51 protein-coding genes and 2 tRNA genes (2 of these 53 cut by a window edge) are annotated in these 55,828 nt (G+C 63.7%); 28 read left to right on the top strand and 25 right to left on the bottom strand.

Features of this window, described 5'->3' with window-relative positions; all coding sequences use genetic code 11:
- The 5 genes from AC0MRV_RS04165 to AC0MRV_RS04145 form a co-directional block, all read left to right on the top strand.
- Positions 1–980: the 3' portion of a homocysteine S-methyltransferase family protein gene (locus AC0MRV_RS04165; protein ID WP_472763174.1), read on the top strand. The gene continues 94 nt to the left of window position 1, outside the view; 980 of the gene's 1,074 nt are visible here — the last part of the coding sequence; its start codon lies beyond the left edge, outside the window; the stop codon is at positions 978–980.
- A gap of 88 nt (positions 981–1,068) precedes the next feature.
- Positions 1,069–3,792 carry a methionine synthase gene (gene metH, locus AC0MRV_RS04160; RefSeq protein ID WP_472763173.1) on the top strand — a complete coding sequence of 908 codons (2,724 nt, stop codon included), beginning with the start codon at positions 1,069–1,071 and terminating at the stop codon, positions 3,790–3,792.
- A 125-nt stretch (positions 3,793–3,917) separates the two neighbouring features.
- Entirely contained in the window at positions 3,918–4,574 is a 657-nt protein-coding gene (locus AC0MRV_RS04155; protein ID WP_472763172.1) for a cyclase family protein, read from the top strand.
- Positions 4,564–5,391, top strand: a complete 828-nt coding sequence (locus AC0MRV_RS04150; protein ID WP_472763171.1) for an SDR family oxidoreductase — start codon at positions 4,564–4,566, stop codon at positions 5,389–5,391. Before AC0MRV_RS04155 ends, AC0MRV_RS04150 begins: the two co-directional genes overlap by 11 nt.
- An 8-nt stretch (positions 5,392–5,399) precedes the next feature.
- Positions 5,400–6,179, top strand: a complete 780-nt coding sequence (locus tag AC0MRV_RS04145) for an SDR family NAD(P)-dependent oxidoreductase (protein WP_472763170.1) — start codon at positions 5,400–5,402, stop codon at positions 6,177–6,179.
- A 4-nt stretch (positions 6,180–6,183) separates the two neighbouring features.
- Here the strand turns inward: AC0MRV_RS04145 and AC0MRV_RS04140 are convergent, their stop codons facing one another.
- Positions 6,184–7,323, bottom strand: coding sequence for a serine hydrolase domain-containing protein (locus tag AC0MRV_RS04140; RefSeq protein ID WP_472763169.1), 1,140 nt, complete (start codon positions 7,321–7,323; stop codon positions 6,184–6,186).
- Positions 7,324–7,430: 107 nt separating this feature from the next.
- On the opposite strand from AC0MRV_RS04140, the gene AC0MRV_RS04135 reads away from it, so the two are divergent.
- Positions 7,431–8,786, top strand: a complete 1,356-nt coding sequence (locus tag AC0MRV_RS04135; RefSeq protein ID WP_472763168.1) for a Gfo/Idh/MocA family protein — start codon at positions 7,431–7,433, stop codon at positions 8,784–8,786.
- Positions 8,787–8,817: 31 nt separating this feature from the next.
- Here AC0MRV_RS04135 and AC0MRV_RS04130 read toward each other — a convergent pair whose 3' ends face one another.
- Entirely contained in the window at positions 8,818–10,467 is a 1,650-nt protein-coding gene (locus AC0MRV_RS04130) for a hypothetical protein (protein ID WP_472763167.1), read from the bottom strand.
- A gap of 176 nt (positions 10,468–10,643) precedes the next feature.
- On the opposite strand from AC0MRV_RS04130, the gene AC0MRV_RS04125 reads away from it, so the two are divergent.
- From AC0MRV_RS04125 to AC0MRV_RS04115, 3 genes are all read left to right on the top strand, one after another.
- Positions 10,644–12,401, top strand: coding sequence for an alpha/beta hydrolase family protein (locus AC0MRV_RS04125; RefSeq protein WP_472763166.1), 1,758 nt, complete (start codon positions 10,644–10,646; stop codon positions 12,399–12,401).
- A gap of 61 nt (positions 12,402–12,462) precedes the next feature.
- Positions 12,463–12,801, top strand: a complete 339-nt coding sequence (locus tag AC0MRV_RS04120) for a P-II family nitrogen regulator (RefSeq protein ID WP_472763165.1) — start codon at positions 12,463–12,465, stop codon at positions 12,799–12,801.
- Positions 12,802–13,065: 264 nt separating this feature from the next.
- Complete coding sequence (locus AC0MRV_RS04115; RefSeq protein WP_472763164.1) at positions 13,066–13,896, top strand: hypothetical protein; 831 nt, start codon at positions 13,066–13,068, stop codon at positions 13,894–13,896.
- A 39-nt stretch (positions 13,897–13,935) separates the two neighbouring features.
- Here AC0MRV_RS04115 and AC0MRV_RS04110 read toward each other — a convergent pair whose 3' ends face one another.
- The gene (locus AC0MRV_RS04110) at positions 13,936–14,385 is read right to left on the bottom strand and encodes a DUF3291 domain-containing protein (protein WP_472763163.1); all 450 of its coding nucleotides are present in this window, start codon (positions 14,383–14,385) and stop codon (positions 13,936–13,938) included.
- A 261-nt stretch (positions 14,386–14,646) separates the two neighbouring features.
- On the opposite strand from AC0MRV_RS04110, the gene AC0MRV_RS04105 reads away from it, so the two are divergent.
- The 4 genes from AC0MRV_RS04105 (at position 14,647) to AC0MRV_RS04090 (ending at position 17,659) form a co-directional block, all read left to right on the top strand.
- Positions 14,647–15,939 carry an ammonium transporter gene (locus tag AC0MRV_RS04105; RefSeq protein ID WP_472763162.1) on the top strand — a complete coding sequence of 431 codons (1,293 nt, stop codon included), beginning with the start codon at positions 14,647–14,649 and terminating at the stop codon, positions 15,937–15,939.
- Positions 15,940–16,013: 74 nt separating this feature from the next.
- Positions 16,014–16,352 carry a P-II family nitrogen regulator gene (locus AC0MRV_RS04100; protein ID WP_472763161.1) on the top strand — a complete coding sequence of 113 codons (339 nt, stop codon included), beginning with the start codon at positions 16,014–16,016 and terminating at the stop codon, positions 16,350–16,352.
- 218 nt (positions 16,353–16,570) lie between these two features.
- Entirely contained in the window at positions 16,571–17,197 is a 627-nt protein-coding gene (locus AC0MRV_RS04095) for an HNH endonuclease (RefSeq protein ID WP_472763160.1), read from the top strand.
- Between the two features lie 27 nt (positions 17,198–17,224).
- Positions 17,225–17,659, top strand: a complete 435-nt coding sequence (locus tag AC0MRV_RS04090) for a hypothetical protein (RefSeq protein ID WP_472763159.1) — start codon at positions 17,225–17,227, stop codon at positions 17,657–17,659.
- A gap of 387 nt (positions 17,660–18,046) precedes the next feature.
- Here AC0MRV_RS04090 and AC0MRV_RS04085 read toward each other — a convergent pair whose 3' ends face one another.
- The 4 genes from AC0MRV_RS04085 to AC0MRV_RS04070 all read right to left on the bottom strand — a co-directional run bounded on the left by AC0MRV_RS04085 (position 18,047) and on the right by AC0MRV_RS04070 (position 22,814).
- Positions 18,047–18,850 (bottom strand): hypothetical protein, encoded by an 804-nt coding sequence (locus tag AC0MRV_RS04085; RefSeq protein WP_472763158.1) that lies wholly within the window; start codon positions 18,848–18,850, stop codon positions 18,047–18,049.
- 378 nt (positions 18,851–19,228) lie between these two features.
- Positions 19,229–20,026: a succinate dehydrogenase/fumarate reductase iron-sulfur subunit gene (locus AC0MRV_RS04080; protein ID WP_472763157.1), complete on the bottom strand. Its 798-nt coding sequence runs from the start codon at positions 20,024–20,026 to the stop codon at positions 19,229–19,231.
- Between the two features lie 28 nt (positions 20,027–20,054).
- Positions 20,055–21,977: a fumarate reductase/succinate dehydrogenase flavoprotein subunit gene (locus tag AC0MRV_RS04075; protein WP_472763156.1), complete on the bottom strand. Its 1,923-nt coding sequence runs from the start codon at positions 21,975–21,977 to the stop codon at positions 20,055–20,057.
- A gap of 12 nt (positions 21,978–21,989) precedes the next feature.
- The gene (locus AC0MRV_RS04070) at positions 21,990–22,814 is read right to left on the bottom strand and encodes a succinate dehydrogenase cytochrome b subunit (protein ID WP_472763155.1); all 825 of its coding nucleotides are present in this window, start codon (positions 22,812–22,814) and stop codon (positions 21,990–21,992) included.
- Between the two features lie 257 nt (positions 22,815–23,071).
- Between AC0MRV_RS04070 and AC0MRV_RS04065 the strand changes: the two genes are divergently transcribed.
- Positions 23,072–24,136, top strand: a complete 1,065-nt coding sequence (locus tag AC0MRV_RS04065; protein WP_472763154.1) for a PEP-CTERM sorting domain-containing protein — start codon at positions 23,072–23,074, stop codon at positions 24,134–24,136.
- Here the strand turns inward: AC0MRV_RS04065 and AC0MRV_RS04060 are convergent.
- The 3 genes from AC0MRV_RS04060 to AC0MRV_RS04050 all read right to left on the bottom strand — a co-directional run bounded on the left by AC0MRV_RS04060 (position 24,120) and on the right by AC0MRV_RS04050 (position 26,603).
- Complete coding sequence (locus AC0MRV_RS04060) at positions 24,120–25,370, bottom strand: phenylacetate--CoA ligase family protein (RefSeq protein WP_472763153.1); 1,251 nt, start codon at positions 25,368–25,370, stop codon at positions 24,120–24,122. The genes AC0MRV_RS04065 and AC0MRV_RS04060 overlap by 17 nt on opposite strands.
- 38 nt (positions 25,371–25,408) lie before the next feature.
- On the bottom strand, positions 25,409–25,996 hold the full coding sequence (locus tag AC0MRV_RS04055; RefSeq protein ID WP_472763152.1) for an NUDIX hydrolase: 588 nt from the start codon (positions 25,994–25,996) through the stop codon (positions 25,409–25,411).
- Positions 25,997–26,069: 73 nt separating this feature from the next.
- Positions 26,070–26,603 (bottom strand): LysM peptidoglycan-binding domain-containing protein, encoded by a 534-nt coding sequence (locus AC0MRV_RS04050; RefSeq protein ID WP_472763151.1) that lies wholly within the window; start codon positions 26,601–26,603, stop codon positions 26,070–26,072.
- Positions 26,604–26,800: 197 nt separating this feature from the next.
- On the opposite strand from AC0MRV_RS04050, the gene AC0MRV_RS04045 reads away from it, so the two are divergent.
- Positions 26,801–26,877: transfer RNA gene (locus AC0MRV_RS04045), tRNA-Pro, on the top strand.
- Positions 26,878–26,895: 18 nt separating this feature from the next.
- On the opposite strand, the gene AC0MRV_RS04040 is transcribed toward AC0MRV_RS04045, so the two are convergent.
- The 5 genes from AC0MRV_RS04040 to AC0MRV_RS04020 form a co-directional block, all read right to left on the bottom strand.
- Positions 26,896–27,618: a tetratricopeptide repeat protein gene (locus AC0MRV_RS04040; protein WP_472763150.1), complete on the bottom strand. Its 723-nt coding sequence runs from the start codon at positions 27,616–27,618 to the stop codon at positions 26,896–26,898.
- Between the two features lie 67 nt (positions 27,619–27,685).
- Positions 27,686–28,543, bottom strand: coding sequence for a formyltetrahydrofolate deformylase (purU, locus tag AC0MRV_RS04035; RefSeq protein WP_472763149.1), 858 nt, complete (start codon positions 28,541–28,543; stop codon positions 27,686–27,688).
- Positions 28,544–28,565: 22 nt separating this feature from the next.
- Positions 28,566–31,805, bottom strand: coding sequence for a carbamoyl-phosphate synthase large subunit (gene carB / locus AC0MRV_RS04030; RefSeq protein WP_472763148.1), 3,240 nt, complete (start codon positions 31,803–31,805; stop codon positions 28,566–28,568).
- Between the two features lie 118 nt (positions 31,806–31,923).
- Positions 31,924–33,177 carry a sigma-54-dependent transcriptional regulator gene (locus tag AC0MRV_RS04025; RefSeq protein WP_472763147.1) on the bottom strand — a complete coding sequence of 418 codons (1,254 nt, stop codon included), beginning with the start codon at positions 33,175–33,177 and terminating at the stop codon, positions 31,924–31,926.
- 61 nt (positions 33,178–33,238) lie between these two features.
- Positions 33,239–34,420 carry a type II secretion system F family protein gene (locus AC0MRV_RS04020; RefSeq protein ID WP_472763146.1) on the bottom strand — a complete coding sequence of 394 codons (1,182 nt, stop codon included), beginning with the start codon at positions 34,418–34,420 and terminating at the stop codon, positions 33,239–33,241.
- Between the two features lie 200 nt (positions 34,421–34,620).
- On the opposite strand from AC0MRV_RS04020, the gene AC0MRV_RS04015 reads away from it, so the two are divergent.
- Both AC0MRV_RS04015 and AC0MRV_RS04010 read left to right on the top strand, forming a co-directional pair.
- Positions 34,621–34,694, top strand: a tRNA-Gly gene (locus AC0MRV_RS04015).
- 56 nt (positions 34,695–34,750) lie between these two features.
- The gene (locus AC0MRV_RS04010; protein ID WP_472763145.1) at positions 34,751–35,479 is read left to right on the top strand and encodes an RsmE family RNA methyltransferase; all 729 of its coding nucleotides are present in this window, start codon (positions 34,751–34,753) and stop codon (positions 35,477–35,479) included.
- Here AC0MRV_RS04010 and AC0MRV_RS04005 read toward each other — a convergent pair.
- On the bottom strand, positions 35,463–36,038 hold the full coding sequence (locus AC0MRV_RS04005; RefSeq protein WP_472763144.1) for an RsmD family RNA methyltransferase: 576 nt from the start codon (positions 36,036–36,038) through the stop codon (positions 35,463–35,465). The genes AC0MRV_RS04010 and AC0MRV_RS04005 overlap by 17 nt on opposite strands.
- 165 nt (positions 36,039–36,203) lie before the next feature.
- Between AC0MRV_RS04005 and AC0MRV_RS04000 the strand changes: the two genes are divergently transcribed.
- The 5 genes from AC0MRV_RS04000 to AC0MRV_RS03980 all read left to right on the top strand — a co-directional run bounded on the left by AC0MRV_RS04000 (position 36,204) and on the right by AC0MRV_RS03980 (position 41,323).
- The gene (locus AC0MRV_RS04000; RefSeq protein ID WP_472763143.1) at positions 36,204–37,181 is read left to right on the top strand and encodes an MBL fold metallo-hydrolase; all 978 of its coding nucleotides are present in this window, start codon (positions 36,204–36,206) and stop codon (positions 37,179–37,181) included.
- 175 nt (positions 37,182–37,356) lie between these two features.
- Positions 37,357–38,772, top strand: a complete 1,416-nt coding sequence (locus tag AC0MRV_RS03995) for a hypothetical protein (protein WP_472763142.1) — start codon at positions 37,357–37,359, stop codon at positions 38,770–38,772.
- On the top strand, positions 38,769–39,521 hold the full coding sequence (locus tag AC0MRV_RS03990) for an MlaE family ABC transporter permease (RefSeq protein ID WP_472763141.1): 753 nt from the start codon (positions 38,769–38,771) through the stop codon (positions 39,519–39,521). Before AC0MRV_RS03995 ends, AC0MRV_RS03990 begins: the two co-directional genes overlap by 4 nt.
- Positions 39,522–39,527: 6 nt before the next feature.
- Positions 39,528–40,334, top strand: a complete 807-nt coding sequence (locus tag AC0MRV_RS03985) for an ABC transporter ATP-binding protein (RefSeq protein ID WP_472763140.1) — start codon at positions 39,528–39,530, stop codon at positions 40,332–40,334.
- Positions 40,331–41,323, top strand: a complete 993-nt coding sequence (locus AC0MRV_RS03980) for an MlaD family protein (RefSeq protein ID WP_472763139.1) — start codon at positions 40,331–40,333, stop codon at positions 41,321–41,323. The genes AC0MRV_RS03985 and AC0MRV_RS03980 overlap by 4 nt, the downstream gene beginning before the upstream one ends.
- Positions 41,324–41,451: 128 nt before the next feature.
- Here the strand turns inward: AC0MRV_RS03980 and AC0MRV_RS03975 are convergent, their stop codons facing one another.
- The 3 genes from AC0MRV_RS03975 to AC0MRV_RS03965 form a co-directional block, all read right to left on the bottom strand.
- Positions 41,452–41,901 carry a vacuolar protein sorting-associated family 26 protein gene (locus AC0MRV_RS03975; RefSeq protein WP_472763138.1) on the bottom strand — a complete coding sequence of 150 codons (450 nt, stop codon included), beginning with the start codon at positions 41,899–41,901 and terminating at the stop codon, positions 41,452–41,454.
- 64 nt (positions 41,902–41,965) lie between these two features.
- Positions 41,966–42,472 (bottom strand): hypothetical protein, encoded by a 507-nt coding sequence (locus AC0MRV_RS03970; protein ID WP_472763137.1) that lies wholly within the window; start codon positions 42,470–42,472, stop codon positions 41,966–41,968.
- A gap of 120 nt (positions 42,473–42,592) precedes the next feature.
- Positions 42,593–43,822 (bottom strand): argininosuccinate synthase, encoded by a 1,230-nt coding sequence (locus AC0MRV_RS03965; RefSeq protein ID WP_472763136.1) that lies wholly within the window; start codon positions 43,820–43,822, stop codon positions 42,593–42,595.
- A gap of 163 nt (positions 43,823–43,985) precedes the next feature.
- On the opposite strand from AC0MRV_RS03965, the gene AC0MRV_RS03960 reads away from it, so the two are divergent.
- Positions 43,986–44,468 carry a prepilin-type N-terminal cleavage/methylation domain-containing protein gene (locus AC0MRV_RS03960; RefSeq protein ID WP_472763135.1) on the top strand — a complete coding sequence of 161 codons (483 nt, stop codon included), beginning with the start codon at positions 43,986–43,988 and terminating at the stop codon, positions 44,466–44,468.
- Here AC0MRV_RS03960 and argF read toward each other — a convergent pair.
- From argF to argB, 3 genes are all read right to left on the bottom strand, one after another.
- A complete protein-coding gene (gene argF, locus AC0MRV_RS03955; RefSeq protein ID WP_472763134.1) occupies positions 44,465–45,415 on the bottom strand; it encodes an ornithine carbamoyltransferase in 951 nt (316 codons plus the stop codon). The genes AC0MRV_RS03960 and argF overlap by 4 nt on opposite strands.
- A 94-nt stretch (positions 45,416–45,509) precedes the next feature.
- Positions 45,510–46,727, bottom strand: coding sequence for an aspartate aminotransferase family protein (locus tag AC0MRV_RS03950; RefSeq protein WP_472763133.1), 1,218 nt, complete (start codon positions 46,725–46,727; stop codon positions 45,510–45,512).
- Positions 46,728–46,847: 120 nt separating this feature from the next.
- Complete coding sequence (gene argB / locus AC0MRV_RS03945; protein ID WP_472763132.1) at positions 46,848–47,729, bottom strand: acetylglutamate kinase; 882 nt, start codon at positions 47,727–47,729, stop codon at positions 46,848–46,850.
- Positions 47,730–47,893: 164 nt separating this feature from the next.
- Between argB and argJ the strand changes: the two genes are divergently transcribed.
- Positions 47,894–49,210: a bifunctional glutamate N-acetyltransferase/amino-acid acetyltransferase ArgJ gene (argJ, locus tag AC0MRV_RS03940; protein ID WP_472763131.1), complete on the top strand. Its 1,317-nt coding sequence runs from the start codon at positions 47,894–47,896 to the stop codon at positions 49,208–49,210.
- A 108-nt stretch (positions 49,211–49,318) separates the two neighbouring features.
- Here the strand turns inward: argJ and rpsI are convergent, their stop codons facing one another.
- The 3 genes from rpsI to AC0MRV_RS03925 all read right to left on the bottom strand — a co-directional run bounded on the left by rpsI (position 49,319) and on the right by AC0MRV_RS03925 (position 50,965).
- A complete protein-coding gene (gene rpsI, locus AC0MRV_RS03935) occupies positions 49,319–49,720 on the bottom strand; it encodes a 30S ribosomal protein S9 (RefSeq protein WP_472763130.1) in 402 nt (133 codons plus the stop codon).
- A 6-nt stretch (positions 49,721–49,726) separates the two neighbouring features.
- On the bottom strand, positions 49,727–50,155 hold the full coding sequence (rplM, locus tag AC0MRV_RS03930) for a 50S ribosomal protein L13 (protein ID WP_472763129.1): 429 nt from the start codon (positions 50,153–50,155) through the stop codon (positions 49,727–49,729).
- A gap of 129 nt (positions 50,156–50,284) precedes the next feature.
- A complete protein-coding gene (locus tag AC0MRV_RS03925; protein ID WP_472763128.1) occupies positions 50,285–50,965 on the bottom strand; it encodes a TorF family putative porin in 681 nt (226 codons plus the stop codon).
- 170 nt (positions 50,966–51,135) lie between these two features.
- Between AC0MRV_RS03925 and AC0MRV_RS03920 the strand changes: the two genes are divergently transcribed.
- The 4 genes from AC0MRV_RS03920 to AC0MRV_RS03905 all read left to right on the top strand — a co-directional run.
- Entirely contained in the window at positions 51,136–51,504 is a 369-nt protein-coding gene (locus AC0MRV_RS03920) for a DUF423 domain-containing protein (RefSeq protein ID WP_472763127.1), read from the top strand.
- Between the two features lie 80 nt (positions 51,505–51,584).
- Positions 51,585–52,985, top strand: a complete 1,401-nt coding sequence (locus AC0MRV_RS03915) for a CCA tRNA nucleotidyltransferase (RefSeq protein ID WP_472763126.1) — start codon at positions 51,585–51,587, stop codon at positions 52,983–52,985.
- 16 nt (positions 52,986–53,001) lie between these two features.
- Positions 53,002–53,946 carry a transaldolase gene (gene tal, locus AC0MRV_RS03910; protein WP_472763125.1) on the top strand — a complete coding sequence of 315 codons (945 nt, stop codon included), beginning with the start codon at positions 53,002–53,004 and terminating at the stop codon, positions 53,944–53,946.
- A 69-nt stretch (positions 53,947–54,015) separates the two neighbouring features.
- A protein-coding gene (locus AC0MRV_RS03905; protein ID WP_472763124.1) for a family 20 glycosylhydrolase crosses the window boundary here: on the top strand, positions 54,016–55,828 show its 5' portion. Its footprint extends 113 nt past the window's final position; only the first 1,813 of its 1,926 coding nucleotides appear in the window; its start codon is at positions 54,016–54,018; the stop codon falls past the right edge of the window.

Here is a 55,828-nt window from a genome sequence, read left to right as displayed (position 1 = left end):
TCGTGCAGGGCTACAAGCTCACCGAGGCGCACTTTCGCGGCGAACGCTTCGCCGATCACCCGCAGGACCTGCAGGGCAACAATGACCTGCTCTGCCTCACCCGGCCCGACATCGTCGAGGAAATCCACGCCCGTTACTTCGCGGCCGGAGCCGATATCGTGGAGACCAACACCTTCAGCGCCACCACCATCGGCCAGGCCGACTACGCGCTCGAATCCGCCGTCGCCGACATCAACACCGCCGCCGTCGCCTGCGCCCGCCGCGCCGCCACCGCCGCCGAGGCCGCCACCCCCGGCCGCCGCTGCTTCGTCGCCGGGGCCATCGGTCCGCTCAACCGCACGCTCTCGATGTCACCCGACGTCAACCGGCCTGACTACCGCGCCGTCACTTGGAGCCAGGTCGTCACCGCCTACACCGAGCAGGTGCGCGCGCTCATCGCCGCCGGCGCCGATGCCCTGCTGGTTGAAACCATCTTCGACACGCTGAACTGCAAGGCCGCCCTCTTCGCCATCGAGACCGTGTTCGAAGAAACCAGCACGCGGCTCCCGATCATGATCAGCGTCACCATCACCGACGCCTCCGGCCGCACGCTCTCCGGTCAAACCATCGGTGCGTTCTACCACTCGATCCGCCACGCCAAACCTTTCAGCGTCGGCATCAACTGCGCGCTCGGCGCCAAGGAAATGCGCCCCTATCTCGAGGAGCTCGCTGGCGTCGCCGAATGCGCCGTCACCTGCTACCCCAACGCCGGCCTGCCCAACGCCTTTGGCGGCTACGACGAAACGCCCGAACACATGGCGCATGACCTCGCCGCCTTCGCCCACGCCGGCCTCGTCAACCTCGTCGGCGGCTGTTGCGGCTCCACCCCCGACCACATCGCTGCCATCGCCGCGGCCGTAAAATCCCTCCCGGCCCGCGCCATCCCGGCCCGCCGCAGCGAACTCCGCCTCTCCGGTCTCGAACCCCTCGTCGTCGCTTAAAGATTCACCTGCTCCGGACATCAGTGCGTAGTCCCGCCGACGCGGGACGAAGCCATCCGTGTCCGTCCGTGGTTAAAAACAAGTTCCAGTGACCAACGCTGCCTCCTCCTTTCTCGTCGTCGGTGAACGCACCAACATCACCGGCTCCCCGCGTTTCGCCAAACTGCTCAAAGCCGGCGACTGGGATGGCTGTCTCGCCATCGCCGCCCAACAGGTCGAAAACGGCGCCAACATCATCGACATCAACGTCGACGAGGCGCTCATCGACGGCGAGGCTACCATGGTCAAGTTCCTGAACTTGATCGCCGCCGAGCCCGACATCGCCCGCGTCCCGATCATGCTCGATTCCTCCAAGTGGAGCGTGCTCGAAGCCGGCCTGCAGTGCCTCCAGGGCAAGGGCATCGTCAACTCGATCTCCCTCAAGGACGGCGAGGAGACCTTCCTCCAGCGTGCCCGCCTGCTCATGCGCTACGGCGCCGCCGCCGTCGTCATGGCTTTTGACGAACAGGGCCAGGCCGCCACCCGCGACGACAAGGTCCGCATCTGCACCCGTGCCTACCAACTGCTCACCGGCATCGGCTTCCCGCCCGAGGACATCATCTTCGATCCCAACATCCTCACCGTCGCCACCGGCATCGACGAACACAACAACTACGCCGTCGATTTCTTCGAGGCCACCCGGATCATCAAAGACACCCTGCCCCGCGCCAAGGTCTCCGGCGGCGTCTCCAACGTCTCCTTTTCCTTCCGCGGCAACAACCCCGTGCGCGAGGCCATGCACACGGCCTTCCTCTACCACGCCATCCGCGAAGGCATGGACATGGCCATCGTCAACGCCGGCATGCTCGGCGTCTACGACGAGATCGAACCCACCCTGCGCGACCTCGTGGACGACGTCCTCCTCAACCGTCGCGACGACGCCACCGAGCGCCTCATCGACCACGCTGAGAAACTCAAAGCCGAGGCTGAAGCCGCCAAGGCCGGCGGTGCCGTCGCCGACAAACCCGCCGCCGCCGCCTGGCGCGACCTGCCCGTCGCCGAGCGTATGAGCCACGCGCTCGTGAAAGGCATCGACACCTTCATCGAGGCCGACACCGAGGAGTGCCGCACCGATCCGCGTTACCCGCGCCCCCTCGACATCATCGAAGGCCCGCTGATGGACGGCATGCGCGTCGTCGGCGACCTCTTCGGCGCCGGCAAGATGTTCCTGCCGCAGGTCGTCAAATCCGCCCGCGTGATGAAGAAGGCCGTCGCCTACCTCACGCCCTTCATGGAGGAGGAGAAGAAACAGGCCCAGGCCGCCGGGCGCGCGACCAAGGCGCAGGGCAAGTTCCTCATCGCGACCGTCAAGGGCGACGTGCACGACATCGGCAAGAACATCGTCGGCGTCGTGCTCGCCTGTAACAACTACGAGGTGATCGACATGGGTGTCATGGTCCCCTGCGACAAGATTCTCGCCAAGGCCAAGGAGATCGGCGTCGACGTCATCGGGCTCTCCGGTCTCATCACCCCGTCCCTCGACGAGATGGTGCACGTCGCGAAAGAGATGAAACGCGAAGGTTTCGACATTCCGCTCCTCATCGGCGGCGCCACCACCAGCCTCGCCCACACCGCGGTCAAGATCGCACCGGCCTACGAACACGGCGTCGTGCACGTGCTCGACGCGTCCCGCGTCGTCAACGTCGTCAGCGCCCTGCTCAGCGACGAACAGAAACCCGCCTTCCTCGCCGAGAACACAGCCAAGCAGGAGAAACAGCGTCAGGACTTCGCCGACCGCCAAAACCGCAAGCCGCTGCTGCCGCTGGCCACCGCGCGCCAACGCGCCCCGCGTTTCGACTGGGACACCGTCGACATCCCGACGCCCGCGTTTCTCGGAACGAAGATATTCTCCGCTGTAGCCGGGCTCGGTGAGCCCGGTCCGGGGTCAGCGACCCCGGCTACAATTTCCCTCGAGGAAATCATCCCCTACATCGACTGGCGGCCGTTCTTCTCCACCTGGGAACTGCACGGGCGCTATCCCGACATCCTCACCGACGAGGTCGTGGGCGAAGAGGCGACCAAGCTGTTTCACGACGCCCAGGCCATGCTGCAGTGCATCGTCGCCGAAAAACGCTTCAAGCCGCGCGCCGTGATGGGTTTCTACCCGGCCAATGCGGTGGGTGACTCGGTCGAGGTCTACGCCGACACCAAACGTAACCAACTTCTCGATACATTCCACTTCCTGCGGCAGCAGAATCCGAAGCCGGAGAACCAGTTCAACCACTGCCTCGCGGACTACATCGCGCCGCGCCACAGCGGTCGCCTCGACTACCTCGGCGGCTTCGCCGTCACCGCCGGGCCCGAGGTCGAAACCTGGTCCGCGGAGTTCAAGGCCGCTGGCGACGACTACAACGCCATCATGGTCCAGGCACTGGGTGACCGCATCGCCGAAGCCATGGCCGAACTCTGCCATAAAAAGGCCCGCGACTTCGCCGGCTACGGCTTGGACGAGGACCTCAGCATGGAGCAGATCATCCGCGAGAAATATCGCAGCATCCGTCCGGCGCCCGGTTACCCGGCCTGTCCCGACCACACCCAGAAGCCCCAGCTCTGGCAGCTCATGGACATCGAGGCCGCCACCGGCATCGCGCTCACCGAATCCTGCGCCATGACCCCCGGCAGCAGCGTGAGCGGTTTTTACTGCGCGCATCCCGAGGCCAAGTATTTCGCCGTGGGCCGCCTCGGCAAAGACCAGGTCGCCGACTACGCCGAACGCAGCGGCCGTGATCGCGCCGACGTCGAACGCTGGCTCGGCCCCTACCTCGACTACTGATCGCGCTGGTTGGCGGCGGGAGCCCCCGCGCAGCGAAACTTTCATCGAGTTTCATTTTGCGCAGGCCGAGGTCGACCGAGACGGTTAACTCACGCCTCCCCGGCGTTGGTTACCCCTACCCCGCCATGCAGCTCATCGACCTCTCCCATCCGCTGGAGCACGGCCAGCTCAACTTCCCCTACGATCCCAAGATCAGCGTGCTGGTGCACAACACTGTCTCGTCGATCGGCTACAACATGACTCAGGTGAGCCTGGCCAGCCACCAAGGCACGCACCTTGACGCGCCGTTCCATTTTTACGACGACGGCAAGACCATCGATCAGATGGACCTCGCGCAGTTCTACGGTCCGGCCCACCTCGTCGATCTCGCCCCCGGCGGCGCGCTGGCTCCCGGCACCGAGCTGACCGTGGCCATGTTTGAACCGCACGCCGCCAAATTCACGCCCGGGGCCAAGATCGTTTACCGCACCGGCTGGGATCGCCAATTCGGCACGCCGGAGTTTTTCAGCGCCTTCCCCACCCTCACCCTCGACGCTGCCCGCTGGATCGCCGCGCGCGGCATAGGTATGCTCGGCATGGATACACCGACCCCGAGCGTCGACTGGAAGGAATGCCACCTCATCCTGCTCGGCCCCGGCGTGGAGATCGTCATCGTGGAAGCCCTGCGCGGCCTCGAACGCCTGCCCGAGCAGTTTCTGTTCATGGGTTTCCCGCTCAACCTCAAAGGCCGTGACGGCTCGCCCATCCGGGCGGTTGCCGCGGTGAACGGCGATGCCAGCTGAACCGACCCCCAAACGTTTCGCCGGCCGCGTGGCCCTCGTCACCGGCGGCGCCAACGGCATCGGGCGCGCCATCGTCGAGGAGCTGTGCGCCGAGGGCGCGGCTGTGGCCATCGCCGATCTCGACCCCGCCGCACCCGAACTCGCCGCGGCCTTGAAGAACGCGGGCCACCACGTGCGGGTATGGACGGGCAACCTCGCCGATGAAGCCTTCGCCACCGCGTTTGTGAACGAGGCCGCCGATCACTTTGGTCGAATCGATTTTCTGGTGAACAACGCCTTCTCCTTCACCGCCAAGGCCGACGACGCCACGCAGGCGGATTGGGAACGCAGCCTGTTCAGCGGCCCGGTGGCCTACGCCCGCACCGCGGCTGCGGCGCGACCGCACATGGGCCGCAATGACCGCGGCGGCGCCATCGTCAACTTGTCGAGCATCTCCGCCTTCGCCGCCCAACCGCATCGTTGGACCTACAACGCCGCCAAGGGCGCCGTGCATACGCTGACCCGTTGCATGGCCCTCGACTTCGCCGGCGATCGCATCCGCGTCAACAGCGTCAGCCCCGGCTGGATTTGGACCCGCGAGGTGCTCAACGCCGCCAATCTCGACGGCGGCGGCCGGGAGAAGTGGGATCCCATCTGGGGCGAATATCACATGCTCGCTCGCTGCGGCGAACCGCGCGAGGTCGCCCGCCCCGTGCTGTTTTTGCTCAGCGACGACGCCTCCTTCATCACCGGCACCGACCTGCCGGTCGACGGCGGCTACCAAAGCATGGGCCCCGAGGGGCTCGGCAAAACCACCGTCATCGCCGGCAGCGAATAACCCACCCCGTGACCACCGACATCTCTCCCTTCCCTCCGCAGGACAATCCGTCGTGGCCCGATCAGGTTGCGGTCATCACTGGCGGCGCCGATGGCATCGGCTTCGCGATCGCCGCCCACCTGCACGGGCTGGGGGCCACCGTGGTGCTGCTCGACAATCGCGCCGATCCCGTGGAGGCTGCCGCCGAGCGACTCGGGGCTCGTGCCCACGCCGTCGTGGCCGACGTCGCGCTGGCCGAGTCGGTCGACTCCGCGCTGGCCGCGGTGCAGCAACAGCACCGCCACATTGACATCCTCGTCAACTCCGCCGGCATCACCGGCCGCACCGGCATCAAGAGTCACGAGGTCGACCCGGCTGATTTTGAGCGGGTGCTGCGCATCAACACCACCGGCTCCTTCCTCACCAGTCGCGCCGTGCTGCCGGTCATGGTCGCGCAAGGCTACGGCCGCATCCTGCACATCGCGTCCATTGCCGGCAAAGAAGGCAACGCCGGCATGCTGGCTTACTCCTGCTCCAAAGCCGCCGTCATCGCCATGGCCAAGGTGCAGGGCAAGGAATATGCCGGGACCGGCGTGTGCATCAACGCCCTCGCCCCCGCCGTCGTGCGCACGGCCATGGTCGCAGCCATGCCGCCCGAGCAGGTGGATTACATGACAGCCAAAATTCCGATGCAGCGCTGCGGCGAACTGGACGAGATCGCCACCCTCGCCGCCTTCATCGTTTCGCCCGCCACCCGCTTCACCACCGGCTTCACCTGGGACTTCTCCGGCGGTCGCGCGGTTTACTAAATCCTCACAAACCCACCGCGGGCAGTTGCACCAACAGGAGCTGTTCCACCTCGGCGGCAGGCATGGCCTTGCTTTCTACCCCGCAGGTCAGCACCACCATGTGCCCGGAATCCGGATACGTAGCCAGCACCTGACCGCCCTGCCCGTAGGCCATCCTCACGGGTTGGCCGTCGGCCGTCCGACGCAGCCACCAGCTGTAGCCAAAACCCGGCACCCGGGCGTCACCCCCGCGTCGATCCCGCCATGAGTCCTCCGCCCATCCCGCCGGCAGAATCCGTTGCCCGTCCACCACGCCGTCCTGGAGATAGAGTTGCCCCAGTCGCAGCAAATCCCGCGGCACCAGCCACAACTCAGATCCGCCGAACCACGCTCCCGCCGGATCGCGGTGCCACCGCCGCACGCTGATCCCGAGCGGCGCACACAGCTCCTTCTCGGCAAACTCAAAGAGCGACTCTTCCACCACCCCGGCCAGCGCCCCCGCCACGAGATGCGTCTGCGCCGTGCTGTAGAAAAACTGCTTCCCCGGTGCATGCACCAACCGGTCGTGCACCACCGCCCGCACCCAATCGTCTTGGCGAAACAGCGCCCCCAGTCGCTCGTCCGGCGTGCGATAGCCACTGCGCATCGTCATGAGTTGCTCCACGGTCACCCGGCGCCGAACGTCATCGACCGGCAGATCGGCGTAGTGCGCCGGAATGAGCTCAGCCACCTCGCGTTCAACGGTATCCAAGTCGCCGCGCTGCAGAGCCACCCCGACCAGCGTGGTGATCCACAGTTTGCCAATCGACTTGAGGTTGGCGGGCGTTTCGGCGTCGCGGCCATGAAAGTAGGACTCGTGAATCAGCCACCCCTCCCGCGCGACCAGGAGGCTGTAGGCGCGCGGATCCACGCCCCACTCCGCCGCCACCCGATCCAACGCCGGATTGGCTCCTTCCGCCACTTCCCATGCAAAAGCCGGTCGCGGCGGCTCGCTCACCACGTACCGGACCAAGCGACCACGCGTCGCCGAGGCCGACGGTGCTGGCGGTCGCAGCCACAAGGCGCCGACCACCCCAAGCACGAGCACCACCATAACGCCCCGTTGCCAAGCGCTCAACCGATTGGGCTCAATGATGGATTCCGGTGGCGCGGACGAAGGAGCCATGGGCCGAGCCTGCGCGGCGGGCATCGTTCAGCAAGGCCGCACACATATTGGGCTGCATGTCGGCCCGATCCCCGTTTGGCTTCGCCCCTCACCCTTCTCCCTGCCCCATGAATCGACGCACTTTTGTTTCTTCTCTCGCGGTCGCCGGCGCCGCCGCGGCCACGTCCTCTCGTTTGTTTGGCGCCACGGGCGGCAAGCGCCCCACCCTCGGCATCATCGGCTGCGGCTGGTATGGCGGCGTGAACTACAACGTCTTCACCCGCTGCGGCGACTTCGAGGTCACCGGCCTCGCCGACGTCAACACCAACAACCTCAAAAAGACGCTGGAGCTGGTCGCCCAGCACCAGCAGGAGGTGCCGCAGACCTACGCCAACTACCGCGACATGTTGGCCAAAAATCCGCCCGACATCGTCATCATCGCCACGCCCGATCACTGGCACGCGCTGCAAACGATCGACGCCATCCAAGCCGGTTGCGACGTGTTCCTTGAAAAGCCCATCGGCGTCGATGTCATCGAGGGTGAGGCCATGGTCGCCGCCGCCCGCAAATACGACCGCGTCGTGCAGGTAAACACCCAACGCCGCAGCAACCCCCTCTACCTCGAAGCGCGGGACAAATACATGCTCAGTGACCGTATGGGCAAAATCTCGCTCGTCGAGACCTACAGCTACCTAGGTATCGAGGGTTACTCCGCCGGCCCCCGCCCGACCGTGCCCGTGCCGGATCACCTCGATTACGAGACCTACGCCGGCCCCGCCGAGAAGCAGCCCTATAAGGAAATCATCGAAGACCGCGGCTGGCGTTCCTTCATGGCCTACGGCAACGGCATCATCGGCAACGTTGGGGTGCACATGCTCGACAAGGTGCGCATGCTGATGGACCTGCGCTGGCCCGAATACGTGCATTCCACCGGCGGGATCTACGTGAACAAGAACTCGTTCTCGGACGTGTCCGACACGCAGCACAGCACCTTCCACTACCCCGACCTCGACGTGAGCTGGGAACACCGCCTGTGGGGCGCGTCGCCCATCCCGCAACGCCACTGGAGCGACCAGTGGGGCGCGCGCTTCCTCGGCGAACACGGCACGCTCAACCTCACCATGTATGAATACACCTTCACCCCGAAGGACGGCGGTGCGATCGAAGGTCGCAACATGATGTCGGAGAGCGGTGACTTGGAGAACATCAACTTCCGCAACGGCGGCGTGTTCCAAGTCGCCGAGGACAACCACGTGAAGGATTTCCTCGCCGCCCGCGAAACCCGCGGCCGTCCGCTGGCCGACATTGAGGAGGGCCACATCTCGAGCGCGATGTGCGAACTCGCCAACATGTCCGTCGCGCTCGGCCGCCCCGTCGCCTACGACCCGACGACCCGCACGGTGCCCGGTGATACCGAGGCCACCGCCAAACTCGCCCGTCCCTACCGCGCGCCCTACGAGCACCCGGATCCGGCCAAGGTGTAAGCTTTGTCCATGCCCCGCCCCGCCGGCCCGTCTAGGGCAGGCGCGGGATCGGCAGGTGCTCGACTCGAATCGGCGCCTGCAGGCGGCGCTGATCGGTGTAGAGTTCGACCACCAGGTTCAGGTCCTCGGGAAACGGCTCCGGGGATCTGAGCGTCATGATCGTCTGCTGATTGCTCCATGAGCTGCCGCCCTCGGTGGTTTCCCAGGGCACGCCGGACGGACGCAGCGCGCGCAGCTCTTTGATGAGCGGCTTGGCGAAGGGCAGCGTGACCTCGAGGTCGTAACCCTCGCCCCACTGGGCGGGACCGACGCGCCGGATGAGCGCACCTTCAACTTCGCCGGTTTCCTCGGTCGCGATTTTGGCAAAACCGAGCGGCACCGTTTCTGTTTCGTTCGCCACCGTGTAGATCAGTGTGCCGGTCAGGCGGCGCACTTCGCTCGCCTCGGCCGTCAGCCGCAGCGGCAGGTTGAACGTGACCGTGTCCTGCGGCTCGTTCATTTGCCCAAAGTTCACCCGGCGTTGGTGCTCATGCTCCGGCAGCAGCGACCTGCCCTGCTCATCCACCGCCGTGTCGATACGTGCCTCCTCGAAGGTGTTGATGCGCCCGCCGAAGCGCGCGACGAACGCCAGCGTGAGCCCGGGATCGGCATTGAAGGGTCGACTGAAGGAGCTGAGCTCCAGGTCGCGCACCAACTGGAGACCGGCGAGCTGGATCTTCACCGCACCATCGGCCGACGCCGGCGGCAACAGGCCGGGGATTTCGCGGGCAAAACCGAGAGCGGTCATCATCGCGGGGAACGCCGCCTCCGCCGCGGCGATCTCCGCCTCCACCGCAACCTGCGGCTCGCCCGTCGGGGCAAAAATCACATGCGGATCCTCATCGAGAAACCGGGTCATCGAAGCGCTGCGTCCCTCCACCCGGCCATGCTGGGTGAGGCTTTCCTCCGCCATCAGGCGAAAGAGCGTTTCATCCGCCATCGCGTCGTCGAGGCGTTGCACGAGATCCGCACCGTCCTTCTCGTAACGCAGGACGCCTCCCTCGGCGGCCACCAAGGCCTCACGTTCAATCTCTTCTCCGGCCGGCAAAGCGAAAGTCTTCACCACCCGCAGGTTCTCCAAGCTGGCTTCCATCATGCCGCGCATCTGTCCGTATTGCCGGCGCTGCTTGGCCATCTCCGCCGCGACGCGCTCTTCCGACGGCGGCTCCGCCGGCGTCATCGAGGAACCATAGGCGGACGGCTTCGCTGCGGCGCCGATGCGCAACTCGACCCGACCATCGTCGCGGTCCTGCCACACGACTTCGTAGCCGTTCACCGTCACGGCCCCATACTTCAGCCGGAGTTTTCGCAGGTCGCGAAAGTAGGCCACGCCGCCCACGACCAAATCGTTGTCATCGTCGATCTCGGCCCTGAGGTCCGACCAAGCCGCCACGCCCTCGCTTTCCTTGAGCATGGCAGTCACCACCTCTTTGAGTTTTTCCGGACCATCGAGGGACTGGCCCCCGATGGAAATCTGAAATCCGTCCGCCGATTTACGCAGCACGAAGCGCACCTTGCCGGAGCCATCGGGATTGAGGGTGTAGTGTTCCTCAACGTCCAGGCATCCGCTGACCAAACCGAACCAAGTGGCCAACACCAGAAAACGGAACACGTGGCGAATCGGGGCACATTCTTTCCACATGAACGACCACCCTACACCGCGGCGGAAGGCCGGGCAAGGCCTCCCTGCCCACTGCGCCGAACGCGGCGCCCTTTGTCTTTGATTTGAACCGTTGGTCCAAATTTCGACCCGACGGCCGGCTGGTCGTGCGATGCTTGCGACATCAACCCGCTCCAGAGCTCGTCCCCCATCTCGCCATGAAACTTCGTCACCTCTGCCAAATTCTTTTCGGCGCCCTGTTCGCCGTCGTCGCCGCCCAGGCCGCCGCTCCCGTCGGCCATTGGGAGGGTTCCATCCAACTGCCCGGCACGGAGCTCGGTATCCGCGTCGACCTTACAGCGGCCGACGCCGGCGCCATCGACATTCCGGTGCAGGGCCTGCGCGGTTTCGCGCTCGGTGACGTGTCCGCCACCCCCGAAGGCGTGTCGTTTGCCATGCCCAATATTCCGGGCAATCCCGTCTTCACCGGCACCTTCGACGAGAGCGGCGACCGAATCAGCGGCACGTTCAGCCAAAACGGACAGTCCTTCCCGTTCACCCTTGAACGCAAGTCCAACTCCAGTGCCGTCGAGGGCGAGACTCCGTCACAAGGCGTGACCGGCGAAGGCCTCGCCGGCCACTGGCAGGGCTCGCTGCAGGTTGGTCCCACCCAACTTCGTCTCGTCCTCAATGTGACGGCCGACGGCGACGCATTGACTGCCACGCTCGACAGCCTCGACCAAGGCGCCAACGGCCTGCCCGTCGCCGACCTCAAGCTCGATGATCAGGCGGTCAGCTTCGCGATGCCCGCGATCGGCGCCCGCTACGTCGGCACGCTCGCCGCCGACGGTTCCCAGATCGACGGCAAGTGGTCGCAAGGTCCCGGCACCCTGCCGCTGGTGTTCCGGCGCCTCGCGCAGGCCGCCAAACTCAACCGCCCGCAGGAACCCAGCAAACCCTATCCGTATCAGGAACAGGAGGTCACCTTCACCGGCGGCGCCCCCGACGTCACCCTCGCCGGCACGCTCACGATCCCGGAGGGCGACGGCCCGTTTCCGGCCGTGGTCCTGCTCACCGGCTCCGGCCCGCAAGATCGCAACGAAACCCTCATGGGCCATCGGCCGTTTCTCGTCTTGGCCGACCATCTCACCCGCCAGGGCATCGCCGTGCTGCGCTTTGATGACCGCGGCTTCGGCGCGTCGACCGGCAACTTCGCCGCGGCGACGCATCAGGATTTTGCCAACGACGGCGAATCCGCGTGGGCCTTCCTGCGCTCCCAGCCCAAAATCGACCCGGCGCGCGTCGGGTTGCTGGGCCACAGTGAGGGCGGCGTGTATGCGCCGATCATCGCGGGCCGTGAACCGGATGTTGCCTTTATCGTGATGCTGGCCGGCGTCGGCGTGCCGACCGAGGAGCTCCTCCAGCGCCAAGGCGACGACCTCATGCGCGTCAGCGGCATCAATGCCGAGGTGCGCCAACAACAACACGCCATCCGCGCCCAGCTCTTCGACACCGTGCGCCGACTTGGCCCGACGGAAGAAGCCCGCGCCGAGATTCGCCGCATCCTGGGCGAGGCCGTGGAGCGGTATACGCCGGAGCAACGCAACGCCATGGGCATGACCGACGGCGCGATCGAGCAGCAGGTGGCGCTGATGGCCAACCCGTGGTTTGTCGCCCTGCTCGACTACGATCCGGCAGAGGTCCTGCCGCAGGTGCAGTGCCCCGTGCTCGCGGTCAACGGCGAGAAGGACCTGCAGGTCGCCGCCACCGAAAACCTCGCCGGCATCCGCAAAGGCCTCGCCGCCGGCGGTAACGAAGACGTGACGATCCAAGCGTATCCAAATCTCAACCACCTCTTCCAAACCGCGCAAACCGGCGCCTTCAACGAATATGGCACCATTGAGGAAACGATGAGCCCGGTCGCGCTCGAAGCCGTCTCGACCTGGATCCTGAACCGGACCGATTCAAAAAATTAATGAAAGCCGCTCAATTTCAGCGCCGCGCGCACGGCCTGTGCTTTGTCAGGGGCAGCGCGGCATGAAATTGATCAAAGCCATCATCAAACCCTTCAAACTCGAAGACGTGCGGGTGGCCCTGGAAGCCCGCGAGGTGCACGGCCTCACCGTGACCGATGGCCAGGGCATGGGTCGGCAGAAGGGCCACGTGGAGATCTACCGCGGCAGCGAATACCTCGTCGGCCTGCTCCCCAAAACGATCATCGAAGTCGTCGCGCCCGCGGACCGGGTCCCGGCCATCGTGAGCACCATCGTGGAAACCGCGTCCACCGGACGCATCGGCGACGGCAAAGTGTTTGTCCTCCCGGTCGAGCAGGTCATTCGCATCCGCACCGGCGACACCGACCGCGCGGCGCTCTGAGGTGGGGCGGTGAAACGAGCCAACGAGGTCGGGGACGTCCGCGCCCACCCCATACGACTGAGGTGGACGTCGACCTCCGGACGACGTGAACACGCCTCGCACGAGAATCGCCGGGCACCAACTCGCCGGGCGTCGGTCCATGCCCCCGGCATGAAGCGTCCACGCCCGTCCATTTTTCGCCGCACCGCCGGTTTTTTGGGGGTTCTGATCCGGAAATCCGCCCGCGGAACTGCGCGCGTTCTGACCGGTTCGGTGCTGTTGGGCATGACCCTCGCCGCTTACGGCCTCGCCACGCACTACGTCGACGCCATGCGCGCCCGCTCGCCGCTGCGCATTGAGGCGTGGTGGGACGTCAAAGCGCAGGTGGGCAACGTCTTCTACGCCGCATTGCGCAACGCCGGTGAACTGCCGGCCAACCTCTGGCACGGTGAGTGGGCCGCCGCGATCGCCAACCTCACCAACATGAGCGGCATCCGCTCGAGCGTCTACACGCAGGTGCTGCACGCCGGCGCCACCAATCATGCCGAGACCTTCACCCTCTGGGCTCCGCCACTGCTGACGGTGTTCGGTTTGCTCGGGCTGCTCCGCCAACATCGCGCGGGGCGCAGCCTGCTCTCCTTCCTCGCCCGCATTGGCATCGTGTCGGCGGCGACCACGACCCTGCTCCTCAATGTGGTCTTTTATTACCAAGGCGTAAGCGGGCTCACCGGCTGGATCGGCCTGCTCGGCTCCGGCCTCGCCAAGGTCGTCGACACCGTCATCGCGGTCGGTGCCGGCGCGATCAAAGAGGTCCTGTGGCACGTGTTCTTCATGGTCACCGATGGGAAGGAAAAGACCATCGGCTGGCTCACCGACAGCCGCGCAATCGAGGACCTGACGCACTACCTCGCACACTTCCCGCCCGACAAGATCACGCCGGCGCTGCACACGGCGGTCTTCCAAGCTTTGGTCGCCTCGGGGCTCCTCTTGTTGGCGCATCACCGGTCGCTGCGGGCCACGGAGCAACCGCAGCCAAGCCCCCCGGTCAAGAAACAGTCGCCGCAGCGGCGCACCAAGCGAGCCGTTCGACGCCGGCCGGCCACCGTCACGCGCTGAGGTGGACGTCGACCTCCGGACGACGTGAGGGCGGTGCGCCTACGCCACCGGCGCGGGAAAGAGCTCGCGAAAGGTAAACGCGTCGGCCGTCGGGCCGTGCGCCGCCAGGAGATCGAGCCGCCGTTTGCCCTCGGCCACCGAGGGCTTGGTGCCGGCCGGAATCCACCAGAGCGCGTAGTTCGGCCCGGCCGTGGACTCGAACCAATCCTGCCGGCGCTTGAACGCCGTGCCGTGCTGGCCGCGATAAACGTAGGTCTTGAGCGCGTCCACATCGGTCCAGATCGACATGTTCACCAAGGTGAGCGGATCCGGGTAAACGAGCTTTTGCGTCTCATCGCCCTCGGCATCGGTGTAGGCCCAGACGAAACCCGGCGAGGCCGCCGCCAGCGCGTTGACTGCATCGAGCTGCGCCGCGAAGTCCTGCATCAGCGGTGAGTCGAGCGGCGCTTTGGCCTGCGCCACGTTGATCTGGGCCAAGTGATGGGACATCCCACCAGCTCGGCGAATGATCGGCGCTGCGACAACCCTCTACCCGCCCGCGGGGGGCACAGGGGCAACATCATGGCGCCCGCACAGTCGAGGCGGGCGCCGCGCTTCAGCCGCAGGTCAACGGAAGGGCCTGAACATGAATCGGATTCATTTTTTAAGCTTTTCCAGAGGTGTCGCATTAATTGTTCTCATCCGTTTGCCGTGGCCCCCTTCGACTCCACCGCCGCGGTTTCCCTACCCCAACCCAGCTCCCCCCGCCTTATGCGATTGTCCCTGCTTCGACTACTTCCCTTCGCCGCCTTGGCTGCCTTGCCGAGCCTGGCTCACGCCCAAGAGGCGCCCACGGCGCCCGATACCGGCGACACCGCCTGGATGCTCACCTCCACCGTGCTCGTGCTCTTCATGACCCTGCCCGGCCTCGCCTTGTTTTATGGCGGTCTGGTCAAAGTGAAGAACGTGCTCTCGGTGCTCATGCACTGCTTCACCATCGCCGCGCTCGCGTCAGTGCTCTGGGTGGCCGGGCTCTACAGCCTGTCCTTCTCCGGCGGCAACGGCTGGATCGGCGACCTGCAGCACGCCTTCCTCAAGGGCATAACCATCGACGGCCTCGATGGCCGCACCTATCCGGAAACGGTCTTTGTGATGTTCCAGATGACCTTTGCGATCATCACGCCGGGCCTGATCGTCGGCGCCTTTGTGGAGCGCCTGAAATTCTCCGCCATGATGCTCTTCTCGGCCTTGTGGCTGGCCCTCGTCTACACCCCAGTCACGCACTGGGTGTGGGGCGGCGGCTGGATGCAGCAGGCCGGCACGCTCGATCTCGCGGGCGGCATCGTGGTGCACGCCACCGCCGGCATCTCGGCGCTGTTGCTGGCCAAGGCCGTCGGACCGCGCCGGGAGTTCCCGCGCAGCGTGCACCCGCCCCACAATCCCGGCATGGTCGTCACGGGCGCCTGCATGTTGTGGGTGGGTTGGTTCGGCTTCAACGCCGGCAGCCAGGGCGGCGCCAGCGCCGCGGCGGGCATGACCATGCTCGTCACGCACATCTCCGCCTCGGTCGCCGCGCTCACCTGGATGGCGGTCGAGTGGTTCAAGGCCGGGAAGCCCGGCGTGGTCGGTATCGTCACCGGCATGGTGGCCGGCATGGCCACGATCACGCCCGCCTCGGGCAACGTGGGCCCAATGGGCGCGGTGATCATCGGTTTCCTCGCCGGCTTCGTGTGTTACTTTATGTGCGGCATCATCAAGCAGCGCATGAAAATCGACGACGCCCTCGACGTCTTCGCCGTGCACGGCGTGGGCGGTATCATGGGCTCGCTCCTGGTCGCGGTGCTCGGCACGGCGGCCTTTGGCGGCACGGGGGTTGAGAACGTCGTGAGCCAACTTATCGTGCAGGTGAAAGCCGTCGGCTTCACGCTCATCTGGTCGGCGGTCGGCACCCTGATCATCATTGCCATCGTCAAGGCGACGGTCGGCCTGCGCATCGACCAGGAAGTCGAGCACCAAGGCCTCGACCAAGCCGAACACGGTGAAACCGCCTATCACCTTGAATAAGCCTCTTGCCCCCTCCCCAGTAACCAGATCCCAGCTACCAGTAATCCAGCCACCAGCAAACCAGCTCCCAGATTATGAAACTTGTTAAAGCCATCATCAAACCCTTCAAACTGGAGGAAGTCCGCGAAGCCCTGAACGAAATCGGCGTGCAAGGCATGACGGTGACCGAGTCGAAAGGCTTTGGTCGCCAGAAAGGTCACACCGAGATCTACCGTGGCAGCGAATACATCATCGATTTCCTGCCCAAGACGACCTTGGAGATCGTGATCCCCGACGACCTCGTGGGCAAAGCGGTCGACGCCATCGTGCGCAGCGCCAAGACCGGCAAGATCGGCGACGGCAAAGTTTTCGTCATTCCGGTCGAGTCCGCCATCCGCATCCGCACCGGCGAAACCGACGACGAAGCGTTGTAAGACGCGTCGCTCCATAAACCCTATCAGTCGAAAAGGCGCTCCGATTCGGAGCGCCATTTTGCTGCAAGATGCTAACTCCCGCGTAGGACCGACGCCAAACCGCCTGGACCACAGACTACAAAGCCTGCCCCGTTTCGGCCCCTCGACACTGTTTCGGCCCTTCTTCCATTCAGGCAAAAACTGATGGCGAAATAGGAACGCTTTGATATCGAAAGCTTATGCCGTCGAGTAAGAAGCCATCAAGAAAAGCAATCCCAAAGGCTGTCAGAGATTCCGTCTTGAAGGAATATAGGCACCGGTGCGCGATCTGCGGTGATGACTATGACCATTTGCATCACATTGATGAAGATCCTTCCAACAGCGTGGAATCCAATCTGATCCCCCTCTGCGCGAACCACCATGTTCGCGATGCACATAATCCTACCCAACCAATTGATTCGCGGATTATGCAGTTCTTTAGAACTTACCGGGATCCAATCATTTTAACAGCGCAGTTTCGCATCCTGTTCGAACGCTTTGATCGAATCTACGCCGACGAGTGCGCCGATCGTGAAAGAGCTGCAACTTATGCTAACGATTTCCTGAAATTCGTTAATGTAATGCACATGGGTGAATACTACAGGAAACGACTCAGCTACTGCGTGATCCCCAGCGATGCCACTTCTAGCATCAAATTGGATCCAGCAATCAACAAACCAAATCAACAAATCGACGAATGGGACAAACGCCTTCAACGAGCCTATTCCGATGCCCTAAACTCTCGTCGAAAGCTGGCAGCGGAACTCGTATTTGAACTAGCGCAGCAACAAAGTTGGCCTCCACCCGACCTACAGAGGAGACATTAAAGCACAAATTTATAATCAGTATTCGCTATGAACGAAATTCCTGACTACATTCGAAATTATATTGAACAGCTTAAAGCAAACAGGCTTGACGCGGCGATACAGGCTCAAGGCCATATTCTCAACTGGCTTTTTGCAATGAACACTGCGGGCTTAGGTGGTGTGCTTGCGTTTGCTGCCACGAAAGGCGGCGGGTGGGAAATATTTTGGCCAGTAATGTGCTTCTCGGTCGGAATCCTCTGTTTGATTGGCTACTCCGCGATGATGTTTTACTGGGAAAAGGGAATGTATCTTGAGGTGAGAACGGATAGCTCAAAAGTAATGTCCGGTGAAATGAAGTGGGAAGATTTTATCCAGAAGGAATCAGACCGCTCCGAATCTAATCTTATATGCGAGATACTCGCGTGGCTTGCCGGAATTTCAGGATTAACCGGAGTGGTCCTCGGCACTCTTGCAATCCTGTGACGGACAGGGCCGGAAGCGGGTCCAGGCTTTGTAGTTTGTCAGGGCCGGAAAAGGGGTCAGAGGCCGGACAAGGGGTCATGTCGTTACTTATCAACAATCGCCGGCCGGCTTGAGCCGGATGCGGGTCAGGTCGTTACCTGCCAACATGGTGTCGGCTGACGGATGCGGACGGGGTATTCCGCTAGGCCCTGCGATCGGAACGACTTTGCACCGCAGGTTTGGGGCTGGCTACGGGGTCAGGTCGTCACCTGTCCACATTATGGGAGTCCCAAAGGAGCCCGGACGGGGTCATGTCGTCACATTGTCAACATTGAATGGCGCCATCCCGGACGAGCTTGGGCGGGCACAAAGGTAGACCTGCCGACGCGAGCCCCTACCGCAGTTTTTCTAGCGGTCCGCGCCGAAGTCATGGGCCACGAGGGCGGTGAGGTCGACCGGTGCGGGCATGTCAGTGGACTCCGCGAAACCGAAGTGCAGCGCGCGATCGGTCCATCGGGCGGGCGCTTTCACCAGGCGCGGGTAGTCCGTCGGCTGGAGAAAATCCGGTGCCAGAGCGTCGATCATGCGGTGGAAGGCTTCATCGGCGGTGGTTTGTCGCGCACGGGCGAAGGCACGAACTTGCCAGAGCGGCACTTCCCTCCCCTGCGAGGCGTTTTTCCAGTCACAGGCAGTGAGCGCCAACAGGTAACAATCGTCGAAGCTGAGCCGGTGAACCCGGCTCAGCAGATCGCCTGGCATGTCGGGAAAGTTGTCACGCAGCCGCTCGTTCTTCCGGATCGCTTTGCTCGGTCGTGGCTCCCACTTCAGCGGAAGTTTTTCGGTGTTGAGGAACTCCCGGGCATGGCCGTCTTCCCCGAAGGCGCTGCCCCAAAGCACCATGAACGCGACCCGCGGCCGGTGGTCGGCGTCGGCGGGCAGGTAGCCGAGGGGCCGCAACGCCGCGACGAGGTGCTGCAACAGGGCTTCGCGCTCCGGATCTTCATCGCCGGGCCGGGCGGTGCCGAACAAGACATATCCGCGGGTGAGAAATTGGTAGTAGACCGGGTTGAGCTCGGGGTCGGGACTGGCTTGTTGCTCACCCAGAAAGGTGGAGTCGGTCTGCACCGCGATCTCCAAGTCGGTCTCCGCGGCCAACAACGTCAGCGCCATGAGCGGCAGCAGGAAGATGGCAGAAACGGTGCGGCGGATCATGAAAGGGTTCATGGCAGAGAACGGGGGTCTGGGTGGGAGCACCGGCGACCCGACGGGGGCAGTCGCAGAGGCACGGGCGTGGCGGATGGGGTGGCGGAACAAGACCAGATGAACCGACGCCCTTGCGACCGCTCGATGGGTCACCGGTTCCGAAGGCCGCCGAGCGCTGGGTGTCGGGCGTAAAGCCCGACCCACATTTTAGCCGGCCACTTGGTGTGGGTCGGGCTTCACGCCCGAAAGGTTTGCCACCGGGCGCCCGCGATTCTTGAGCGCAGCCGCTACACCGCTTCCAGACCTTCGTTCTCTTCGTTGCCTTCTGTGAAAACCCGACCGACCGACCGGACCGGGGTCGGCGACCCCGGCTACAGCGAAGTGCGGTTACACCGAGCTCTTCGGCTTGAGAGACTGCCGGAAGCTGGCGGCGAGGTAGTCGCGGTTCATGCGGGCGATGAAGTCGGGGCTGATCGACTTCGGGCAGGCGGCGGAGCACTCGTATTGGTTGGTGCAGTTGCCGAAGCCGAGTTCGTCCATCTTCGCCACCATCGCGAGCACGCGTTTGTCGCGCTCGGGCTGGCCCTGCGGCAGGAGGGAATACTGCGAGACCTTGGCGCCGACGAAGAGCATGGCCGAGGCATTCTTGCAGGCCGCGACACAGGCGCCGCAGCCGATGCAGGCGGCCGCATCCATGGCGAGGTCGGCATTCTCCTTCGGGATCGGGACGGCATTGGCGTCACAAGCGGCGCCGGTGCGCACGCTGATGAAGCCGCCGGCCTGCTGGATGGCGTCGAAGGCCGCGCGGTCGGTGATGAGGTCCTTTTGGACCGGGAAGGGTTTGGCGCGGTAGGGCTCGACGACGATCACGTCGCCATCGTTGAAGCTGCGCACGTAGGTCTGGCAGGACGCCACACCCTCGTGTGGGCCGTGCGGTTTGCCGTCGATGACGAGCGAGCAGGTGCCACAGATGCCTTCGCGGCAGTCGTGGGCAAAAGCAATCGGCTCCTCGCCGTCGCGCTCGAGGTTGTCGTTCACGACATCGAGCATCTCGAGGAACGACATGTTCGGGTTGAGATCGGTCGCCTTGTAATCGACGAACTTACCCTCGGCCTGCGGGCCGGCCTGCCGCCACACGCGCAGCGTTACGGAGATATTCTTGGTGGAGGATTTGTCGGCTACCATGATGGGACGTGGTTGGTGGTTCCGTTGATTACTTGTAGCTGCGGACGCTCATCTTGACCGTCTCGTAGTTGAGTTCTTCGACGTTGCGCTTGGGCACGTTGCCCTCGCCCTGGTATTCCCAGGCGGCGACGTGCGCGAACTTCTCGTCGTCGCGCAGGCACTCGCCATCGGGGTATTGGTATTCTTCCCGGAAGTGACCGCCGCAGCTCTCCTCGCGGGTGAGCGCGTCGCGGCACATGAGTTCGCCCAGCTCAAGGAAGTCGGCGAGGCGGCCGGCTTTTTCGAGCGACTGGTTGAGCGAGTCGCCGGTGCCGGTGACCTTGACGTTCTGCCAGAACTCCTCGCGCAGCTGCGGGATGAGTTTGAGGGCTTCCTCCAGGCCTTCCTTGGTGCGGGCCATGCCGCAGTGATCCCACATGATCTTGCCGAGACGCTTGTGGAAGTGAGCGACGGTCTCCTTGCCGTTGATGGAGAGGAGTTTTTTGGTGAGGTCGGACACCTTGGCGGCGGCCTCAACGAATTCCTTCTCGTCGCCCTTGGGGGCGGAACCGGGCTTCTGGGTGGCGAGGTAGTTGGCGATCGTGTAAGGCACCACGAAGTAACCGTCGGCCAGACCCTGCATGAGGGCGGAGGCACCGAGACGGTTGGCGCCGTGGTCGGAGAAGTTGGCTTCACCCAGCACGAACAGGCCGGGGATGTTGGACATGAGGTTATAGTCCACCCAGAGGCCGCCCATGGTGTAGTGCACGGCGGGGAAGATGCGCATCGGCGTCTCGTAGGCCGACTCGTCGGTGATCTCCTTGTAGATGTCGAAAAGGTTGCCGTAGCGGGCGCGGACGGTGTCGGCGCCGAGGCGCTTGATGGCGTCACCAAAATCCAGATACACGCCGAGCTTGGTCGGGCCGACGCCGCGGCCCTCGTCGCACATACGCTTGGCGGCGCGGGAGGAGACGTCGCGCGGGGCGAGATTACCGAAGGACGGGTAGATGCGCTCGAGGTAATAGTCGCGATCCTCCTCCGGGATGGAGTTGGGATCCTTGCCACAGTCCTCCGCCTTCTTCGGCACCCAGATGCGGCCGTCGTTGCGCAGCGACTCGGACATGAGGGTCAACTTCGACTGGTAGTCGCCCGAGACCGGGATGCAGGTCGGGTGAATCTGGGTGAAGCAGGGGTTGGCAAAGCAGGCGCCCTGCTTGTAGGCGCGCCACGCGGCGGTGGCGTTGGAGTTGCGGGCGTAGGTCGAGAGGTTGAAGACGTTGCCGTAACCGCCGGTGGCGAGCACGACGGCGTCGCCGGCGTGGCGGGTGACCTCACCGGTGATGAGATTGCGGACGACGATGCCCTTGGCCTGACCGTCGACCAGGACCAGCTCCAGCATCTCGGAGTTGTTGTGCATCTTCACGCCGCCGGATCCGATCATCTTGGACAGCGCGGAGTAGGCGCCGAGCAGGAGCTGCTGGCCGGTCTGGCCGCGGGCGTAGAAGGTGCGGGAGACCTGGGCGCCGCCGAAGGAGCGGTTGTCGAGCAGGCCGCCGTATTCGCGGGCGAAGGGCACGCCCTGGGCCACGCACTGGTCGATGATGTTGACCGAGACCTCGGCGAGGCGATGGACGTTGGCCTCGCGGGAGCGGTAGTCGCCGCCTTTGACCGTGTCGTAGAAAAGCCGATACACGCTGTCGCCGTCGTTCTGGTAGTTCTTGGCGGCGTTGATGCCGCCCTGGGCGGCGATGGAGTGGGCGCGGCGGGGGCTGTCGTGAAAGACGAAGCATTCCACCTGATAGCCAAGCTCGGCCATGGTGGCGGCGGCCGAGGAACCGGCGAGACCGGCGCCGACGACGAGCACCTTGTATTTCCGCTTGTTGGCCGGATTGACCAACTTCTGGTTGGCCTTTTGGTTGTTCCACTTGTCGGCCAGCGGGCCGGGCGGGATGGCAGAGTTGAGTTGGGCCATGTCGGGAAAAGCTTAGTGGTTGGCGGGGGCGGCGGTGGCGGCGACCTCCCCAAGGGAAGCGCCTTCGACCATGACTTGATGCGCGAGGGTGTCGGCGGCCGGTTTGGCGATACCGGCCAGGATGGTGCCGGGGATCAGCAGATTGCCGAGGAAGTAGGCGATGCAGAAGATCGCGACGACCCGACGAAGACAGCCGTTCCAGGAGTTGTTCCGCAGACCGAAGGTCTGGAAGACCGAGTCAATGCCGTGCCACATGTGCATGGCGAGCAGGCCGACTGCCACGATGTAGAAGAGCGAGACGAGCGGGCTGGCGAAACCGAGGAAGACCATCGAGTAGACGTCGTGCACCTCGGTGCCGGCGCTGGCGAGCGGGATGCCGAACTCGCGGACATCGTGCTGCATCGTCCAGTGCGGCAGGGCGCTCTTAAAAGTGTCCGTGCCGGCCAGTCCCACCGTGAAGTGCAGGAGGTGGTAAATGAGGAAGGCCAGGACCACGACGCCGGTCATGCGCATGTAGCGCGATGCGACCGAAGCCCGCAGCCAGCGGTGAACGCCGTATTTCTCCGGTCCGCGCGCCGACTTGCTCTCCAAGGTCAGTGCCACAGCGGCCCAGATGTGGATCGCCACACAGGCCAACAGGAACAGGCGGATGCCCCAGAGGGCCGGACCCAGGCCCTGCAGGAAGTGCGCGTAGCCGTTGATGTGGTCCGGCGGGAGAAAGATCTGCAGGTTTCCCACCAAGTGACCGGTGACGAAGCCGACCAGAATAAGACCGGTGACCGCCATCAGGATCTTTCGCCCGATGGAGGAGGTGAACAAGTTACGGAACAGGTTCATCGAAGATGTAAATAGGGGTCTGGAAGCCGGTCGAGCAGCGCGCTCAAACCATGCGGGTCGGAACCCTGACTAGGCAGGCTGGAATTGTAAACGCCCCATAGTCACCTGCTTCTCCCTATAAGCCAACCTGAAGCCGGGGAGAAGATTGGCACCCCAAACTGGCCCTTGAGCGCCTCAGCCAGGCCAAACGGGGCCTCGGCTCAAGTCGAGTCGAGGTTGTGACGATGAACCCGGGGAAGTCTGTCCATTCACGATTCATGACTCCCCGACGTGCCTCAAACCTTCCGGCGGTGATCATCCTTTTCACTGGGATGGCGGCTGCGGTCGTGCCGGCTCAGGTCGCGGTGACGAGCGTCAGTTATGGGGCCAGACAGAATGACTGGAACCAGAGCCAGGGCGGGATCGTTTTCCGCAACGAATCCTATGCGGTCGATTCGATCGGAACCGAGGCCGGCGACTACACGATGTCCGGGCCGATGGCTCAGGACGTCTATGTGCGGCGCAACACATCCTGGTGGAACTCGAATCCGAACTACACCACCCTCTTCTACCAGATCGACCACCACGACCGCGCCTACGGCACGACCCCCTCCACGGTCGAGGATGTGTTTCTCTCCGGCAACCTGTTCAGCGGCATTCGCGACCCCTTCGCCAATACCGGCAGCTCCACCTACTCACAAAACTCGAACATCGAGCGCATCGATTTCTTTTTTGGCGACTACGTGGTCGAAGAGGGTGCCGGCATCATTCTTTTCGACCTCGAGAACGCCGGCAACTTCGGCGACGCCTTCCGCATCGCCGCCTTCACCGGTTGGGACTCCAGCGCCGCCGCCCCCGATCTCTACGCCAACACCGGCCTGCTGATCGCCCCGGACTCCTACGGCGGCCCCCTGCTTTCGCCGACAGACAACGGCAGCACCGAATTTGGGCGGGCGACCTACGGCGACGGCGACGATGTCAGCGGTTCGGCCTATAACTTCACTCCTCTGGCCGACGATCTCGCCATGGTCGGCATCCTCATCCGCTTCACGGACATGGGCCTGCAGGTCGGCCAGACGATCAACGGTTTCTCGCTGATGGCGTCGGACGTGAACGTGACTGTGGCCTCCGATTTGGTGAACTGGAACAATGCCGCAGTGTATCGAACAGACACCGACCGGAATACCCACGGCAACATCGATTTCATGGGCTTCGGCGGTCAGATCGCCAATGCCGTGCCGGAGCCGAGCACCTACGGCGCGTGGTTCATCGGTCTGCTGGGGGCGGCCTACGCCCTGCGCGTCCGGCGCCAACGCCGCCACGCGCTCAAGCCAACGGCTTGAGCAGGGCAAACTTCCCGCTGGCCGCCGGCGCGATGTGACGGCGACGGAATCCGATCACCCGGGCGCCGTCCCCAATCACCTCGGCAATGGCCTGCGTCACGGTATCGGGCGCCGCGTGGTCGGCCACGTAATGGAAGTCCCAGCGGTCGGCCTTGGTCTGGACCAGCGAGTAGTGCCAGCACTTGAAGTCGGCGGGCAAGGCTTGGTCGACATCGGTCGGCGAAACCAGCGAGCCATCGGCACGGAAATGCAGCCCACCCTCGCGGCCCAGCACGCGGAAGCCCTCCGCGCAACGCTGCACGATATCACCGGTGTGGTAACGCAGCAGTGGCATGGCTTCCCGACCGCGGGTGGTGACAATGATCTGGAAGATCTGGTCGAGGCCACGGTAGGGCACGAGTTCGATGAAGGCGTTGGCGTCGATGACCTGGGAGTTGTCCGCGAAGGCGTCGCCCACAAAAAGGTAACCGGCCTCGGTCGAGCCATAGAGGTCGACCTGCGGCGCCGGGAAGACCTCGGCGATGCGGCGGCTGTGCTGCAGGCTGGCTTTGCCGTAAGTGAGGATGACGGCCTTCACGCTCGGCACGGTCACCCCACGGCGGGCCACAGCCCGCGCCAGCAGCGAGAGGTAGATCGGCTCCCCTTCGATCACGTCGGGTTTGACCGCCTGCAGCTCGACCACGATGCGATCCCACTCTGAATCACGAAACACGAAGGGATCGCTGGTGAGGTTCAGGTAGTGGGTGCCGTTGAGATAGCGGTTCGGGAAAGGATGATCCTCGTAAGGACAGAGGTTGCTGGAGCAACCCACCGGCGCGAGGATGCACTTGCGGTAGGCCTTGCCGACAAACTGGCGCAGAATCGGGGAAGCTTCGTAAGCCCGCGAGGTTTGTTCATCCCACCAGCCGTCCTCCATGATCACGGTCATCGGGCCCGCGGTGGTGCCGGAAGTGCTCTCGTATTCGAAACGCGATTCCTCCAACCCGCGCTCGATTTCGCTGTAGTCGGCGAAGAAGGATTGATGCCCCCGCTCCACGATCTCCCGCTTGGTCAGACGCGGAATCTCTTCGTAGCAGCCCCAGCGCAAGGGCTCCGGGTGGAGCGGAAAACGCGCCGTGTAGAGCGGACTGCGCTCATAGATCCGTCGAATCTCGCCCTCCAAAGAGGCGGGCACGCGGTCGCCGTCGGCGGCACCGAGTTGAGAGGGATCGTTGGCGAATTGAGGAGCGGACATCTTCAAGGTCGGGCAGCTAATGAGGCTCGGCGTCCAAGTCAAATTCCCGGCCACCCCCGACACGCCGCCTGTTCGGCCCACCAGGGTTCGAGCATGAACAAGCCGTTGAGCATGAGCGCGTGCGTGATCTCCCCCACCCTCGCCCGCCGCAACACCTCGGGAATCGGCCGGCAGTGAATGCCAAGTTCTTCATCCGCATCCCAGGCCGTCGCCTGTTTCCGCTCCGCCTCCGCGATGAGGACCAGGTGGGCGCGGTTGCTTTGAATCGCGGGATTCGGATGCACGGTGCCGAGCACTTGCGGCGCGGCGCCAACGTAGCCGGTCTCTTCGGCCAACTCGCGCGCGGCCGCGGCGGCCGGGTCCTCCCCGCGCTCGATCACCCCACCGGGCAGCTCGAGCGACAACTGTTCGACGCCGAAACGGAACTGCCGCACGAGCACGAGCTCGCCCGACGGCGTCACCGCCATCACCACCGCCCAGTCGGGTGCGTCGATGACCATGAACTCCTTGTCGGTTTCACGTCCGGGGTGGCGAAAGCGCGAGGCCCGCACGTCGAAGACACGGGTGTGCAGCAGCGCGCGGTCTGCACCACGTTGCCAGTTTGCCGGGGCCGAATCGTCATTCATGGGAAGGAAAACAAAAGCGCCCCCCGGGTGAATCGGGAGGCGCATTGAAAATTTGGATACAGGGAGCGACCGCTTACTTCTGCGGCAGCTTGATCGTCTGGCCCACGGCGAGGCGGTTCCAGTTCACACCGGGGTTGACCGCGAGCAGGTCGCTGAGGGAGACGCCGGCGGTGCGGGCGATCTTGGAGCCGGTGTCGCCGGACTTGACGACGTATTCATTCGGGCCGGCCACCACCGGGCCGCTGGAGGAGCTCGACGGGCTGGCAGCGACCGGAGCGGGCTGGCTGGCCTTTTCCTTGATCTCCTCAAATTCGGTGCGCAGGGCGCCAAACGCGTCGCTGAACTGCTTGAAGGCACCATTGGTGTCGGAGGCCACCTTGTTGATGCGACTGGTGGCCTGCTCGGCGGAAGTCGAGGTCTTGCGCAGTTCGGCCTCGAGGTCGTCGATCCGAGCGGCCAAAGCGCTTTGATCGGCGAGGCTCTTGCTGACATTCGAAACCTTGGCGAGTGCCACTCCGGCCAATACGCCGGCAATGACGCCAACGATGAGTGCCAGCACCGGCAGCCAACTGAACGATTCGTTATTTTCCTGAGAAATGGTGTCCATGGGAGAAAATGCTAACCACAGGGTCTACGTGGGTGGCGCGGGTATAAGCAAGCAGGGAAATGGCTGAGCCGGCGGGCGATGCGCGAAATCGGCGTCGATCCGAGCAGGCTCCCGAACAGGTCGATCAAACCGGCGCGGTTTCAGCAAAGCCGAAGGTTGACAGGCTGCGACCTTGCCGGTGCCGTGCGATCGGTTCACGGGACGTAGCTTAGCCTGGTAGAGCGCCTGCTTTGGGAGCAGGAGGTCGAGAGTTCGAATCTCTCCGTCCCGACCAGCCGAACCGAGACACGCCCTAGAGTGCGGGCAGAGAAATCTCGGAGGAACCCGTCGGCTCGTCTTCGCCGGTGTTGGCGGAAACCGCGGCCTGCAACATGGTCACGCGCTGCGCCCAATTGGTCGCAGGATCAATGGCGAGGATCTGGGTGGCCAACTCGTTGAGCGCTTCGACGTCCTTGCTGCCAGCGGCGCGGGCGGCCAGATGAAAGGCGGCTTCACTGCGAATCGGACCGGCCACGGTCGTGTCGTTGGCGACGGCACGCAGTGCGCTTTCACCACCGGACACGTCACCGGACTGGAGCTGGGCCATGGCGCGACCGAGGCGAATGCGATCGGCGAATACGGTGCCCTCAAGGTCGGCCGCGGCGGCGTCATACTTGGCGATCGCCTCACTGAAGCGACCTTCGGCAAATGCGGTGTCGGCGATCGTGAGCAACGCGGCGCCGGCGAGCGGACTGCCGGAGTGGCTGCTGGCGAACGCTTCGCGTTGGGCGTCGGTCTCGGCGGCGGCGTAGGCTTCACGCTCGGCGGCGGCCTGACTGTCCTGCCACATCGTCCAGCCATGGCGCGCGAAGATCGCCAACAAAACGACCACCGCGAGGCCGATCAACGAGCTGCGGTTCTTCTCCCAGAAGTAGCGCACGCCTTCCTCGAGGTCGGGGGCCATGGAGGCAGGAACATCGACGGAAGCAGACGCGGCGTCTTTGGGTTGGGCGGGGGTTTCGTTGGACTTGGACATGGATGGCGAAAACGGGCACCGAAACACATGCCCTCCCCCTCGTAAAGGCGGGATTTCGACCGGAAGCTCAGTCGAAGACGACCGTCTTGTTGCCGTAAACCAACACCCGGTGCTCGAGGTGCCACCGCACCGCCTGCGCAAGAACAAGCTTCTCGAGGTCGCGGCCTTTGCGAATGAGGTCGTTGACCTCGTGCCGGTGGGTCACCCGGGCCACGTCCTGTTGGATAATCGGACCGTCATCGAGCACCGCGGTGGCGTAATGCGCCGTGGCGCCGATGAGTTTCACGCCGCGGGTGTGCGCCTGGTGATACGGTCGCCCGCCGGCAAAGGCGGGCAGGAAGGAGTGGTGAATATTGATCACGGGCCGGGCGAACGAGGACAGGAAGTCCTCCGACAGGACCTGCATGTAGCGCGCGAGGATCACCAGCTCGACATCGAGCTCACGCAGGAGCGCGAGTTGCGCGGCCTCCGCCGCGGGTTTGGTCGCGGCCGTCACGGGGATGTGGTGAAACGGCAGACCGTAGTTGGTCGCCGCCTCCTCCAACACGCGGTGGTTCGAGACCACGGCCACAATATCACAGGCAAACTCGCCCGCCTTCCAACGCAGGACGATGTCGTGGAAGCAGTGATCGGCCTTGGACACGAAAAGCGCGACCTTGGGGCGCACGTCCGGCACCGCCACCTGCGGGTTCATACCCAGCTCGTTGGCGAAGGCCTTGAAGGCCGCCTCCTCGTCGGCCGCGTCCGGCGACGGGATCCACTCGACGCGCTGGAAGAAGATCCCTTCCTCCAGATCGCGGTGTTGATCGGCGTGCAGGATATTGCCGCCCCGTTCGTAGATCCAACCCGACACCTTGGCCACCAGACCGGGTTGGTCGGGACCGTGCAGCAGACAAATGTGCGGAGCCACTTCGGAGGCGGACATGGTCGGGGGCGATGAAACGGAATCAGACCGGGCGCACGTTCTTCACGTAGTGCTGGATCGGCATGACCTCGATCTGCTTTTCCATCAGCGCCTCGATGCCCTTCACGGCGGCGAAGGCGCCCATGACCGTGGTCATGAGGCAGACATTGTGGGCGTAGGCGGCGGCGCGAATCTTGTTCTCGTCCTTGCGCGGAATCATGCCCCCGGGGGTGTTGATCACCAACTTGATCTGGTTGTTCTTGAGCATGTCGACCGCGGTGGGACGACCCTCGTTGATCTTGGCCAGTCGGGTGACCTCGACGCCGTTTTCGGCCAGCACCTTGGCGGTGCCGCCGGTCGAGTAGAGCTTGAAACCGAGACGCACGAGCCGGCGGGCGAGATCGACCGCGCGCGGTTTGTCGGCGTCTTTGACGGAAAGGAACACGTTGCCGGAAGTCGGCAGGCCGGGCTTGGCCGCGGCCTGGGCTTTGGCGAAGGCCACGCCGAGGTCTTCGTCGACCCCCATCACTTCGCCGGTCGAACGCATCTCCGGACTCAGCGCGATGGTGCAGCCGGGGAAGCGCACAAACGGGAACACCGACTCCTTCACGCACCAATGTTTCGGCACGATCTCCGCGGTGAAACCGAGCTCCTTGAGCGTCTTGCCCGCCATGATTTGGGCGGCGAGTTTGGCGAGCGGAATACCCATGGCCTTGGCCACGAAGGGAACGGTGCGGGAGGCACGCGGGTTGACCTCAATGAGGAACAACTCGTCACCCTTGATCGCGAACTGGACGTTCATGAGGCCGACCACGTTGAGCTCCCTGGCGAGGGCCAAGGTCGCGTCGCGCACGGTGTCGATCATCTCCTTCCCCAGCGTGTGCGGGGGCATGACCATGGCGGCGTCACCGGAGTGCACGCCGGCAAACTCGATGTGCTCGAGCATGCCACCGATGATCGAGGTCTCGCCGTCGCTGATGCAGTCGACGTCGAGCTCGATGGCGTCCTCGAGGAACTTGTCGATGAGCACCGGCTTGTCGGGCATGGCGTCGAAGGCCTCACGGACAACGCTCTTAAATTCCTCTTCGCTGTAGACGATGAACATGCCACGCCCGCCGAGCACGAAGGACGGACGCAGCAGCACCGGGAACCCGAGCTCGTGAGCCGCGGCCAGCGCCTCGGCTTCGCTCATCGCGGTGCGGTTGGCCGGCTGCTTGAGGCCGAGCTTGTTAAGGATGGCCGCGAACTGTTTGCGGTCCTCGGCCGCGTCGATCATCTCCGGCGCGGTGCCGATGATGTTGACGCCGTGGGCCTTCAATTGGGTGGCGAGGTTAAGCGGAGTCTGGCCGCCGAACTGCACGATGGCGCCGTCGCAGCCCTCCTGCTCGTAGATCTCAAGCACGTCCTCGAGTGTGAGCGGTTCGAAGTAAAGACGGTCGGACGTGTCGTAGTCGGTCGAAACGGTCTCCGGATTGGAGTTCACCATCACGGTCTCGAAACCGATCTCACGCAGGGCGAAGCTGGCGTGCACGCAGCAGTAGTCGAACTCGATGCCCTGGCCGATGCGGTTGGGTCCACCGCCGAGAATCATGATCTTCTTCTTCTCAGACGGCATCACCTCGTTCTCGTCGCCGTAACTGGAATAATAATACGGCGTGAACGCTTCGAACTCGGCGGCGCAGGTGTCGACCAGGCGGTAGGTGGTCTGGATGCCGCGCTCCTTGCGCGCTGCCCGCACGGTGTCGAGGTCGCTGCCAAGGAGGTGGGCGAGCTGGGCGTCGCAGAAACCGAACTTCTTCGCGCGACGCAACAGCTCGGTATCGATGTCGGCGAGGGTCTGGCCTTTGACCGCCTGCTCCATGTCGAAGATCTCCTTCAACTGGTGGAGGAACCACGGATCGATCTTGGTGAGGTCAAAGACCTCGTCGATGGTCATGCCATCGAGGAAGGCGTAGCGGATGTAGAAGATGCGTTCCGGATTCGGCGTGCCGAGTTTGGACACGATGAGGCTGCGGTCCGGCGCGGTGTCGCTGCCGTATTTGCCACCGCCGCCACCGAAGCCACGGGCGCCGATCTCGAGTGAGCGCAGCGCCTTTTGCATGGACTCCTTGAAGGTGCGACCGATGGCCATGGCCTCGCCGACGGACTTCATCGCGGACGTCAGGGTCGGTTCGCAGCCCGGGAACTTCTCAAAGGTGAAGCGTGGGATCTTGGTCACCACGTAGTCGATGGTCGGCTCAAACGATGCCGGCGTGAGCCGCGTGATGTCGTTCTGCAGCTCATCGAGAGTGTAACCCACCGCGAGTTTGGCGGCGATCTTGGCGATGGGGAAGCCGGTGGCCTTCGACGCGAGCGCGGAAGAGCGCGACACGCGCGGGTTCATTTCGATCACGACCTGACGACCGGTCTGCGGATCGAGAGAAAATTGGATATTGGAGCCGCCGGTCTCGACGCCGATCTCGCGGATGACCGCAAAGGAGGCGTCGCGCATGGCTTGGAATTCCTTGTCGGACAGCGTCATCGCCGGGGCCACCGTGATGGAGTCGCCGGTGTGCACGCCCATCGGATCGAAGTTCTCGATCGAACAAATCACGACACACTGGTCCTTGTGGTCGCGCATGACCTCCATCTCGTATTCCTTCCAGCCGAGCAGGCACTCCTCGATGAGGACCTCGTGGACCGGGGAAAGGTCGAGACCGTTGGCCACGATTTCCTCGAACTCCTCGACGTTGTAGGCGATGCCTCCACCGGAACCGCCGAGGGTGAAGGACGGGCGGATGATGAGAGGCATCGTGCCAATCTCTTCGGCCGCCTCGCGGGCCTCAGCCATGGACTTGACCGTGCGGGAGTGCGCCACATCGAGACCGATCTTGAGCATGGCCTGCTTGAAGAGTTCGCGGTCTTCACCCTTGTCGATCGCCTCGGGTTTGGCGCCGATCATCTCCACATTGTATTTTTCCAGGATGCCCTTCTCGAAGAGCTCCATGGAAAGGTTGAGCGCGGTCTGACCACCGAGCGTCGGAAGCAACGCGTCGGGCTTTTCCTTGGCGATGATCTTTTCGACGAACTCGACCGTGAGCGGCTCGATGTAGGTGACATCGGCAAACTCCGGATCGGTCATGATGGTCGCCGGGTTGGAGTTAACCAGAATGACGCGGTAACCCTCTTCCTTCAGGGCTTTGCAGGCTTGCGTGCCGGAGTAATCAAATTCGCAGGCTTGGCCGATCACGATGGGACCGGCGCCAATGATGAGGATGGAGTGGAGATCGTCTCGCTTGGGCATATGCGTAGGCTCCACAGACGGTTGGTGGCCCCAACTGACGGCGCAAGCGTGAACTCGGGTTCCCGGGCGCGCGGAACGAATCCACCCTGGCGGCGCCCTCCCTTACCGGCGGCCCGGATCAGGACAATTCAGCCGGATCGATTCCGAGCACGCGGCTGGCTTCGCCACGATCGCCGCGGCAGGCGTGCAGGACCATCTCGATGTATTGGCGACGTTGCTCGGCCAGGTGATCGGCCAGCGACGGCCACTGGCTCAACTCCTTGAGGCGAGTGGGCAATTGCTCCGCCGAGACCATTCGCGACTCACTGGTCGCCGCGATGCGGGTAACGACCTGGTTGAGCTCCAGAATGTTGCCCGGCCAACGGTAAGCCTCGAACACCTGCATGGCCTCGGGCGAAAACTCGATGAGCTTGGCGTCAAACTGCGGGTTGGTCGATTTTGCCAGAATGCTCCGGATGAGGTCCGGCAAATCCGCGATGTGCTTGCGCAGCGGCGGCAAGCTCACCGGCAGCGAGGCCACCCGGTAGAACAACTCGTCGTGGAACCGACCTTCGTCGGTCATCAGCTCCAGATCCTCCGCGGTCGTGCAGACAAGGCGGAAACGATGGGCGGTGTTGCGCAGGACACTCACGAGTTCCTGCTGCATCTCGAGAGGCAGCGCCTCCAGGCGTTCGAGCAACAGCGTGCCATCGCGGGCCTGTTGCACCCATTCGCCGCCAGCGCCGTTCTCCCCCATGAGGCCCTTGGCAAAATTGGTCTCGGAACTGAGCGCGCAGTCGATGCGCACGAGCTCCGCGCCCTCTTCGGCGCTGCCGAGGTGAAGCAGTTCGGCGATCGCCGCCTTCCCCGTGCCGGCCTCGCCTTGGAGCAAGACCGGGGTGCGCGCGGCGGCGAGGCGCTGCACCTGCTGGCGCAGGCGTTTCATCTCGGCACTGGAGCCGACGATGCGGGCCTCGATGTCGGCCTCCTCCACCTCCGGTGTGCTGGCGTTGGCGCGCCTGGCCTGGAACTCGCGAAACTCGATGCCGCGTCGCAGTGTGCTGATGAGCTCGTCGACCCGGAACGGTTTTTGCAGGTAGTCGAAGGCGCCGAACTTGAGCGCCTGGATCGCGCTCTCGGTGGAGGCGTAAGCGGTCATGATGATCACCACGGCGGTGGGATCGTAGGCCTTGAGCTGCTTGAGCAGCGTGATGCCGTCCATCGGCTTCATGTCGATGTCGGCCAGGACCAGGTCGAAGCGTTCCTCCTTGTAGCGCGCCAGACCTTTCTCGCCATCGGTGGCGAATGCCGTGGCGTATCCAGTGGGCTGGATAACCGCATCCAACATCTCGTGGATGGAGAGCAAATCGTCGACGATGAGAACGGAAGGCATAACGGGAGTGACAGCGGTCAGGTGAGAACCGCGGGTTTTTCAGCGAGGGCCATGCGGCGGGCTATTGCAAGCCGCCGGCCACCGCGCCGAGCTGGAAAATCGGAAGGAACATCGCCATGACGATACCACCGACCACCACACCGAGGAAAACGATCAACATCGGCTCGATCAGCGAGGTAAGTGAGGCCACAGTTGCTTCTGCCTCAGTATCATAGAAATCGGCGATTTTGTTCATCATGCCGTCCACGTTGCCCGTGGTTTCGCCCGCCTTGATCATGTGTTTCATCATCGGCGGGAAGAAGGGGTTGGAGGCCATGATCTCCGAAACCTGGCCGCCTTGGCTGACGTGTCGGGCTATTTCGACACAGGCGCCTTCGATCTGCACCTTGTTGGAGGCCGAGGATACGATTTCCAGGGTGCGCAGGATCGGCACGCCGGAACGCACCAGCGTCGCGTAGGTGCGGCAGAAGCGGGACAGTGCGATCTTGTGGATCAGGTTGCCAAAAATCGGCGCGCGCACGAGCGCCTTGTCCTTGATTTCGCGACCTTTGGGGGTCGCGACGACCTTTCGGAAGATCCAGACAAAGATGATACACCCGATGATGATGTAGATGATGTTCGCCTTCAGAAAATCCGACAGGTCGATGAGGAACTGGGTCGGTGCCGGGAGCTGTGCGCCGAAGTCCGCAAACATGTCGGCAAACACCGGGATGACGAAGATCAGCAGCACGTTCACGAGTGCGATGGCCAGACCGATGACCGCGATCGGATAGGTCATGGCCGACTTCACTTTCTTGGTGAGTTTCACACTGGCTTCGAAATACGAGGCCACCTTGCCCAAAATCTCCGACAACGCACCAGAGGCCTCACCGGCTTCAACCATCGAAACAAAGAGCGTGTTGAAGGCTTTGGGGAAGCGCTTCACCGCGGTGGAAAACGAATTACCGGCGGAGATCTCTCCGCGCACATCGCGAATCACGATGCGGAAAACCTGGTCTTCGGTCTGATCCTGCAAGGCTTCCAGACACTGCACCAGCGGCAGACCCGCGGTGAGCAGCGAAGAGAGCTGCTGGGTAAAGATGGCCAGCTCCTCCAGCGGCAGTTTGTAGTTCTTCGCTTTCTTTTCGTTGGCCTTCTGCTTCGCCAAATCCTGCGAAGCCCAGAAGCCTTCCTTCTTCGATTTTCCCGCCGGAGTTTTCTTGGAAGCCGCTGAACCCGAAGCGCCACTGGAAATGAAAGCCATTCCCCGAGCGAAAGGACTCCATCTCCACCCGGCAACTCCATTCCCCCGTCAAGAAAGTGCTAAAACGCAGCCGCTTCCGAGGCCCGCCATGGACGCCGGAGTCGCGTTTGGTCGACGCGGCGGCGGCCTGACAATTCACCGCCCGGCACCAAGCGCGGGCTTGACCCATGAAGGCAGCGGTCGATGCTTCCGCCCTCATCGCGGCTGTAGTTTAGTGGTAAAACCTCTGTCTTCCACACAGATGTCGTCGGTTCGATTCCGTCCAGCCGCACCAGCCTTCGCTCCCCGGAGGCGGGACTTCGGCTGGCGGGCCCAGCGGGAATCGGCGCCATGAATATCGTCCTCTTCGACCAGAGCGAACTCGACCAACCGCTCGCCCGCACGGACGAACGCGCGCAACACATCCTGCGGGTTCTGCGCCGCGACGTGGGCGACGAGCTCGACGTGGGCCTCCTCAACGGGCCGCGCGGCAAAGCCAAGGTCACCGCGATCGCAGCCGCGGCCGTCCAGCTCGCATTCGACTGGGCGCCGCCGCACCCGGCGCCGCCGCCGACCATCCTCATCATCGGGCTGCCACGGCCGCAGACCGCCCGCGACATCCTGCGCGACGCCACCACCTTGGGCGCGACCGCGCTCCACTTCGTCGCCACCGCACGCAGTGATCCGAATTATGCGACCAGTTCCTTGTGGCAAAAGGACGCGTGGCGGCGGCACGTGATCGCCGGCGCCGCCCAGGCTTTCGACACCCATCTGCCCGAGGTGACCTGGCACCACGATCTCGCCACCGCCCTGCAAAAAACCCCAGCCGGCGCGTCCCTCCTCTCGCTCGACAACTACGGTGCCGACACACCGCTGCACGCGACCAAACTCTCCGCGGCCAACGGCCCGGTTGTCCTGTGTCTGGGCCCCGAACGCGGTTGGGACGATCGCGACCGCGCCATCCTGGCCGAGCAGGGCGCGCAGCGGCGGCACCTCGGCGACCGGGTGCTGCGGTTGGAAACCGCGGTCACGGCTGCAATGACCTTGCTCAACGCCACCCGCGCTACGGCTGCCGACTGAAGACGGCCACCGAAGGCTGGCGCTTTCCCTTCCCCACCCGACGCACGCAGTCCCAGCCCGGCGGCGCGAGCTCCAGTTCTCCGGGCAACTCAAAGAGCACCAGCGGTGCCGCAGTGGCGTCGGTCCAACGTTCCGCCATGCGCGCGAAAAGCTTCGGCGCGACCGTTTCGATGATCGGATACGGCGGATCGATGAAAACGAGGTCCGGCGCCGCCTCCCTTTCCGGCCACGGAACCGTGAGCGCATCACCTGCCACCACCTGCAACTCACCATCGACCGTCCGCCCCAAGCTCCGGCACACCGCGGCCAGGTTCTGCTTCAACAACGCGACCGTGCGCCGGTGTTGCTCCACCCACATCCCGCCGACGGCGCCGCGACTCAGCGCCTCCAGCCCGTAGGCGCCGCTGCCGGCAAAGAGATCCAAAAAGCGCGCCCCCTCCACCCGCGCGCCGAGACTGGAGAACACGGCTTGGCGCATCCCGTCGGTCGCCGGTCGCACCGCGTCGCCCTTGGGGACCTGCAAGGTGATTCCTCTGGCCACGCCTCCACTGATTCGCATCGGCGCAGCGCACAGTTTCGTCGGCGGGTTGGCAAACGCGAAGCAAGGCGTCCCGCGTCATAAAAAACCGGCATGGGCCAATTTGCATAAAATCTGCGCTTCACCCCCGCGACGTAAGGAGACAACGTCCCGCCGGCTTCCGTCTCCCGCCTCCGCGCTCGTCCCATGGCTGCCTCCCGCACATTTCCCATCTCCGACCATTGCGATGGTCGCCGCTTCTTTAATCCCCGGTCGCACACGAACCGGTCGTGGCTGGATGTGCTGCGTTGGAAACTGACCTCGCGCGGCAGCGCCTGGCCGGCCTCGATCGAGGTCAAAACCCACCCGCTGCCGCCGGCTCCCACCGACGGCACGATCACCGCCACGTGGATCAACCACTCCTCGGTGCTGCTCCAAACCCGCCACGGCAACGTGCTCACCGACCCGGTGCTCAGCGAGCGCGTGAGTCCGTTTTCCTGGGCCGGCCCACAGCGCGTGCACCCGCCCGGGGTCGCTTGGGACGATCTGCCGCCGATTCGCGTCATCCTGCTCAGCCACGACCACTACGACCACTGCGACGCGCCCACCCTGCGCCGTTTCGCGGCGTTGCCGGAACCGCCGTTGGTGATCACGCCGCTGGGCAACGGCGCGCTGCTGCGCCGATTCGGATTTACCGACGACCGGATCGTCGAGCTGGACTGGTGGGAGGCCCACGAGATCGGAGCCGGCTTCCACGTGCGGGCCACCCCTGCCCGCCACTGGAGCAACCGTCTCAGCGGCAGCCGCAACCATCGCCTGTGGTCGGGATTCTTCATCCACGCCGGCGGCCGCACCGTGTTCTACACCGGTGACACCGCGTGGGATGATCACTTTTTCGGCGATGTGCGCGAGCGCTGCGGCCCACCGGATCTCGCCCTCATCCCGATCGGGGCTTACGAACCTCGTTGGTTCATGGCCGAACAACACTGCAATCCAGCCGAGGCCGTCCGCATCCACCGGACTGTGGGCGCCTCCCGCAGTATCGGCATCCACTGGGGCTCCTTTCAGCTCACCGACGAAGCGATCGACGCTCCGGTCAAAGCGCTGCGGGAGGCGCTCGCCGAAATCGGGGTGCCGGAACGCATGTTTCGCACGCTCGAACCGGGAGAATCGCTCGCGGTCTGAACCGCTTCACCGGATTTGCGCACCTTTGCGTAGAGTCCGTTTTCACCCCGTCCGCTAAAATTCGAGGTGAAGTGCCCGCTGTCGGTTGCGTTTAGGGAACCTGCTACATAGTTAGGTGCCTAATTAAATGTCTCGCGGGATGCTTTCCGGCCCTTCGAGACTCTCTTTCCAATCCATGCTTCATCACATCTGCCGCCCCGTTTCACGGTTGGGTGCGCTGGCCCTCGCGGTCGGCGCGCTGGGGCTGGCGGCTGAGCCGAAGCCGGCCGTCGATGTCGGGCCCTTCTGGTTTCGCGGCCCGACCAGCGAGGGTCACACCGTGACCGGTTTTCGCCCGCTGTGGGACGAAGTGCGAAATCAAAAGGGCGAGCTGATCTCCACGAGCTTCCTGTATCCGCTGTGGCATCGCGAGGTGACTCCCGCCGCCGAGAATGATCGTTGGTCGTTCTTCAACCTCATCAACCACGAGCGCAGCGACGCGACCGGCGTGACTCGTTTCGACGCCTGGCCCTTTTACTTCTCGCGGGACAGCGAAGTGGAGGCCGAGGATGACTACCACGCGCTGTTCCCGCTCTACGGCGACATCCCGCAACGTTTTGGCCAGGACCGCCTGCAGTTTGCGTTGTTTCCGCTCTACGGTCGCTTCGAAAAGGGCGACGTCGTCACGACCACGACCCCGTGGCCCTTCATCAAAACGATCAGTGGCGAGGAACAACGCGGCTTTGAGTTCTGGCCGCTCGGCGGCCATCGCGCGGCGCTCGACGGCGGCTATGCGGAGAGTTTTGCCGTCTGGCCACTCTACTATCGCAAACGCACCGGCCCGGTCGATGCGCCGGTGAAACTGCAGACGGGATTCCTGCCTTTCTACGCCCTCGACCGCTCCGAGGGTTACGTGAGCGAAACCTATCTGTGGCCATTTTTTGGATACGTCGATCGCACCGATCCCTATCGCTACCACGCTACCCACTACCTGTGGCCGCTGTGGGTGCAGGGCCGCGGTGAGAACCGCACCGTCAATCGCTGGGCGCCGTTCTACTCCCATTCCGAAATCCGCGGACACAAGAAGACCTGGATCATGTGGCCGTTGTGGCGCGAGGCCATGTGGCGCGACCGGACCTTGGCCCACCACCGTCGCCAGTTGCTCTACTTTCTCTACCATTCGGATGTGCAGACGAGCCTCGCCAATCCCGACGCCCCGCCCGCGTCCAAAACCCACCTCTGGCCGCTTTTCAGCGCCTGGGACAACGGGGCCGGGCGCAAGCAGGTGCAGGTGCTAAGCCCCATCGAAGTCTTCCTCCCACACAACGAACGCACCCGCCGACTGTGGACGCCCCTCTTTGCGCTTTATCGCTACGACGCCGACGAAAACGCCGATCGAGTCGAACACAGCCTGCTCTGGAATCTCCTGCGTTGGCGCCGCGACCGCGAACAGCGCGCTCACACCCTCAGCCTTGGGCCGCTTCTTTCCTTTTCCACCGCCCCGGGCGAAAAACGCCTGTCGATTTTGGCCGGCAAGTTCGGCGTCTCCTTCGACGGCGAGCTCCACGCCTGGGCGCCCGCCAAAGCTTCTTCCACCGCCTCAGCACCATGACGCGCATCCACAACTTCTTCGAGGCCTTCGGCAGCGGACTGGTCATGACCTGGCGTGCCTTTGTCATGTTGCCCGCCGCCCCTCGCATCCTCAAACGCACCGCCGAACAGGGTTACATGGCCGGCTACGCTTCGCTGCCCATTGTCAGCGTGCTGTGCTTCTTCATCGGCGCCGTGCTGGCGCTGCAGGCCGGCATCAGTTTCCGCGACTTCGGCGCCAAGGAACTCATCGGCGCGCTCGTCGGCGAATCCATGGCCCGCGAACTCGGCCCGGTCATGGTCGCCATCCTGCTGGCCGGTCGCGTCGGCAGCGCCGTGACCGCCGAGCTCGCGTCCATGCGCGTGAACTCCGAGGTGGACGCGCTGATCACGATGAACATCCCGCCGGAGCGCCTGCTCGTGCTGCCGCGGCTCCTCGCGGTGTTGCTCATCATGCCGGTCCTTACGATCCTGGCCAATCTCATCGGTTGGTTCGGCGGCGCGGTGGTCTGCGAATACGTCGCCTTCATCGGCATCTCCGGCGATCAATTCTTCCGCGCGCTGCAGGAGTTCGTCTCCCGCAAGGACATCCTGGATGGCATCATCAAAGCTGAGATCTTCGGCTTCGTGATCATGATGATCGCCTGCAACACCGGCCTGCGCACCCGCGGCGGTCCGCGCGAAATCGGTCTCGCCGTCACCAAGTCGGTGGTGCTGTCGCTCATCGCGATCCTGACCCTCGACTACTTCATCACCAAGCTCCTCGCCTAAGCCGCCATGCCTCTCTCCCGCACTCCTTTTCCCGAGCGTGCTGATCGCGGTCCCGTCGCGGTCAACATCGACGGCGTGGCGAAGCGCTACGGCTCGCAGCAGGTGTTGGAAGACATCTCGTTCCAGGTGGAACCCGGCGAGATCTTCGTGATCATGGGCCCCAGCGGCTCCGGCAAGAGCGTCTTGCTGCGCCACATCGCCGGACTCGAGGTGCCCACCGCCGGCACGATCGACATCAACGGTCACGACCCGACGCTGCCCGAGACGCGCAACCGTTTCGCCCTCGCGCTGGTCTTCCAATCCGGCGCCCTGCTCAACTCCCTCTCCGTCTACGACAACCTCGCGCTTTATCCGCTCGAGCACATGCTTTGCCCGAAGAAAGAGATTCACGACCGCGTGATGCGGGCGCTGCGTATCCTCTCGATCGAGCACGCCGCGCAGAAAATGCCTTCCGAACTTTCCGGCGGCATGCGCAAACGCGTCGCCATCGCCCGCGCCCTCGTGATGGAGCCGCAGGTGCTGCTCTACGACGAACCGACTTCGGAGCTCGATCCGATCATGTCGGCCACCATCGCCGAAATCATCGCGAACCTGCGCGAAGAATACGCGGTCACCAGCATCGTCGTCTCTCACGATCGCGACCTGTCGCTCACCATCGCCGACCGCGTGGCCCTGCTGCACCAGGGCCGCACCGCCATCGTCGCTCCGCCTGCCGACCTGCGGGCGAGCGAGGACCCCATCGTCACCGAATTTCTCAATCCGCGAATCGATATCGCCAATCCCCGTTTCAAATCCCTGGAGGCCTCATCATGAACAATGCCCAAATGTCAGCCCGTGTGGGGCTGTTTTTCCTACTCGGACTCGCCCTCATCTGGGTGACCTTCGAAGCCCTCTCCGGCAACGCACTGGACTCCGACAAGTCCTACGAACTCACCGCCCGCTTCGCCACGATCAAGGAGCTGAAGTCCGGCGACGAAGTGCGCATGGCCGGCGTCGCCGTGGGCATCGTCAAGGAAACGCGCCTCAACGGCCGCTTCGCCGAGGCCGTGCTGCAGATCAGCGACACCGTCGACGTGCCGTCCGACTCCGTCGCCACCATCGCGATGTCGGGTTTGTTGGGCAGCAACTACGTCTCCCTCACGCTCGGCGCCGGCGAGGCCCCGACGATCGAACCGGGCAGCGTGCTGCGTTCGCAGGACACACCGGACCTCAACACCGTCGTTTCCCAGATCGGCGAAGTCGGTCGCAAGGTGGAGCAGGCGCTCAGCCAGTTCACCGGCGCGCTCGGCACCGACGGTTCGAGCGACAGCCTGATGGGCAAGCTTGGCACCATGGTCGACGAAAACGGCTCCCGGATTGCGACCATCACCACCAACCTGGAAGTCGTCTCGCAACGGCTGAAGGACGGCGAAGGCACGCTCGGCAAGCTCCTGTCCGACGACGCCGGCTATACCGAGTTGATCGCCGCGATTGAAGAAATCCGCGGCGCCGCCGCCGAGGCCCGCACCTTCATGAGCGACGCGCAGGGTCTCGTCGCGCAGGTCAAGGAGGGCAACGGCACGCTCGGCACCCTGCTCTACGACGACAGCATCGCGGAGAACATTCGCGTCACGTCCGAGAACCTGAAGGCGCTCTCGACCAAACTGAACAGTGGCGAAGGCACGCTCGGCCGCCTCATCAACGACGACAGCCTGTTTATCGAGGCGCAAAACGCGGTGCAGAAGGTGAATCGCGCTGTCGACGGCATGGCCGACCAAGGCCCGATCACCGCCGTGGGCGTCGCCGCAAATTCGCTGTTCTAAGCAACTCCCTGTTCCGCCACTGAAGCCGGGGTCGTCACCCCCGGCTTTTTTGTATCAGGGAGTTGGTTACGGACGAACCGGGGTCAACGACTCCGGCTACAGCGTTCCATCCCGGATCGGACGCCAGGCTACTGGGTGAGCGTCGCGATGAACTCCCAGCTGGTGCGCTTGCCGCCGGTGGTGGTGGCCATGCCTTCCCACGTGGTCTTGCCGTCGGCGTGTTTGATCTCGCCGCGATATTCGACCCGCACGCGTTCGTTATCCACCCAGCGATAGGTGGTGATCCACACGCGGCCGTTCTTGTTGCTGAAGTAGCCGCGCTCCGGGCGTGGTTCGCTCGGCCAGCGCAGGGAAAAGGAGCCATCGGCCCACTGCGACTCCCCGACCGACACCTGCTGAATGACGAAGCGCTCCGAATTCCGCGGGTTCATGAGCGCCGGGGTTTCGTCGATGATGGTCCAAATCCCTTTGAGCGAGTCCTCCATTTGCGCGCCGGCCAGGGCGGTCAGCCCCAGAAACGCCATCGTCAAAACGACGCGACGGAGGAAGGCGGCGGGGTGGAACAGGGGCAGGTTCATGGCCGCAGGCTACGCCAAACCGCGGCGCTTTGTCCCGCGCGAATTTCGGCCGGCCCGCGGGGCCTCAATCCGCCGACTCCCGCGGCGAGTAAAGCCCGTCGAAGGCCGTCGACCACGTGGCGCCGCCGTCTTCGCTGACTTCCCAGTGTTGGCGCACGGTGCCGTCGGCGTTGGGCGTCCAGGTGATCCGATCAGTTACCGTCGAACCATCCGGCTGCACGCGGTCGCCCTGCAGGACCATCGCACCGGTTTCGTTCAATCCACCGGTGAGGTGCAGCGAAAGGCCGGTCACATCGACCCAATACTGCTCCCAGCGCTTCGCCGGCGCGTTGTAGAGGTTGAAGCTGTGCCCGGCGTAGGCACCGGGAGTCGTGTAATTCTCCTGCAGCACCCGGCCGCCGAGGATGGGTTCAATGCGGTTATAACCCGCGACTTTGCCCTTCGCGGTCACTTCCCAGTCCCCGATCCAAAAATCAAAATCGTGAATCTCCGCCGGCGGCGCGGGCGGAGCACTTTGGGCGAAGGTCCAGGCGGCAAGGCTCGCGAACAACAGGGGCAGAAATCGGCGCATACTCGTGAGTTTGGATCCCGACTTCACACGTTCCAGTCGGAAGCACGCCCAGACCGGTTTGAACCCAAAAAAGCCGGGCTCCGCCAACGGCGAAGCCCGGCCAAAGATTGCGAGCCGACCTCAGTCCTGCTTCGGGCCGCCCTGCGCGAGGGCGCGGGCGCGGAGACGCAGACCGTTGAGGCGGATGAAGCCGGTGGCGTCGTTCTGGTTATACCAGCTCTGCACGCCTTCCATCGACGCGATGTTCTCGTCGTAGAGGCTATACTTCGATTTGCGGCCGACGGTGATGATGTTGCCCTTGTAGAGCTTGAGGCGAACGGTGCCGGTCACGCAGTCCTGGCTCTTGTCCACGAGGGCCTGCAGCGCTTCGCGCTCGGGGGCGAACCAGAAACCGTAGTAGACCAACTCGGCATACTTCGGGATGAGGCTGTCGCGCAGATGCATGAGGTCGCGGTCCATGGTGAGCGACTCCACCTGGCGGTGGGCCTGCATGAGGATCGTGCCGCCCGGGGTCTCGTAGACGCCGCGGGATTTCATGCCGACGAAGCGGTTCTCGACCAAGTCGACGCGGCCGATGCCGTGCTTGCCACCAAGGGCGTTGAGGGTCTTGAGCACCTTGCCCGGGGTCATCTTCTTGCCGTTGACCCGCACGCAGTTGCCCTGCTCGAAATCGAGTTCAACATACTCGGGCTTGTCCGGCGCGTCCTCGGGGGAAACGGACAGCTTGAACATGTCCTTGTTGGCCTTGGTGGTCGGATCGAACCACGGGTCTTCCAGGATGCCGGCCTCGTAGGAGATGTGCAGGAGGTTGCGGTCCATCGAGTAAGGCTTCTTGGCAGAGGCCTCGACCGGGATCTTGTGGTCACGGCAGTAGTTGATCATCTCCGTGCGGCCCGGGAAGGCCTCGCGGTAGTTGTCCATCTTCCACGGCGCGATGATGGTGAGGTCCGGAGCGAGCGCCATGTAGGTGAGCTCAAAACGGCACTGGTCGTTGCCCTTGCCGGTGGCGCCGTGGGCGACGGTATCCGCATTTTCCTTACGCGCGATGTCCACCTGCGCCTTGGCGATGAGCGGACGGGCGATCGAGGTGCCGAGGTAATATTGACCCTCGTAGATCGCGTTGGCGCGGATCATCGGGTAGATGTAGTCGGACGCAAATTCCTCGACGAGGTTGAGCGTGTAGTGCTTCGAGGCGCCGGTCTTGCGCGCCTTGGCACTGAGGCCTTTCAGCTCCTCTTCCTGGCCGACGTCGGCCGCAAAAGTAACGATTTCGGCTCCGTAAGTTTCCTTGAGCCATTTGACGATGACCGAGGTGTCGAGGCCACCCGAGTATGCGAGGACGATTTTCATGAGTAAAAGGACGGACGTTTTACGCCGCTCCACCAGCGGCCTGCAAAGTATTTTCCGGAAACCGCCCGCACCGTGGTCGGCGGAAATTCACCATTCGTTGACGCACTGCAGTATTGGCAAATCAATGGCCATAAACAAACATCGCGGCCGTCTCGCGAATACCATGCGCGCCTCCCCCCCCCTTTCCCCGTCCCACCGCGACCGTCGGTCTGCATTTACCCTCGTGGAGATCATGATTGTGGTGGTGATCATCGGGCTGCTGGCCGCGTTGGCGATTCCAGCTTTCAACCGCGTGCGCCAGAAGGCGAGAGTGACTACCTTCATCAACGATCTGCGGATCGGGAAAGATGCCTTCGAAACCTACGCGCTGGAAACTGGCGGGTGGCCGCCGGACGGCGCGGCGGCCATGCCCACTGAAATGAGCGGTTACATGAACCTCAATCGCTGGGGTCAAACGACCTCGCTGGGCGGCAACTGGGACTGGGACCTCAACCAATTTGGCTACGCGGCCGGCCTGTCCGTGTATCAACCCAACGCGGATGATACGGTCATGCAGACGGTCGACGCCGCGATCGATGACGGCGACTTGAATGCGGGTTCCTTCCGCAAACGCGCCGACGGCTACATCCTCGTGCTGGAATTTTAGGCGCGGGGCCTCTGCGCCAACACCGCCATGATCGCCTTCTGGGTGTGCAGCCGGTTCTCGGCTTGGTCGAAGATGATGCTGCGCGGGTTGTCCAACACACCTTGGGTGACTTCCTCATCCGGGTGCGCCGGCAAGCAGTGCATGAACAGCGCGTCGGGTTTGGCGGCGGCGAAGAGTTCCTCGGTCACCTGGTAGGGTGTCATCTGCACGACGCGGGCTTTGGTTTCCTCTTCCTTGCCCATGCTCACCCACACGTCGGTGTAAACGACATCGGCGTCTTTCACCGCTTCGAAGGGATCGGTGGTAAAGGAGTAAATGTCTTCGCTGAAACCCTCCTTGGCCACGAGGTCCTTGATTTCCTGACCGGGTGCGAACTCGGCCGGACCGGCCAAGGCGCAGTGCATGCCAAAGAGGCCCGCGCCGAGAATCCAGGAGTTGGCCATGTTGCAGGCTGTGTCGCCGAGGAAGGCAATCTTGCGGCCCTTGAGCGAGGCCATCAGGTCGCCCCCCGGCGCAGCCCACCGCTCCGCCATGGTGAAGGCGTCGGTGTAGATCTGGCAGGGATGGAGGAAATCGGTCAACGCGTTGATCACCGGCACCGAGCCCGCCGCCGCGAGGCGCTCCACATCACTGTGGTCGTAGGTGCGAACAATCAGCCCGTGCACGAATCGCGACAACACTTTGGCGGTGTCCTCGATCGACTCTCCGCGACCGAGCTGGATGTCGTTGCGATTCAGAAAGAGCGGGTTGCCCCCCAGCTCGTGGATGCCGACCTCGAACGACACGCGCGTGCGGGTGCTGGACTTGGAAAAGATCAAGGCCCACGTCTGCCCCGCCAAAACCGGCGGTGTGTGCCGCCCGCGCTTGGCTTTGAGGTCGCGGGCCAATGCGAAGACCTCGGCCGCTTCATGGGCCTTCAGGTCGGTCTCTTTGAGGAAGTGCTTCATGGGGAAAAGGGCCAAACTTGGCAAACGGGCGGGTCCGTCGCCAGCGTAAAACCCACCTCCGGACGTGACGGTTCGATGGCGCGTTTGGCGACGATCAGCGGCGCGCCGCCAGCACTTGGTCGATCACCAAAACGGCGCGCTCAAGTTCGGCCACGGTGGCGTTGAGCGGCGGCAGCAGACGCACGACGTTGCCGCCGGCCATCGGCACGAGCAGGCCCGCATCGCGCAATGCCCCCACCCACGCGGCGGCATCGTCCTTCATCTGCAGACCGACCATGAAACCCAGACCGCGCACGCCTTCGAGATGCTGCGGAAACTTGGCCACCAGCCCTTGTAACTGCTGGTGCCAGACGACGCTGGCCTTCGTGACATGGGCCAGCAGATCCTCGCGCTCGATGATATCGAGCACCGCCAAAGCCGCCGCGCAGGCCAAGGGCGTGCCGCCAAAGGTCGTGCCGTGTGAGCCCGGTTTGAAGAGGTCCGACGAGCCTTCGCTGATCCACACGGCGCCGATCGGAAAACCGCCCCCGAGGCCCTTGGCCATGCCGATGGCGTCCGGCCGCACGTCGGCCTGTTCGTAGGCGTAGAACGTTCCGGTCCGGCCAATGCCGCATTGCACCTCGTCGAGCATGAGCAGCAGGTTGTGCTCGTTGCAGAGCTTGCGCAGGCCGCGCAGGAATTCCGGGGTGGCCGGATTTACGCCGCCCTCACCCTGAATCGTTTCGATGAAGATCGCCGCCGTGTTCTCGTCGATGAGATCGGCGAAGCTTTGCAGGTCGTTGAGTTTGCCGAAGGCGAATCCCGGCACCAAAGGACGGAAGCCGCCCTGAATCTTTTCCTGCGGCGTCGCGCTCATGCCGCCGAAGGTGCGACCGTGAAACGCCTTCTCCGCGCAGAGAACTTTGTAGCACTTGCCTTCCTCGCCGCCGGCCTTCTTCCGTCCGTGCAAGCGGGCGAGTTTCAGCAAGGCCTCGTTGGCCTCGGCGCCACTGTTGCAAAAAAACACCCGGCCCGGTCCGGCCCGATTCACCAAACGACGGGCGAGTTCACCTTGGTTCGGATTGCGAAACAGGTTGCTGACGTGGATCAGCTCACCGGCCTGCCGCTGCACTTGACCGACCCAGTGGGGATGGCAGTGACCGAGCGCGCTGACCGCGATGCCGGAGGTAAAATCGAGATACTCGCGCCCCGCGTCATCCCAGACCTTGGCGCCCTTGCCGCGCACGAGCGTGATCGGGGCGCGACCGTAGTTTTGCACGACGTAAGCGTCGTAATGCTCGGCGGTGGACGGGCGGGTAATCTCAGCGGACATGGGAATTTTCGATTTTTGAGTCTGGAATTTCGATCACCGGAATCGATGGACCATCGATCTAACGGTTTCGCGTGTTCGCGCCGCCAATCGAAAATCGAGATTCCAAAATCAAAAATCCGGTCAACCGTGCACGATTTCGGTGCCGATGCCTTTGTCGGTGAAGATCTCGAGCAACAGGGAGTGCGGGAGCCGGCCGTCGATGAAGTGGACCCGGTGCACCCCATCCTGGAGCGCGCGCATGGCCCCGCCCACTTTGGGCAACATGCCTTTGCTGATGACGCCGGACTCCCGCAGGCCGTCGACCTCCGAAATTTTGAGCGTCGAGATGAGCGACTTGGGATCGGCCGGATCGCTCAGCAGCCCGGGGACGTCGCTCATGTAGACCAAACGCCGGGCGCGCAGGGCGCTCGCGACACGACCGGCCGCCATGTCGGCATTCACGTTGTGGGGATGCCCCTCATGGTCGATCGCCACCGGAGAAATCACCGGGATGAGGCCGTCGGCAATCGCCTTCTTGATGAGCTTCACTTTCACCTCGGTGACCTCGCCCACGTAACCGAGATCGATCGGGTTGCCTTCCTCATCCTGTTGCAACTTGCGACACAGGAGCACCTCGTCGCCGGGCATGCCCTTGGGTTTGCCCCGAGCCTCGGTGATCGCGGTGCAAACCTCCGGATTCACCACTTCGTTGAGGGTGCGACGCACGATGTTGACCGTCGCTTCGTCAGTCACCCGCATGCCGCCGATAAACGTCGCCTGCAGACCCGACTCGGCCATGGCCTTGGTGATCGCTTTGCCACCGCCGTGCACGACCACCGTGTTGATGCCACAGGCTGCAAAAAAGGCGATGTCGTAGGCAACCCGACTGCGCACCTCCGGATTCGGATCGTCCATGAAACTGCCGCCGTATTTCACCACGAAGGTGGAACCACGGAAGTTCTGAATGTAGGGCAGGGCCTCGAGCAGGACCTTGGCCTTGGCGGTAATTTCTTCGACGTTCATGGCGAGCGAGGCGAGTTGATCCGCCGTGAACCCGGCGAAGACAAAACGAGCTTCGGGGTTATGAGCGCAGCCAAGGGTTTTTCGATGCAAAACTGCGGGGCGCCGACAACGGCGCGTGAAGAATCGGCTTAACACCAGCGCGGGCCTCGGCCACTTGTCAGCCCGTGCCGAGCACCCAACTCACCTTCACCGATCGAGATAGCCATCGCGCTTGGCTCGCCAGCCAGAGCGCCCTCCCCCGCGGGTTTCGCGTCGGCACCAGCCGCCTCAGTTTCACTCCAATCGAGGCCCCCAAGCCGGCCAAGATGACGCTCACCCTGATCGCGCTTGATGAGCCCACGCCGGACTTTGCCGCCGTCTTTACCCGCAACGCTTTCCCGGGCGCGCCGATCAAAGTGGGCCGCCGCCGCCTCGCCGAACCATCCCTCGGCGCCATCCTGATCAACAACAAGATCTCCAACGTTTGCGCACCCGGCGGTGAAGAAACCGCCGAGCGCATCTGTAGCGCGATCGCCGGAGAACTCGGTCTCGCCCCCAGCCAGATCCTGCCCAGCTCGACTGGCGTCATCGGTTGGTCACTCCCGGCGGATGCGATGATGGCCGCCCTGCCCGACGCGGTCGCCGCACTGCAAAACGAATCCATTCTTCCCGCCGCGGACGGCATCGTCACCACCGACCTTTACCCCAAAGTGCGTTCGATTGAGCTGGGGGGCGGTCGCATCATCGGCATTGCGAAGGGCGCGGGTATGATCGAGCCGAACTTGGCGACCATGCTTGTCTACATCCTGACCGATCTCGCGGTGCCCCGCGAGGCGTTGCGGACCATGCTGCAGGAGGCTGTCGATGAGAGCTTCAATTGCATCAGCGTCGACAGCGACACCAGCACTTCGGACACCGTCGCACTGATTTCGAGCGGCCAAGCCGGGCCGGTTGACCATGCGGCGTTCCGCGCTGCCCTTAAGTCCATCTGCGCCGACCTCGCCGAGGATGTGGTGCGCAACGGCGAAGGGATCCGCCATGTCATGCGCGTGCGCGTGACCGGCGCCTCCGACCGCCGACTCGCCGTCCGCCTGGGCAAGGCAATCGTCAATGCTCCACTTTTCAAATGCGCCGTGGCGGGCAACGACCCCAACGTCGGCCGTCTGGTGCAAGCCATCGGCAAGTCCTTGGGGGAACTCGAAACGACACCCCGTATGGACGCCCTTCGCCTGACCATGGGCGGGCAGGAGATTTTCGCCGACGGCGTATTTCGCCTCAATCCCACCAAGGAGGAGGCGCTCGTCCGCCATTTGCGCGACGCCGAACTCTACGAGAGCCGGCCGACCGCCGACGCCGTGTTCAGCCCGCCGGTCGACTTCCCCGTGCACGAGAGGTGTGTGGAGATCGAGGTGAACCTCGGGTCCGGTTCCGCGGAGGCCACGATCTACGGCGGTGATTTGACGCACGAATACGTGACGGAAAACGCCGATTACCGGAGCTAAACCGGGGCCGCCGCCAGTCGGTCAAAAACCCTCGCGCCATTGGCGCACAAAAAAACCGCCCGAAGCTCGGGCGGTTTTTGGTGAAGTGTTTCGAAGCAGGCTCGCAGCTTAGCGCTTGGAGAACTGGAAGCGCTTGCGGGCGCCGGGCTGACCGGCCTTCTTGCGCTCCTTGGAGCGGGGGTCACGCTTGAGGTGGCCGGCCTTCTTGAGCACCGGACGGAGCTCGGCATCCATCTTCTCGAGGGCGCGGGCGATACCGTGGGCAACGGCCCCAGCCTGACCGGCGACACCACCGCCATCAACGTTGGCGAACACGTCGATCTCTTTGGAGAGACCGGCGGTCGTCAGCGGGGCGGAGGCCAAGCCGGCGAAGTTTTCGTGGGAAAAGTAGTCTTCGAACTCACGGCCGTTGGCAACGAACTTGCCGGTGCCGGCGGTGATACGCACGCGGGCGGTCGCGGTCTTGCGACGGCCGGTGGCGGCAAAAACAGTGGCGGTTTCAGCACTCATGGGAGATTAAAGCGGGAGCTCGGTCGGGTTTTGGGCGGCGTGGGTGTGCTCCGGACCGCGGAAAACGCGCAGCTTCTTGAGCATCTGGCGGGCAAGGCGGTTCTTGGGCAGCATGCCCTTCACCGCGTGGGTGATGATGAACTCGGGATTGCGCTCGCGCTGCTCGGTGAAGGAACGGTAGCTCTCGCCACCGACGTAGCCGGAGAAGAACATGTAGCTGTTTTGCTGCTCCTTCTTACCGGTCACGACAATCTTCTCGGCGTTGACAACGATCACGTAATCGCCGGTGTCGACGTGCGGCGTGTAGGTGGCTTTGTGGCGACCGCGCAAAACATTGGCGATCTTCACCGCCAAGCGGCCAAGCACCTGCCCCTCGGCATCGACGATATGCCACTTGGGTTGCACGGATTCCTTTTTGGCGAGGAAAGTTTTCATGGGAAAAGAGGCCAACTGCTAGGGTTTGAAGAAGGCGTGTCAACCTGCATTTTATCGGAGAAAAAGAAATCCCGTTCCCACCTCTCGGCAGGAACGGGATAAGCGTTAAAAACGACGCTGCAGACTGGCTTAGAAGCCGAGGCTGATGCCGGTGATGAAGTAGAGGAACGAGTCGTCCGCCCCACCGCCGATGTCGTTGTCGGCGTAAACGAGGCCAACGTAGGTGCTGGCGGTGTCGTTCAGGGTCATGTTGTAGGTGCCGGAAACGCTCCAGTAGCTGTAGCTACCGCCAGAGATGTCGACGTAACCATAGTCACCAGCGATGTCGAAGGTGCTGGTGTCGGAAACTTCGGCGCTGTAGCCGAGGCCGATCTGGAAGGTGGAGGCTTCGAACTCCGTCTCGTAGTAGTAGTAAGCGGAAGCGCTCATGCCACTGCCGAGGTCACCGGAAACACCGATGTAGGGCTCGAACTGCTCATCACCGGACGGCGTCTCCGGGTAGTAGTAGTAGCAGAAACCGAAATCCAGGGCCCAAGTGTCCGACAGAGCGGCACCGTAACCCATGTAGAAGTCGAATTCGTTGGCGACATTGCCCGTGACGGGCTGGCTGGTCCACATGCCCGCGTAGAAGTCGCCAGCGGCGAATTCGATCGAAGGCTGAATGGAGTCATCCGCGAATTTGACACCACGGAACACGTAGTCGCTCACGTAGGGGAAATCGACCGTGATCGAGTAGGCCGATTCCTCTTGGGCGCTCAGGCTCCCACCGGTAATCACGGCGGCGAGAAGTAAGGCAGCAGTTTTCTTCATTTGTAGGTAATAGTCTGTAGTTTTAGGTTCGTCTCACATCGGACCTTTCAACTGCCTGTTGACCTCGCACCAGACCTGAGAGACCCAGGCGGGCACTGGCATCAGACAGCAAAAAATCCTGTCAGACGATCGATTTCATAAGCAATGATTGGGCCAAATCCAGACAATGTATGAAAAATATTTCATTTCTCGCCGCCCTGCTCGCGTTCGTCGGAGTGAGTCTCGGAGCCTTCGGCGCGCACGCTCTCAAAGAGCGATTGGCTGAGGCCGCGATGACGAGCACCTGGCAAACCGCCGTCCTCTACCACCTGCTGCACACCGTCGCCGCCTGGGGGGCCGGGCTGCCGAAGGAAGGCATCTCCCCCCTTCTCCGCCGCGCCGCGTGGTGCTGGCTCATCGGGATTCTTCTGTTCAGCGGTTCGCTCTACCTGCTGGCCTTGGGCGGTCCCCGTTGGCTCGGCCCCATTACCCCCGTGGGAGGTCTCTTTTTCCTCGCTGGCTGGGCAATTGCGGCCATCGCAGCCTTCAAACGCGGCTGAGATCGCTCGCTCCAGCACCGGATCCGTCAGCTCCACGGCCGCCCATTTCGGTCCCCGACTGGTCATAATCCGCCCTCCACGTGTTTTCCCCTCCGGCCACGCTCGCTCCTGTATTGACCGCCGTCGCCGCGATCGGTCGCCCCCGGTTCGTGGGCGGATGCGTGCGCGATGCCCTGCTGGGACGCGCGCCCGATGATTGGGACGTCGAAGTCGGCGGCACCGATTTTGCACAACTCCAGCAGGTGCTGACACCTTTCGGGGCCACCGATGTCGTCGGGAAAAGCTTCGGAACGATCAAACTCCGGCGAGACGGCCGGGTATTCGATTTCTCCCTACCGCGCCGGGAATCCAAGACCGGCGCGGGCCATCGCGGGTTCAAAGTCACCCCCGACCCCAATCTCAGCGACGCCGACGCCGCAGCGCGCCGGGATTTTACGATCAATGCGATGGCGTGGGATCCGATCCGACAGCAACTCATCGATCCGCACGGTGGCCGCGCCGACCTCGAACATCGGGTCCTGCGTCATACGAGCGACGCCTTTGTCGAGGATCCGCTGCGAGTGCTCCGGGGCATGCAGTTTGCCGCCCGGTTCGGGCTCACGCTGGCTCCCGAAACGGCCCGCCTGTGTCGCCAGATCACCCACACCTTCCCCGAACTGGCGCGCGAGCGAATCTGGGGCGAGTGGGACAAGTGGGCGCTCCAATCCGTGCGGCCCTCCCGCGGGCTGCAGGTGCTGCGCGACTGCGATTGGTTGCGCCACTTCCCCGAAATCGCGGCCCTGGACGGCGTTCCGCAGGACCCGGCATGGCATCCCGAGGGTGACGTCTTCGCGCACACCTGCCATTGTCTCGACGCGCTGGTCGCGGCCCCTGGCTGGAGTGAAACAGCGACGGAGACCCGTCGCATCCTGATGTTCGCAGTGCTGGCCCACGACTTCGGCAAGCCATCCACCACCCATCAAGCCGACAAGAACGGCACGCTCCGATGGGTCAGTCCGGGTCACGCCCACGCGGGGGTGGAGCTGACGACTCAATTCCTCCGCCGGATCGGTGCCCCTCATCGCCTCGCAGACATCGTCGGCCCGCTGGTTAAATTTCACATGGTTCACATCGACGCCGGCGAAGCCCCCTTCCGTCCTTCATTTCTCCGACGCTTGGCCCGCAAGATCGCTCCGGCTCGCATCACCGACTTGGCCACCGTCATGCGGGCGGATGCCCGTGGCCGCCCGCCACTGGACGGCGCCGATGCTCTGACCACCATCGACGCCCTGACCAGCCAAGCCCAGGAGCTGGCCATCGCCGACAACGCCCCCTCGCCCATCCTACAAGGCCGACACCTCCTCGCTCGTGGTCTCACCCCCGGCCCGGCATTTACGCCGCTGTTAAAACTGGCCTTCGAGGCCCAGCTGGCCGGCGCGTTTGATGATGAAGACGGTTCATTAAAATGGTTGGATGCCCATTTGAAGAGAAACGCAAACTAGGCTAGGGTCACCGTCCATGGCTTCTCAACTCGAACAGCTAAAGTCCTTCACCAAGGTGGTCGCCGACACCGGCGACTTCGAAAGCATGAAGGCGTTTTCCCCGCAGGATGCCACGACCAACCCGTCGCTCATCCTCAAAGCCGCCGGGCAGGCGAACTACTCGGCCCTGGTCGACAAGGCGATCGCCGACGCCGGCGCCAACGCCGATACCGCCACCGTGATCGACAACCTCTTGGTCACCTTCGGCGAAGAGATTCTCAAGATCGTCCCGGGCCGCGTCTCGAGTGAAGTCGATGCCCGGCTGTCCTTTGACACCGCGGGCACGATCGAGCGCGCGCGCGGGTTGATCGACCTTTACGAGCAACGCGGCACCTCCCGGGATCGTGTGCTGGTAAAAATCGCCTCGACGTGGGAAGGTATCAAAGCCGCCGAACAGCTCGAAAAGGACGGCATTCACTGCAACCTCACCCTGCTCTTCTCCTTCGCCCAAGCCGTCGCCTGCGCCGAGGCCAAGGTTCAACTGATCTCCCCGTTCGTCGGCCGTATTCTTGACTGGCATAAGAAAGCCACCGGCAAAGATTTCGTTGGCGCCGAAGACCCCGGTGTGCAATCCGTCACGGAGATCTACACCTACTACAAGAAGTTCGGCTACGCGACCGAGGTGATGGGCGCGAGTTTCCGCAACACCGGGGAAATCATCGAACTCGCCGGCTGCGACCTGCTCACCATCTCGCCGAACCTTCTCAAGGAACTCGACGAGACCGAAGGGGACGTCCGTCGCATGCTCGATCCCGACTGCGCCGCCGCCGCCGATCTGGCCCAAACGAGCTTCGACGAAAAGTCCTTCCGCTGGGCCTTCAACGAGGACGCCATGGCGACCGAAAAGACGGCCGAAGGCATTCGCAATTTTGCGGCCGACATCGTGAAGCTGGAAAAACTCATCGCGGACCGCCGCGGCTGAGCCCGCCGCCGAACCCACCCTTTCGATTCTACTTCCAAGCCGGGCGCCCGCCCGGCTTGTTTCGTCTCCATGATCCGCGGTTTCCAATGGGACCTCGCCCGCCAGGTCGAACGCCTCGACTGGCTGCTCGCCCAGCTCCCCAAGTATTCAGCTTGGGGATACAACGAACTGCACCTGCACCTGGAGGACGCGGTGGACTATCCCAGTCTGCCCGGTGTGGCCCGGCGTGATGCCTATTCGTGGCGTCAATTCGAGCGTCTGGTCGCGGCGGCTGATCGCGTCGGCATCAAGACCGTCCCGATCGTGAACCTGCTCGGGCACACCCAATACCTGATCAAAACCGAGGCGTGGCGCGATCTGAACGAGCTGCGGGCGCCCGACGGCGCGCCGCTGCCAGCTGGGCAGATCTGCCCAAGCCATCCTCGCACGCAAGAGGTCGCGGAGCGGCTCATGGGTGACGTGGCGCCATATTGCACGGCCGGCAAAATCCACGTCGGACTCGACGAATCCTTCCTGCTGGGCCGCCATCCTCGGGCGCGTGCAGAAGTGGAGGCGATCGGCCTTGCCCGCTACTTCGCCCGCTACGCCACCCGTCTTCATGACATCGCCGCTCGCCATCGCCTGCGCACCGCCCTGTGGGCCGATATGTTGGCCTTGTTGCCCGAGGCCATCGACGACCTGCCGCCCGGGCTGGTCGCCTACGATTGGTATTATTATGCCTTTGGGCGGACACCACGATTAGAGGCGCAAAACTTTCGCGCCTACGATCTCGTGCCGAAACTTCGTGCGCAGGGAATCTCCTACTGGGGATGCCCGATGAACGGCGCCTTTCGCCATGAACCGATGCCGGTTTTCGGCGACCGGATCGCCAACGCCCAATCCTGGTGGCGACGTTGCGAGCAAACCCGGGCCGAGGGGTTTCTGGTCACCGGTTGGGAGCCAAACCGTTTGGCCTTGGAAACCACCGTCGTGGTCGACGCCGCCATCGCATCTTTGTGGCTGAACGGAACGGACTTGGACCAGGTCAGCATGTTGCAACGCGGCCTTGAACGCGTGCACGGCAAGCGCCACGCGCGGGAACGCGCCCGCCAGTTGTTCGCCTGCGACGAACGCGCGTTTTCCGGCTACGCTCGTTGGGAAACGCACCATCGCTGGGACAGCTGCCATGGCCGCGACGGCGCCACGGCCCATGCGGCCGACGTGCGCTTCTTCACGCGCACGCTCCAGCAAAAGTGGCCGGCGCCTCTTGCCGCGAGTCTGCGCTGGCGACGCTACCTCGCGCAACGCGACGTGCTGATCCGCGAACAGGCCCAGTGGGTGCAACGCGGTCGACGCCTGCTGCATCGCGAGCGCCACAACGAGTTGGCCAAACTGGTCGAGCGCGCGATGACCGCCCTCGGAGCCTTCTCGCCGGCGTGGGACGATGCGCAAGCTGCCGCCAAGGCCATGTGGCGCGGCACCCGACGACCTGCCCACACCGCACCAAACCTTGAGATCCTGAAGCAGGACCGGAAACGACTCCAGTTGCTGAAGCTTTGGTGGCGACGCGTGCAAGGAGACGTGAAACGCATCCGTTCGACCTCTCCGGTTTTTGGCCGTTGGCAGCTACGCCTGCTGGTCCACACCACGCACCCCAACCTCCAAGCCATTGCCATTGAAACGCAGTCCCCGGACGGCACGTGGACCACGGAGCTGCAGCGCTATCTGATCGAGTTTCGCAACCACGCTGCTCGCCGCCGTTCGCGCATTCGGCATTGGATTGGCGTGCCACTGGAAACCGCCGCCACACCCGTGCGCATCGCCCTGCGCGGACTGGGAGCCTTCGCGGTGAGCGACGTGCACCTGACGGACGGGGTGACAGAATATCGGCCGACGGGCAGGT

This window comes from Actomonas spartinae, assembly GCF_051209155.1.
Taxonomy (GTDB): Bacteria; Verrucomicrobiota; Verrucomicrobiia; order Opitutales; family Opitutaceae; genus Actomonas.
Note: the sequence above shows the minus strand (reverse complement) of the source record. Positions and strands in the feature narration are given on the sequence as shown.

Bases quoted from the DNA above. Each gene is read 5' to 3' on its own strand.
- AC0MRV_RS04135 (WP_472763168.1), top strand. From the start codon at position 7,431: ATGAATCGACGCACTTTTGTTTCTTCTCTCGCGGTCGCCGGCGCCGCC.
- AC0MRV_RS04070 (WP_472763155.1), bottom strand. From the start codon at position 22,814: ATGAACCTGTTCCGTAACTTGTTCACCTCCTCCATCGGGCGAAAGATC.
- argB (WP_472763132.1), bottom strand. From the start codon at position 47,729: ATGAACGTCGAAGAAATTACCGCCAAGGCCAAGGTCCTGCTCGAGGCC.
- AC0MRV_RS04010 (WP_472763145.1), top strand. From the start codon at position 34,751: ATGAATATCGTCCTCTTCGACCAGAGCGAACTCGACCAACCGCTCGCC.
- AC0MRV_RS03925 (WP_472763128.1), bottom strand. From the start codon at position 50,965: ATGAAGAAAACTGCTGCCTTACTTCTCGCCGCCGTGATTACCGGTGGG.
- AC0MRV_RS04085 (WP_472763158.1), bottom strand. From the start codon at position 18,850: ATGATCCGCCGCACCGTTTCTGCCATCTTCCTGCTGCCGCTCATGGCG.
- AC0MRV_RS04120 (WP_472763165.1), top strand. From the start codon at position 12,463: ATGAAATTGATCAAAGCCATCATCAAACCCTTCAAACTCGAAGACGTG.
- AC0MRV_RS04055 (WP_472763152.1), bottom strand. From the start codon at position 25,996: ATGAATGACGATTCGGCCCCGGCAAACTGGCAACGTGGTGCAGACCGC.
- AC0MRV_RS03995 (WP_472763142.1), top strand. From the start codon at position 37,357: ATGCTTCATCACATCTGCCGCCCCGTTTCACGGTTGGGTGCGCTGGCC.
- AC0MRV_RS04060 (WP_472763153.1), bottom strand. From the start codon at position 25,370: ATGTCCGCTCCTCAATTCGCCAACGATCCCTCTCAACTCGGTGCCGCC.
- AC0MRV_RS04050 (WP_472763151.1), bottom strand. From the start codon at position 26,603: ATGGACACCATTTCTCAGGAAAATAACGAATCGTTCAGTTGGCTGCCG.
- AC0MRV_RS04095 (WP_472763160.1), top strand. From the start codon at position 16,571: ATGCCGTCGAGTAAGAAGCCATCAAGAAAAGCAATCCCAAAGGCTGTC.
- AC0MRV_RS04090 (WP_472763159.1), top strand. From the start codon at position 17,225: ATGAACGAAATTCCTGACTACATTCGAAATTATATTGAACAGCTTAAA.
- AC0MRV_RS03960 (WP_472763135.1), top strand. From the start codon at position 43,986: ATGCGCGCCTCCCCCCCCCTTTCCCCGTCCCACCGCGACCGTCGGTCT.
- argF (WP_472763134.1), bottom strand. From the start codon at position 45,415: ATGAAGCACTTCCTCAAAGAGACCGACCTGAAGGCCCATGAAGCGGCC.
- AC0MRV_RS04110 (WP_472763163.1), bottom strand. From the start codon at position 14,385: ATGTCCCATCACTTGGCCCAGATCAACGTGGCGCAGGCCAAAGCGCCG.
- AC0MRV_RS04005 (WP_472763144.1), bottom strand. From the start codon at position 36,038: ATGCGAATCAGTGGAGGCGTGGCCAGAGGAATCACCTTGCAGGTCCCC.
- rpsI (WP_472763130.1), bottom strand. From the start codon at position 49,720: ATGAGTGCTGAAACCGCCACTGTTTTTGCCGCCACCGGCCGTCGCAAG.
- AC0MRV_RS04040 (WP_472763150.1), bottom strand. From the start codon at position 27,618: ATGTCCAAGTCCAACGAAACCCCCGCCCAACCCAAAGACGCCGCGTCT.
- AC0MRV_RS03920 (WP_472763127.1), top strand. From the start codon at position 51,136: ATGAAAAATATTTCATTTCTCGCCGCCCTGCTCGCGTTCGTCGGAGTG.
- AC0MRV_RS04080 (WP_472763157.1), bottom strand. From the start codon at position 20,026: ATGGTAGCCGACAAATCCTCCACCAAGAATATCTCCGTAACGCTGCGC.
- AC0MRV_RS03970 (WP_472763137.1), bottom strand. From the start codon at position 42,472: ATGCGCCGATTTCTGCCCCTGTTGTTCGCGAGCCTTGCCGCCTGGACC.
- rplM (WP_472763129.1), bottom strand. From the start codon at position 50,155: ATGAAAACTTTCCTCGCCAAAAAGGAATCCGTGCAACCCAAGTGGCAT.
- AC0MRV_RS04140 (WP_472763169.1), bottom strand. From the start codon at position 7,323: ATGGCTCCTTCGTCCGCGCCACCGGAATCCATCATTGAGCCCAATCGG.
- AC0MRV_RS03990 (WP_472763141.1), top strand. From the start codon at position 38,769: ATGACGCGCATCCACAACTTCTTCGAGGCCTTCGGCAGCGGACTGGTC.
- AC0MRV_RS04125 (WP_472763166.1), top strand. From the start codon at position 10,644: ATGAAACTTCGTCACCTCTGCCAAATTCTTTTCGGCGCCCTGTTCGCC.
- AC0MRV_RS04000 (WP_472763143.1), top strand. From the start codon at position 36,204: ATGGCTGCCTCCCGCACATTTCCCATCTCCGACCATTGCGATGGTCGC.
- AC0MRV_RS03965 (WP_472763136.1), bottom strand. From the start codon at position 43,822: ATGAAAATCGTCCTCGCATACTCGGGTGGCCTCGACACCTCGGTCATC.
- AC0MRV_RS03975 (WP_472763138.1), bottom strand. From the start codon at position 41,901: ATGAACCTGCCCCTGTTCCACCCCGCCGCCTTCCTCCGTCGCGTCGTT.
- AC0MRV_RS04130 (WP_472763167.1), bottom strand. From the start codon at position 10,467: ATGTGGAAAGAATGTGCCCCGATTCGCCACGTGTTCCGTTTTCTGGTG.
- AC0MRV_RS03980 (WP_472763139.1), top strand. From the start codon at position 40,331: ATGAACAATGCCCAAATGTCAGCCCGTGTGGGGCTGTTTTTCCTACTC.
- AC0MRV_RS04100 (WP_472763161.1), top strand. From the start codon at position 16,014: ATGAAACTTGTTAAAGCCATCATCAAACCCTTCAAACTGGAGGAAGTC.
- AC0MRV_RS04065 (WP_472763154.1), top strand. From the start codon at position 23,072: ATGACTCCCCGACGTGCCTCAAACCTTCCGGCGGTGATCATCCTTTTC.
- AC0MRV_RS04150 (WP_472763171.1), top strand. From the start codon at position 4,564: ATGCCAGCTGAACCGACCCCCAAACGTTTCGCCGGCCGCGTGGCCCTC.
- AC0MRV_RS03985 (WP_472763140.1), top strand. From the start codon at position 39,528: ATGCCTCTCTCCCGCACTCCTTTTCCCGAGCGTGCTGATCGCGGTCCC.
- AC0MRV_RS04025 (WP_472763147.1), bottom strand. From the start codon at position 33,177: ATGCCTTCCGTTCTCATCGTCGACGATTTGCTCTCCATCCACGAGATG.
- tal (WP_472763125.1), top strand. From the start codon at position 53,002: ATGGCTTCTCAACTCGAACAGCTAAAGTCCTTCACCAAGGTGGTCGCC.
- AC0MRV_RS04115 (WP_472763164.1), top strand. From the start codon at position 13,066: ATGACCCTCGCCGCTTACGGCCTCGCCACGCACTACGTCGACGCCATG.
- AC0MRV_RS04105 (WP_472763162.1), top strand. From the start codon at position 14,647: ATGCGATTGTCCCTGCTTCGACTACTTCCCTTCGCCGCCTTGGCTGCC.
- AC0MRV_RS04155 (WP_472763172.1), top strand. From the start codon at position 3,918: ATGCAGCTCATCGACCTCTCCCATCCGCTGGAGCACGGCCAGCTCAAC.
- AC0MRV_RS03950 (WP_472763133.1), bottom strand. From the start codon at position 46,727: ATGTCCGCTGAGATTACCCGCCCGTCCACCGCCGAGCATTACGACGCT.
- purU (WP_472763149.1), bottom strand. From the start codon at position 28,543: ATGTCCGCCTCCGAAGTGGCTCCGCACATTTGTCTGCTGCACGGTCCC.
- AC0MRV_RS04020 (WP_472763146.1), bottom strand. From the start codon at position 34,420: ATGGCTTTCATTTCCAGTGGCGCTTCGGGTTCAGCGGCTTCCAAGAAA.
- AC0MRV_RS04075 (WP_472763156.1), bottom strand. From the start codon at position 21,977: ATGGCCCAACTCAACTCTGCCATCCCGCCCGGCCCGCTGGCCGACAAG.
- carB (WP_472763148.1), bottom strand. From the start codon at position 31,805: ATGCCCAAGCGAGACGATCTCCACTCCATCCTCATCATTGGCGCCGGT.